A 43977-nucleotide genomic window follows, 5' to 3' on the forward strand; every position below is an offset into this window, starting at 1 on the left:
TCGCGACATCGTGCTGCTCAAGTTGCAGGCAGTGGGACTGCGCGGAGCCATCAATCTGATGCCGGATGAGCTGTCCGGCGGCATGAAACGTCGAGTTGCCCTGGCACGGGCCATTGCCCTTGACCCGCAAATCCTGATGTATGACGAGCCGTTTGTCGGGCAAGACCCTATCGCAATGGGTGTTCTGGTGCGTCTGATACGCTTGCTCAATGATGCGCTGGGTATCACCAGTATTGTTGTTTCGCACGATCTGGCTGAAACCGCGAGTATTGCTGACTATCTCTACGTGGTGGGTGATGGTCAGGTGCTGGGGCAGGGTACGCCAGAAGAACTGATGAATGCCGATAACCCGCGTATTCGTCAATTTATGAACGGCGACCCGGACGGTCCTGTTCCGTTTCACTTTCCGGCGTCGGACTACCGAACCGATTTACTGGGGAAGCGCTGATGCGCAAGCATTCAATAATGGACCGCATCGCGTTATTTGGCCGGGCCGGGATCGACATGGTTTCGGTCTTGGGGCGCTCGGTGATCTTCCTGTTTCACGCTTTGCTGGGGCGTGGTGGCATCGGCGGCATGTTTGGGCTATTGCTCAAGCAATTGCACTCTGTTGGCGTCATGTCGCTGGTCATCATCGTCGTGTCCGGGGTGTTTATCGGCATGGTGCTGGCCTTGCAAGGTTTCAGCATTTTGTCCAGTTATGGTTCCGAGCAGGCTGTCGGGCAGATGGTTGCTCTGACCCTGTTACGTGAACTGGGACCCGTGGTGACTGCGCTGTTGTTTGCCGGGCGGGCGGGCTCAGCCCTGACCGCCGAAATCGGCAACATGAAATCCAGCGAGCAATTGTCCAGCCTTGAAATGATCGGTGTGGACCCGCTCAAGTACATCATTGCGCCTCGCTTGTGGGCCGGTTTTATTTCCCTGCCGCTGCTGGCGATGATTTTCAGCGTGGTCGGGATCTGGGGCGGTTCGTGGGTGGCGGTCGACTGGTTGGGCGTTTATGACGGCTCGTACTGGGCAAACATGCAAAACAGCGTGACCTTCAGTGGTGATGTGCTCAACGGGATCATCAAAAGCATCGTGTTTGCCTTTGTGGTGACCTGGATTGCTGTGTTTCAAGGTTATGACTGTGAGCCCACTTCAGAGGGGATCAGCCGTGCCACTACCAAGACCGTGGTGTATGCCTCGCTGGCAGTCCTCGGGCTGGACTTTATTTTGACTGCCTTGATGTTTGGAGATTTCTGATGCAAAACCGCACCATGGAAATCGGTGTCGGCCTGTTTTTGCTGGCTGGCATCCTGGCTTTATTGTTGCTTGCCCTGCGAGTCAGTGGACTGTCTCCGACGGCCAGCACCGACACTTATAAGCTCTACGCTTACTTTGACAACATCGCCGGTCTGACCGTGCGCGCCAAGGTCACTATGGCGGGCGTGACTATCGGCAAGGTCACGGCGATCGACCTGGACCGTGACAACTTCACGGCCCGCGTCACCTTACAAGTCGACAAGAGCGTCGATAACCTGCCGACCGACTCGACAGCGTCTATTCTCACGGCGGGTCTGCTGGGCGAGAAATACATCGGTATCAGCGTCGGTGGCGATGACACCCTGCTGAAAGATGGCGGCACCATTCACGACACCCAGTCGTCCCTGGTGCTTGAAGATCTGATCGGAAAATTTCTGATGAATACCGTTAGCAAAGAAGCCAAATAAGGAGCTTTTAGATGATTTCTCTCTTGCGCCGTGGCCTGCTGGTTATTCTGGCAGCCGCACTGCCGATGATGGCTAACGCCGCACCGGGCCAGTCTGCCCATGACATCGTTTCTGATACGACCACACGGCTGCTGGCCGATCTGGCTGCTAATAAAGAGCAGTACAAGCAAAATCCAGCCAAGTTTTACGATGCTCTGAACAACATCGTTGGCCCTGTTGTGGATGTTGATGGTATTTCGCGAAGCATCATGACCGTGAAATATTCGCGTAACGCCACCCCTGCGCAAATGCAGCGCTTTCAAGAAAACTTCAAGCGCAGCCTGATGCAGTTCTATGGCAACGCCTTGCTTGAATTCAAGAACGAAGGCATCACTGTTTCTCCTGCCAAGGATGAAAGCGGCGATCGCACCAGCGTTGATATGACCGTGAAGGGTGAGAAGGGCGCTATCTATCCGTTGTCCTATACCCTTAATAAGGTGAATGGCGAGTGGAAGGTGCGTAACGTCATCATCAATGGCATCAACATCGGCAAGTTGTTCCGCGATCAGTTCGCTGATGCCATGAGCCGTAACGGCAACAATCTGGACAAGACCATCGATAACTGGGCTGGCGAAGTCGCCAAAGCCAAGGAAAAAACCGATGAGAAGCTGAGCCAATGAGTGAAGCCGCCATCACCCTGGCCGGCGAAAGCGAATTGCGCCTCAGTGGCGTACTCGATTATCAGACCGGTCCTCGTTTACGCAAGGAAGGTCAGGCGCTGATCAAAAAAGCCTTGGCCAAAGCCCTGGTGGTGGATTGCTCTGCGGTCATTAAATCCAGCAGCGTGGGTTTGTCGCTGCTGTTGTGCTTTATCCGGGACGCAGACGCCCAGAACAAGTCATTAAGCATTCGTGGATTACCCGAAGACATGCGCGAAATCGCCCAAGTGTCGGGTTTGACCGAGTTGTTGGCACACCATTAATCGCCACATACAGCAAAGCCCCCCGTCAGAGTCCTGTTAAGTGGGGTTCGCAGGCGCGGGGCTTTTTTGTATGATGGCCGACCCGCGCGCGTTAGGCGCCGATTGAGGTTGAGCATGCAGGCCGTAGAAGTGAAGAGCTTTCTTGAGGGAAAGCTGCCTGGAATCCAGGTAGAAGTTGAGGGCGAAGGCTGCAACTTTCAGCTGAACGTGATTAGTGACGAACTGGCGGCCTTGAGCCCGGTTAAACGTCAACAAAGCATCTATGCCCATTTGAACCCGTGGATTGCTGATGGCAGCATCCATGCGGTCACTATGAAATTCTTCAGCAGCGCGGCCTGGGCCGAGCGCACCTGAGCCCCCTGAGCCCATTGGCGTCGAGATTGTTATGGATAAATTGATTATTACCGGCGGTGCCCGTCTTGATGGCGAAATCCGTATTTCCGGTGCGAAGAACTCTGCTCTGCCGATTCTGGCAGCGACCTTGCTGTGCAATGGCCCGGTAACGGTTGCCAACCTGCCACATTTGCATGACATCACCACCATGATCGAGCTGTTCGGTCGCATGGGCATTGAGCCGGTGATTGATGAAAAGCTCAGCGTAGAAATCAACCCGAATACCATCAAAACCCTGGTGGCGCCGTACGAACTGGTTAAAACCATGCGTGCGTCGATTCTGGTTCTGGGGCCGATGGTGGCTCGCTTCGGTTACGCTGAAGTTGCATTGCCGGGCGGTTGCGCCATTGGTTCGCGTCCGGTCGACCTGCACATCCGTGGCCTTGAAGCCATGGGCGCGGTGATTGATGTTGAAGGCGGTTACATCAAAGCCAAGGCACCTGAAGGTGGCTTGAAGGGTGCTAACTTCTTCTTCGATACCGTGAGTGTGACCGGTACTGAAAACATCATGATGGCCGCAGCACTGGCCAATGGCCGCAGTGTATTGCAGAACTCTGCTCGCGAGCCTGAAGTCGTTGACCTGGCCAACTTCCTGAACGCCATGGGCGCCAAGGTAAGCGGTGCTGGCACTGACACCATCATCATTGATGGCGTCAAAGAGCTGCACCCTGCCACTTATCGCGTGATGCCAGACCGTATCGAAACGGGTACTTATCTGGTTGCTGCTGCCGTGACCGGTGGCCGCGTCAAGGTCAAGGACACCGATCCGACCATCCTTGAAGCCGTGCTTGAAAAGCTCAAGGAAGCCGGCGCTGAAGTGACCACCGGTGAAGACTGGATCGAACTGAACATGCACGGCAAACGCCCTAAAGCGGTGAATGTGCGTACAGCTCCGTACCCTGCATTCCCGACCGACATGCAGGCGCAGTTCATCTCGCTCAACGCCATTGCCGAAGGCACGGGTGCAGTGATCGAGACCATCTTTGAAAACCGTTTCATGCACGTGTATGAACTTCACCGCATGGGCGCCAAAATTCAGGTCGAAGGCAACACCGCCATCGTAACCGGCACTGAAACGCTAAAAGGCGCGCCAGTGATGGCTACGGATCTGCGTGCTTCCGCAAGCCTGGTGATTTCGGCACTGGTTGCTGAAGGTGACACCCTGATCGACCGCATCTACCACATCGACCGTGGTTACGAGTGCATCGAAGAAAAACTGCAAATGCTGGGTGCCAAAATTCGCCGCGTTCCGGGCTAGTTTGTTGGCGTTTGGCCTCATGGGCACATGGATCGTGTCCAGCTGTCAGGTGACGTAACGGCGTTCACGCGTTATCTTACCTGGCCTTGAATCGTTCAAGTCGAGCCTGATTATCAGGCTCGATGCTTGTCCGGCGCCGATTGCGTACGGGCAAAAGTACCCTGATAAGGACTTACGTTTCCCATGTTGACCATTGCACTGTCCAAGGGCCGTATCCTTGACGACACCCTGCCGCTTCTGGCTGAAGCAGGCATTGTGCCGACCGAGAATCCGGACAAAAGCCGCAAGCTGATCATCCCGACCTCACAGCCAGACGTCCGCCTGCTGATTGTACGTGCGACCGATGTGCCGACTTACGTTGAACATGGTGCCGCCGACCTCGGTGTTGCCGGTAAAGACGTGCTGATGGAATACGGTGGCCAGGGTCTTTACGAGCCACTCGACCTCCAGATTGCCCAGTGCAAGCTGATGACCGCTGGAGCCATCGGTGTGCCTGAACCTAAAGGCCGCCTGCGCATTGCCACCAAGTTCGTCAACGTTGCCAAGCGCTACTATGCCGAACAAGGCCGTCAGGTCGACATCATCAAGCTGTATGGCTCGATGGAGCTGGCGCCATTGATTGGCCTGGCCGACAAAATCATCGACGTGGTCGATACCGGTAACACCTTGCGTGCCAATGGCTTGGAACCTCAGGAATTCATTGCCGCCATCAGCTCCCGTCTGGTGGTTAACAAGGCCTCGATGAAAATGCAGCACGCCCGAATTCAAGCCCTGATCGACACCCTGCGCAAAGCAGTGGAGTCGCGACACCGCGGCTGACTCACCTGCGCGACCTGGGTCTAATCCCTGATGTCGCGCCCATCCATCCGCGTAATAGCCAGAAATTTCAGGTACCCACGCGGATGGCTTGGTAGTCTTGCCGTGCCTGATCCTTGCAAAAAACCATTCCAAGCTAACGCCCATTACCGAGGCCCTCGCTATGACCGCTCCCACTGCAATTCGCCGACTCAACGCTGCTGACCCGGATTTCGCGCAGCATCTGGATCATCTGCTGAGCTGGGAAAGTGTGTCAGACGACTCGGTCAATCAGCGCGTACTCGACATTATCAAAGCGGTGCGCGAACGCGGAGACGCGGCGCTGGTTGAATTTACTCAGCGCTTTGACGGGTTGACCGTGAATTCAATGGCCGACTTGATTCTGCCGCGCGAGCGTCTGGAATTGGCCTTGACCCGCATCACCGTGCCTCAGCGTGAGGCACTGGAAAAAGCCGCTCAACGCGTGCGCAGCTACCACGAAAAACAGAAGCAGGATTCCTGGAGCTACACCGAAGCCGATGGCACGGTGCTGGGCCAGAAAGTTACGCCGCTGGATCGTGCAGGCCTGTACGTGCCGGGTGGTAAAGCTTCATACCCGTCGTCGGTATTGATGAATGCAATCCCGGCCAAAGTGGCCGGCGTGACTGAAGTGGTCATGGTTGTTCCGACCCCGCGCGGTGAAATCAACGAACTGGTATTGGCGGCGGCCTGCATCGCCGGCGTTGATCGGGTGTTCACCATCGGTGGTGCTCAAGCGGTTGCTGCGCTGGCGTACGGCACCGAAAGCGTACCCAAAGTCGACAAAGTGGTAGGCCCCGGCAATATCTATGTGGCCACGGCCAAGCGTCACGTGTTCGGTCAAGTGGGCATCGACATGATCGCCGGGCCATCGGAGATTCTGGTGGTGTGTGATGGTCAGACTGATCCGGACTGGATCGCCATGGACCTGTTCTCCCAAGCTGAGCATGACGAAGATGCGCAAGCTATTTTGGTCAGCCCGGATGCAGAGTTCCTCGACAAAGTCGCAGCCAGTATTGCCAAGCTGCTGCCGACCATGGAACGTGCCGAGATAATCGAAACTTCGATCAAAGGCCGTGGCGCCTTGATTCTGGTCAAGGACATGCAGCAGGCGATTGACGTGTCCAACCGCATTGCTCCGGAGCACCTGGAGCTCTCAGTGGCTGACCCTCAAGCCTGGTTGCCGCAAATCCGTCATGCGGGTGCCATCTTCATGGGCCGTCACACCTCTGAAGCTCTGGGTGATTATTGCGCCGGGCCTAACCACGTGCTGCCGACTTCCGGCACCGCGCGTTTCTCCTCGCCGCTGGGCGTGTACGACTTCCAGAAACGCTCCTCGATCATCTTCTGCTCCGAGCAAGGCGCATCGGAGTTAGGTAAAACCGCCTCAATTCTGGCGCGTGGCGAATCGCTGACCGGGCACGCTCGCAGCGCTGAATACCGAATCATCGCTGACACCGAGCAGGGGCAATAAGCATGAGCAAATTCTGGAGTCCGTTCGTTAAAGAACTGGTGCCTTATGTGCCGGGTGAACAACCGAAGTTGACCAAACTGGTCAAACTCAACACTAACGAAAACCCTTACGGGCCTTCGCCTAAAGCGCTGGCAGCGATGCAGGCCGAGATTAACGACGACCTGCGTTTATATCCGGATCCCAACAGTGACCTGCTCAAGCAGGCTGTGGCTGAGTATTACGGCGTACAGACCGATCAGGTATTTCTGGGGAATGGGTCTGACGAAGTGCTGGCCCATGTGTTTAACGGTTTGTTCCAGCACGACAAGCCGCTGTTGTTTCCGGACATCAGCTACAGCTTCTATCCGGTTTACTGCGGTTTGTATGGCATTGAGTTTGATGCGGTGCCTCTGGATGAGCAGTTCCAGATTCAGCCTGCGGACTATGCCAAGGCCAATGGCGGGATTATTTTTCCGAACCCCAACGCGCCGACGGGTTGCTTGTTGGCACTGCAAGCCATTGAGCAGATTCTGTTGGCCAACCCGGATTCTGTGGTCGTGGTGGACGAAGCCTACATCGACTTTGGGGGTGAGACGGCCATCAGCTTGGTCGGTCGCTATCCGAACCTGTTGGTGACGCAAACCTTGTCCAAGTCGCGCTCTCTGGCCGGTCTGCGAGTTGGATTGGCTGTGGGCCATCCAGACCTGATTGAAGCGCTGGAGCGGATCAAGAACAGCTTCAACTCCTATCCTCTGGATCGCATCGCGATTGCCGGAGCAGCGGCAGCGTTTGCTGACCGTGAGTATTTTGACCACACCTGCCAGCTGGTGATGGATAGCCGTGAGCACGTCGTGGGTCAGTTGCAGGCGCTGGGGTTTGAGGTGCTGCCATCGGCGGCCAACTTCATCTTTGCTCGTCACCCGGAGCATGATGCCGGTGCGCTGGCTGCGAAGTTGCGGGGGCAGGGGGTGATCGTGCGTCACTTCAAGCAACTGCGTATCGCACAGTTCTTGCGTATCAGCATTGGGACGCCGGAGCAGAATGCGGCGTTGATTGAAGGGTTGTCAGCGCTGTAACCGCGCCCTCTCCCAGATGGAGAGGGGATTCAATCCAAAAGCAGATCTACGTAACTTCACCCATTAAGCTCCCTCTCCCTTTGGGAGAGGGCTGGGGTGAGGGTTAGGCCTGCTTATTCCTCTTTCTGCGGCGGCTGCTCTTGCGGCGGACGCAAGCCCACTTCAGCGGTGAGCTTCAGTTCCTTGCCATTGCGCATGACCTGAATCGAGATTTTGTCCGACGGCTTGATACGAGCGACCTGATTCATTGAGCGACGTCCGTCGCTTGCCGGTGCGCCATCAATACTCAAGATCACATCACCCAATTGCAGTCCGGCTTTCTGCGCCGGGCCATCGCGGAAAATACCCGCCACTACAATCCCCGGGCGACCGCTCAAACCAAATGACTCGGCCAGATCCGCGGTCAGCGGCTGCACCTCAATCCCCAACCATCCGCGAATCACCTGGCCGTGCTCAATGATGGCCTTCATCACTTCCATGGCCAGGTTGATCGGGATCGCAAAACCAATGCCCTGTGATCCCCCTGACTTGGAGAAAATAGCCGTGTTGATCCCGGTCAGATTGCCATTGGCATCCACGAGCGCACCGCCCGAGTTACCGGGGTTAATGGCGGCGTCGGTCTGGATAAAATCTTCGTAGTTGTTCAAGCCCAACTGATTGCGGCCCGTGGCACTGATGATGCCCATGGTAGTGGTCTGGCCGACCCCGAACGGGTTGCCGATTGCCAGGGCAATATCGCCGATACGCAGGGTGTCCGATCGACCGATGGTGATCGATGGCAGGTCCTTCAAGTCAATCTTGAGCACCGCAAGGTCAGTTTCCGGATCACTACCGATCACCCGGGCCAGTGTTTCCCGACCATCTTTCAGGGCTACTACAATTTGATCTGCGCCGGTAACCACGTGGTTATTGGTGAGCAGATACCCTTCGGGGCTCATCAGCACTGCTGAGCCGAGGCTCGATTCCATACGCTTTTGCTTGGGTGCGTTGTCGCCGAAGAAGTGCCGGAACTGCGGGTCTTCAAACAAGGGCCGGGCATTTTTGTTAACCACCTTGGTGGTGTACAGGTTAGCCACGGCTGGGGCTGCACGGGTCACGGCGTCGGCATAGGTGACGGGACCCTGTTGCACATAATTGGTTTGTGGCGCTTGTTGCAGGTTGACGTCAAGGCTCGGCAGCCCGACCCACTGCGGGTAACGCTGAATAATCAGCATCGCGATAAGCACGCCAGCCAATAGTGGCCAGCCAAAAAAACGCAAAGCCTTAAACATTGAACTCAGTCCTGAAGGTTGCAGAGCCATCTCGACAGCTCATAATGACGGCCATTATACGAGGGCCGAACGGCTCTGAACGCTATATTTAGGAGTCTTTTATGGCAGTAGCCCTGAGCACGCTGGTAGAAGAAGCAAATCGTTACCTGAATTGCGCCGCAATCAGCGATTATTGCCCCAACGGTCTGCAAGTCGAAGGGCGCCCGCAGGTGATGCGAATCGTCAGCGGCGTAACGGCCAGTCAGGCGCTGCTCGATGCAGCCGTTGAAGCCCAGGCGGATCTGGTGTTGGTGCACCACGGTTATTTCTGGAAGGGTGAAGACCCCTGCGTCACCGGCATGAAGCAACGCCGGTTGAAAACCTTGCTCAAACACGACATCAGTCTGCTGGCGTATCACCTGCCCCTCGACGTGCACCCTGAAGTGGGCAACAACGTGCAGTTGGCGCGTCAGTTGGACATCACTGTCGAAGGCCCGTTGGACCCGACAAATGCCAAAGTAGTGGGCCTCGTAGGCTCACTGGCAGAACCTATGACCGCTCGCGATTTTGCCCGCAAGGTGCAAGAAGTACTGGGGCGTGAGCCGCTGGTGATTGAAGGCAGCGAGATGATCCGCCGGGTTGGCTGGTGCACCGGAGGCGGGCAGGGGTACATCGATCAAGCCGTCCTGGCAGGGGTTGATTTGTACTTGAGTGGCGAAGCCTCTGAGCAAACCTTCCACAGCGCGCGTGAAAACGACATCAGCTTTATAGCCGCCGGGCACCACGCCACCGAGCGTTATGGTGTGCAGGCTCTAGGCGACTATCTGGCTCGCCGTTTTGCCCTTGAGCATCTCTTTATAGACTGTCCGAATCCTATTTGAGCGATATGCTGCGCAGCACTAAGGCCAAACCCGGCGATCTATTCTTAGACCGTTTCGATCTAGTAAGCGCCCTCAATATAAGAAGGCGCTGTGCTAGGATTCGCCCTCGAACACGGCCCGCAGGCCGTTCATAAGATAGCTTTCGTGAGTAGCCATGGTCGACAAACTGACGCACCTGAAACAGCTGGAGGCGGAAAGCATCCACATCATTCGCGAGGTGGCCGCCGAGTTCGATAACCCGGTGATGCTGTACTCGATCGGTAAAGATTCCGCCGTGATGCTGCACCTTGCCCGCAAGGCATTTTTCCCTGGCAAGCTGCCGTTTCCGGTGATGCATGTCGACACTCGCTGGAAATTCCAGGAGATGTACAGCTTTCGCGACAAGATGGTTGCGGAGCTGGGACTTGATCTGATCACTCACGTCAACCCTGATGGGGTGGCGCAGAACATCAACCCGTTCACCCACGGCAGTGCCAAGCACACCGACATCATGAAAACCGAGGGCCTGAAGCAGGCTCTGGACAAATATGGTTTTGATGCCGCCTTCGGGGGCGCTCGCCGTGACGAAGAGAAGTCGCGCGCCAAAGAGCGTGTGTACTCGTTCCGTGACAGCAAGCACCGCTGGGATCCGAAAAACCAGCGCCCCGAGTTGTGGAATGTCTACAACGGTAAGGTCAACAAGGGCGAATCGATCCGCGTATTCCCGTTGTCCAACTGGACCGAACTCGACATCTGGCAGTACATCTACCTCGAAGGCATCCCGATTGTGCCGTTGTATTTCGCGGCTGAGCGTGAAGTCATCGAGAAGAACGGCACGCTGATCATGATCGACGACGAGCGTATTCTTGAGCACCTGTCTGATGAAGACAAAGCGCGCATCGTCAAGAAAAAGGTCCGTTTCCGCACTCTTGGCTGCTACCCGCTGACCGGTGCGGTGGAGTCAGAGGCTGAAACCCTGACTGACATCATTCAGGAAATGCTCCTGACGCGAACTTCCGAGCGCCAGGGCCGAGTCATCGATCACGATGGCGCCGGCTCAATGGAAGATAAAAAACGTCAGGGTTATTTCTAAGGGGTTGTCATGTCGCACGTATCTGATTTGATCAGCGAGGACATCCTCGCCTACCTGGGCCAGCACGAACGCAAAGAGATGTTGCGCTTTCTGACCTGCGGCAACGTCGATGATGGCAAGAGCACCCTGATCGGGCGCCTGCTGCACGACTCCAAGATGATCTATGAAGACCATCTGGAAGCCATTACCCGTGACTCGAAAAAAAGCGGCACCACGGGCGATGATATCGACCTGGCGCTGTTGGTAGACGGTCTGCAAGCAGAGCGCGAGCAGGGCATCACCATCGACGTGGCGTATCGTTACTTCTCAACCGCCAAGCGCAAATTCATCATTGCCGACACACCCGGCCATGAGCAATACACCCGCAACATGGCCACCGGTGCGTCGACCTGTGATCTGGCGATCATCTTGGTGGATGCCCGTTACGGCGTGCAGACCCAAACCCGTCGCCACAGCTTTATTGCGTCTTTGTTGGGCATCAAGCACATCGTTGTGGCCATCAACAAAATGGACCTCAAGGGTTTCGACGAAGCCGTATTCGAGTCGATCAAGGCCGATTACCTGAAGTTCGCCGAAGGCTTGAAACTCAAGCCGACCAGCCTGCACTTTGTTCCGATGTCTGCCCTTAAAGGCGACAACGTGGTGAACAAGAGCGAGCGTTCGCCTTGGTACACCGGCCAGTCATTGATGGAAATTCTTGAAACCGTGGAAGTGGCGGCTGACCGCAACCTCACCGACCTGCGCTTCCCGGTGCAATACGTAAACCGCCCGAACCTGAATTTCCGTGGGTTTGCCGGTACGCTGGCCAGCGGTATCGTGCGCAAGGGCGACGAAATCGTGGTGCTGCCTTCGGGCAAAAGCAGCCGGGTTAAATCCATTGTCACCTTTGAAGGTGAGTTGGAGCACGCCGGCCCAGGTCAGGCCATTACCCTGACCATGGAAGACGAGATCGACATCTCCCGCGGCGACCTGTTGGTGCATGCTGACAATGTGCCTGTGGTGACCGACAGCTTCGAAGCCATGCTGGTATGGATGGCTGAAGAGCCGATGTTGCCGGGCAAGAAGTACGACATCAAGCGTGCGACCAGCTACGTACCGGGTTCGATTGCCAGCATCGTCAACAAAGTTGATGTGAACACGCTGGAAGAAGGGCCGGCCAGCGCCTTGCAGTTGAACGAAATCGGCAAGGTCAAGATCAGTCTGGACGCTCCGATTGCGCTGGATGGTTATGAAAGCAACCGCACCACGGGTTCGTTCATCATCATCGACCGCCTGACCAATGGCACGGTCGGGGCTGGCATGATCATCGCTCAGCCACTGGGCCATGGCAGCGCCAGCCATCACGGCGACCTTGCCCACGTGACCACAGAAGAGCGCGCCCAGCGTTTTGGTCAGCAGCCGGCGACCGTCTTGTTCAGCGGCTTGTCGGGTGCGGGTAAAAGCACGCTGGCGTATGCGGTAGAGCGCAAGTTGTTCGACATGGGCCGCGCGGTGTTTGTGCTGGATGGCCAGAACTTGCGCCATGACCTGAATAAAGGTCTGCCTCAGGACCGTGCCGGGCGGACTGAAAACTGGCGTCGTGCTGCACATGTAGCGCGTCAGTTCAACGAAGCTGGTTTGCTGACACTGGCTGCGTTTGTGGCGCCGGATGCCGAAGGTCGCGAACAGGCTAAAGCGCTGATTGGTGATGACCGACTGTTGACGGTGTATGTCCAGGCATCGCCAGCCGTGTGTGCCGAACGCGATCCGCAAGGCCTGTACGCGGCGGGTGGTGACAACATTCCGGGCGAATCCTTCCCGTATGACGTGCCGTTGAACGCCGATCTGGTGGTTAACACGCAATCGTTGTCGCTGGATGAAAGCGTGAAGTTGGTGTTGGACCTGTTGCGTCAACGCGGCGCGATTTAAGCCGTAAACAAAAAGCCCGCCACCGAGAGATCGGTGGCGGGCTTTTTAGTGGGTGAAGGCTTTACCCTCACCCCCAGCCCTCTCCCAGAGGGAGAGGGGGCCGATTTGCGCTATCGAGAATGTTGTAACAGTTACATTCTTGGCTCGTGCGGTCTGACCCTATAAACATCCTTGTACGCGGGCTCAGTAGCTCTTTATAAAAACAGGGTGCAGCAATGAACAGTATTCACTTCAACCACGTCATCAATCTCAGCCATTCCATCACGACATCGATTCCTCTTTGGCCCAATGATCCTGAGGTGCACTTTGAGTTGTTAGCCTCCCATGAGCAGGACGCTTATTACCTTCGCCGTTTCAGCATGGGCGAGCACAGCGCAACTCACATGAATGCGCCGAATACGTTTTATCCGGATGGCATTGCTATAGATGGCTATTCCCCCGAGTCACTGGTGCGGCCTGCGGTTGTGATTGATGTGCAAGACAAGGCGCTGGAAAACGCTGATTATGTGATCACTGTTGAAGATGTTATGAACTGGGAGCACGTACATGGCCCTATTGAGGCGGGATCAATTGTCGTCTTCTATACCGGCTGGCAAGGCCTCTGGCACGACCCCGAACAGTTCATGAATGAGGACGAGCAGGGTCTGCATTTCCCCGGTGTAGGGGCCGGGGCTGCACAGTTTTTGTTGGATGAGCGTCGTATAGCAGGTATTGGAATTGATACGCATGGCGTTGATCCGGGTCAGGACACCACCTTTGCCAGTAACCACTTGGTGTTGGCCAAGGCGGGTATCATTCTTGAGTGCCTTACCCGGTTAGACCAACTGCCTCCTAAAGGGAGCACGCTAGTTATCGGCCTCTTGAGTCTGGAGGCTGGTTCCGGTTCACCTGTCAGTGTGCTGGCGTTCGTGCCCTGATAGGTGACGACCGCGTCCTCGCCTGTTTTCGCCTTGCCTAACCTTCACTCGAAAACAATTCGTGCAGAACCTGGGTTTTAGCAGCGCCCCAATCAGTCCCCTCTCCCTCTGGGAGAGGGCTAGGGTGAGGGTGCTTCTAGTATTCGCGATGCAGCTGGTCCAACAAACGATCTTTGTCTTCCCACAGCCGATTGATCCAGCTTTGGAACGCCAATCGGTATTCGGCATCCTGATCGTAGTTTTTACCCAAAAACTCATTCGGGATTTGTAGCTCTTCAAACACCACAACCACGTCCTTCACATTGCCACACAGCAAGTCCCAATACCCCGGACGCCCGCCCGGGTAGTGAATCGTCACGTTGACGATGGACTTCAACTGTTCACCCATCGCATCCAGCACAAAAGCGATACCTCCGGCCTTTGGCTTGAGCAGGTAGCGAAACGGTGACTGCTGTTGCGCGTGTTTGCCCTCGGTAAATCGCGTGCCTTCGACGAAGTTGAAAATGGCGACGGACTGATTTTTAAACTTGGCACAGGTTTTACGCGTGGTCGCCAGGTCGGCGCCTTTCTTCTCGGGGTGTTTGGCTAAATAGGCCTTGGAGTAGCGCTTCATAAACGGGAAGCCCAGTGCCCACCATGCCAGACCGATCACCGGCACCCAGATCAGCTCTTGTTTAAGGAAGAACTTGAGCGGGCGAATACGTTTGTTGAGCACGTATTGCAGCACCATGATGTCGACCCAGCTCTGGTGGTTGCTGGTCACGAGGTAGGAGTGCTCATAGTCCAGGCCTTCGAGGCCTTTGATGTGCCAACGGGTTTTACGGATCAAGTCCATCCAGCGCGAGTTATTGCTGACCCATGCTTCGTGAATACGCCGCATCAACTCGTCTGTCACCCGCTGCGCGGCCGGGAAGGGCAGGCACAGCTTGAAAATGGCAACGATGAACAGCGGCGTGCAGCACACGATGGTGTTGATCGCCAGCAACAGCGATGCAATAACGCCACGAACTGGCGCAGGCAGAGAATCCAGCATTTACACATCCATTGGTCGGTTGGCGGCTTGAATTGCCGTAAGGGCGATGGTGTAGACGATGTCGTCTACCTGGGCGCCGCGAGGCAGGTCGTTAACCGGTTTGCGCAGGCCTTGTAACATCGGCCCCAGGCTGACGCAATCAGCACTGCGTTGCACGGCCTTGAGCGTGGTATTGCCGGTGTTCAGGTCGGGAAACACGAACACTGTGGCCCGACCCGCCACTTGGCTGTTCGGGGCCAGTTGCCTGGCTATCTTGTCGTTGGCGGCGGCGTCGTATTGCAAGGGGCCGTCGATCAATAAGGCATGCTGGGCTTCGTGGGCCAGTAAGGTCGCTTCGCGCACTTTTTCGACCTCTTCGCCGCTGGCTGAGTCGCCGCTGGAGTAACTGATCATGGCCACGCGCGGAGTGATCCCGAACGCTGCGGCAGAGTCGGCGCTTTGCAGGGCAATTTCGGCCAGTTCCGTGGCCGACGGGTGCGGGTTCATGATGCAGTCGCCGTAAACCAGTACTTGCTCCGGGAACAGCATAAAGAACACCGACGACACCAGTGTGCAGCCGGGTGCGGTTTTAATCAGCTGCAGGGCCGGGCGAATGGTGTTGGCCGTTGAGTGCACGACACCCGATACCAGCCCGTCGACCTCGTCCAGCGCCAGCATCATGGTGCCAATCACTACCGGGTCTTCGAGTTGCTGCTCGGCCATTGGGGCGTTAATGCTTTTGCTCTTGCGCAGCGCCACCATCGGTTCTACGTAGCGTTCGCGAATCAGATCCGGGTCCAGAATTTCCAGGCCTTCAGGCAGCTCGAAGCCATGCGCCTTGGCCACCGCGTGAACGTCTTCAGGCTTTGCCAGCAAGACACAGCGAGCAATCCCGCGGGCATGACAAATAGCCGCCGCTTGCACGGTTAGCGGCTCATTGCCCTCGGGCAGCACGATCCGTTTATTGGCTTGCTGGGCGCGCTGTATCAGTTGGTAGCGGAACACCGCCGGGGTCAGGCGCATTTCTCGCGGCGTGCCACAGCGCTGATGCAGCCAGTTGGCGTCCAGATGACTGGCAACAAAGTCAGTGATGATCTGTGCCCGCTCGCGGTCATCAATGGGGATCTCCTTGTTTAACTGATTAAGCTGGTTGGCCGTGTCATAAGAACCGGTGCTCACCGACAGTACCGGCAGACCCGCTTGTAAGGCTCCGCGGCAGAGCTCCATCAAACGTGGGTCAGGAGTGGTGCCACTGGTCAGCAGCAAGCCGGCCAGCGGAACGCCGTTCATCGCCGCCAGGCTAACGGCGAGGATAATGTCGTCTCTATCACCGGGGGTCACCACCAGTACACCGGGTTTAAGCAGTTGCAGGGTGTTGAGCACGGTGCGCGCGCACAGGATGATTTTGGACATGCGCCGCGTTTCATAGTCCCCGGCGTTCAGCACCTGCGCGCCGAGCAATTCGGCCACGTCGCGGGTGCGTGGGGCATTGAGTTCAGGCTGGTAGGGAATACAGCCCAGCAGCTTGAAATCACCACTGCGCAGCAACGGAGAGTGCTCTTTGAGGCGCGCTGCAAACACGTCCATGCTTTCGTCGGTGCGCACTTTATTGAGGATGACACCCAGAACCTTCGGGTCTTTAGGGCCGCCAAACAACTGAGCCTGCAACTCAACGCGGCCCGAAAGCTCGGTCAGTACCTCGTTTTCAGGGGCCGAGACCAAAATCACTTCGGCATCCAGACTCTTGGCCAGGTGAAGGTTAACGCGTGCGGCATAACTGGCGGTGCGGGTGGGCACCATGCCTTCAACGATCAGCACATCTTTGCCGATGGCCGCCTCTTGATAAAGGCTGATAATTTCTTCGAGCAGTTCATCCAGCTGGCCATCCCCAAGCATGCGCTCCACGTGGGCCAAACCCAAAGGCGTAGGCGGTTTGAGGCCGTGGGTGCGAGCGATGAGTTCGGTCGAGCGCTCGGGGCCGACGTCGCCGGGATGAGGCTGGGCAATCGGTTTGAAAAAACCGACTTTCAAACCCGCGCGCTCCAGTGTGCGAACCAGACCAAGGCTGATAGAGGTCAAGCCAACACCAAAGTCAGTGGGGGCGATAAAGAAAGTTTGCATGCGAGCTTCCTGACGTGGCAGTACTCAGGCAACACCTTTGAATCGGGGGCGTGTGTCTGAGTCAATTGTGAAGATTAGCGCTATCTGCCGCTTGAGCACACCAGCCGCAGGCAAAGGGCTGACCTATTTTTTTACGTCGTAGTTCAGCGTCAAGTACCCAAGGGCGTGATTGCCACGGTGGTTGGTGTCGATGATGCTGAGTGTGGCCGCAAGAAAGGACGGCAACCCAATGTTGCTCCTCGTCCTGGTGCCAGCCAATGATCATTGATGTTTTCAAAATTATCCGTTGGTCTTGGTTGTGTTCGCTTTCGGGCGTTTGCTTGGTTAGACTTGCGCACTCTTTATTATTTTGCAAAAGGTCTCGCCCCATGACGATCGCCACCAACAAGGCAGTCTCCATCGAATATACCCTGACCAACGACGCTGGTGAGGTCATCGACAGCTCTGCTGGCGGTGCTCCACTGGTTTACCTGCAAGGCGCAGGTAACATCATTCCAGGTCTGGAAAAGGCACTGGAAGGCAAGGCTGTTGGCGATGAGCTGGACGTGACCGTTGAACCGGAAGACGCTTACGGCGAATACTCTGCCGAGCTGGTCAGCACCTTGAGCGCAAGCATGTTCGAAGGCGTTGATGTACTGGAAGTGGGCATGCAGTTCCACGCTTCTGGGCCGGACGGCCAAATGCAGATCGTGACCATCCGTGATCTGGATGGCGACGACGTGACTGTAGACGGCAACCACCCGTTGGCAGGCCAGCGTCTGAACTTCAAGGTCAAGGTTGTTGCAGTACGTGACGCCAGCGAAGAAGAACAGGCTCACGGCCACGTTCACGGTGAAGGCGGTCATCAGCACTGATAAGTGCTGCTACGCTCATTTGTGAGCTAGCCAGAAAAGGGCGCCTACGGGCGCCTTTTTTATTTTTGGTCATTACAGCAATCGGCAATCGTGCGATTGTTTGAATGTTGAGATGGGAATTGTGGAGTCGGTCATGAGTGCTTTTCACGAACTTACCTTAGAGGCGCTGGATGGCGAGCCTCTGCCTCTGAGTACCTTTAACGGCAAGGTGGTGCTGGTGGTGAATGTCGCCTCCAAGTGTGGTTTGACCCCGCAGTACGCCGCACTGGAAAACCTCTACCAGCAATACAAGGACAAGGGTTTCAGCGTTCTGGGCGTGCCTTGCAACCAGTTCGCAGGTCAGGAACCAGGAACCGAGCAGGAAATTCAGGAATTCTGCAGCCTCAATTACGGGGTGACGTTCCCCTTGAGCAGCAAACTGGAGGTCAACGGGCCTGATCGTCATCAGCTGTACCGTTTGCTGGCTGGCGAAGGCGCCGAGTTCCCGGGCGACATTACCTGGAATTTCGAGAAGTTTTTGATGGGCAAGGACGGTCGGGTGCTGGCGCGCTTTTCGCCTCGTACGGCGCCCGATGAACCGTCGGTCATTCAAGCCATTGAAAAAGCGCTGGCCTAAGGCGCTATGTGGGCCGGTACTTCCACTGCATCGGCCTCACGATGGCAGGCGCGCCGTAATTGAGTTTCAAATTGCTCAATACTCTGCGCCCAGCCCTGACGACTGGCGTGTTTACGGGCATTGAGGCGTATGGTGCGCAAGGTCTCCGGAGCTTCCAGCAACCAGCAGGCGGCTTCGATCCAGGCATCTTCATCACCCGGCATGGCCAATACACCGCTGTAGCCATGGCGGATGTGCTGCCCGGCTGCGGCTTCGTCATAGGCCACCACACCCAGCCCTGATGCTTGCGCTTCAAGCACCCCGTTGCCAAAGGTCTCGGACAAGCTGGGAAATAAAAACACATCAGCGCTGGCGTAATGATTGGCCAACGCTTCACCACTTTGTACCCCGCAAAACAGGGCTTCTGGCAGAGAGGCTTCCAGCGTGACGCGTTTCGATCCTTCGCCAACCACAATCAACTTGAATCGTCGTGAGGGGTAGCGAGTTTGAAGCGCATCAAGAGCAGGCCTGAGGGCGTGCAGATTTTTTTCCGGGGCCAAGCGGCCCACATAGAGCAAGGCTATGTCGTTTTCCCGCAGGCCCCAGCTTTGACGCAATGCTGTTTGCCGTCGGCAGGGATTGAACAACTGGCTGTCGACACCTCGAGAGAGCAGTTCCAGGCGATCAAATTGACGCCGTGCCAGCTCAACGCGCTGGCTGGCGCTGGGTACCAGGGTCAAGACCGAGCGGTTATGGAACCAGCGTAAATAATGCGTCAGCGAACGGGAAAACAGGCCGAGACCGTGTTGGTTCACGTACTGCTGAAAGTTGGTATGGAAACCGCTGACGACAGCGATACCCAAACGCCGGGCTACGCGCAGGGCACATAATCCCAGCGGCCCTTCGGTGGCAATGTACACAACGTCCGGGCGCTGTTGTTGCCAGCGCCTGCTCAGGCGTTGTGTTGAGGTCATGCCCCATTGCAGGCCCGGATAACCCGGTAGAGGCCAGCCTCTGCACAACATGAGTTCGGGAGTGCTGCGCTGGCGGCCATCGTCCGGTTGGCGTGGGCGTACCAGTTCTACGAAATGTTGGCGTGCGCGCAAACCTTCGAACAAATGGCCAAGGGTATTGGCCACGCCATTGATTTCGGGAGCGAAGGTGTCGCTGATCAGTGTTATATGCAGGGCTGTCGTCATGGTTCCAGTATCGGCTGGAGCCATGACGAAGCTGTTTCATCGACATGATGGATTGATGAAACTGTCAGCTGCGGCTTGAGGCAGCCAATGCGTCTTCACCGCGTTCTCTGACCCAGAACAACGTGGCACCTGCAACGGCAGCAGGCATCATCAGGATGTTGACCACTGGAATGAGCAGCACCAGATACACAACGCCGCCGAAGCTCATGCTCTGCCAGCGTTTTTCGCGCAACCAGGCGAGCATTTCGTTCCAGCCCAACTTGTGGTTGTCCGCCGGGTAGTCAATGTACTGAATGGCCATCATCCAGATCCCGAAAATCAGCCACAGAGGGGCTGCAATCAGGTTGAGTACCGGGATAAATGACAGGATCAGCAAGGCAATGGCCCGGGGCAGAAAGTAGCCCAGTTTGCGCATTTCACGTGCCAGCGTCCGCGGCACCATCGCCACCAGTTCGCCCCAGCTGAAGGGGGGAGCAGTGTCGGCACCGCGCACGACCGCTTCGACTTTTTCCGAGAGAAAGCCGTTGAAAGGGGCCGCAATGATATTGGCCAGCATGGTGAAGGTAAAAAACACCATCAAGGCGACCAGTACTACAAACAAAGGCCACAGCACGTAATTGAGAAAGCTCAGCCAGCTGGGCAGCGTGGGCATCAGGGTATCGACCCACAGGCTGAACTGATGGCCAGCGAAGTAGATCAGTCCGACGAACAGCACCAGGTTAATCAGCAATGGCAGGAGTACAAACAGGCGAAGTCCGGGGCTGAGGACTAACGTCAACCCTTCACGCAGGTACTGCGGGCCAGAAAGAACGGGGGCGGGCATAGTGTGCTCCGAGCAGTGATAAACGGGGCGACCTTAGCGGCTTTATCTGTAGGACGAAAGCCTTGAGTCAGGATCGACAATTACTGTAACAAAGACGTTGAAACGTCACGTTGACTGCATAGAGACCTGCTATGAGCTGGATTGTTATTGCGTATTTCCTTACTCTCTGCGGCCTCTATACGCTGCACCTACTTTTCCAGGATCTGCGGATTTCAGGCACAGCCTGAGCAGATATGCGGTTTTTTTTTATTCCCGCCGCCAAAGCGGCGTTCCGACCCGGTGTTGATACGGGCGGTCATAGGAGTGAGTCATGTCTGAAGTACGTCATTCGCGAGTGATTATTCTGGGTTCCGGCCCTGCCGGCTACAGCGCCGCTGTCTACGCGGCCCGTGCCAACCTCAAGCCACTGTTGATTACAGGCATGCAGGCGGGCGGTCAATTGACCACGACCACTGAAGTCGACAACTGGCCGGGTGATGTTCACGGCCTGACCGGCCCTGTTTTGATGGAGCGTATGCGTGAGCACGCCGAGCGTTTCGAAACGGAAATCGTGTTTGATCACATCAACGCTGTTGATCTGAAAAATAAACCGTTCAGCCTGACCGGCGACAGCGGCACCTACACCTGTGACGCGCTGATCATTGCCACGGGCGCCAGCGCTCGTTACTTGGGCCTGCCATCTGAAGAAGCGTTCATGGGCAAAGGCGTTTCAGCCTGTGCGACCTGTGACGGTTTCTTCTACCGCAACAAGCCGGTAGCCGTGGTCGGTGGTGGTAACACCGCTGTTGAAGAGGCTTTGTACCTGGCCAATATCGCCAGCAAAGTGACGTTGGTTCACCGTCGCGAAACTTTCCGCGCCGAGAAAATCCTGATCGACAAGCTCAACGCCCGCGTGGCCGAAGGCAAGATCGAGCTTAAGCTGAACGCGACACTGGATGAAGTGTTGGGCGACAACATGGGTGTTACCGGCGCTCGTCTGAAAAACAACGACGGCAGCTTCGATGAACTGAAAGTCGATGGTGTGTTCATTGCCATCGGTCACACCCCGAACACCTCGTTGTTCGAAGGCCAGTTGGAGCTTAAAGACGGCTATCTGGTTGTGCAGGGCGGTCGTGAAGGCAACGCTACGGCCACCAGCATCGAAGGTGTGTTTGCAGCGGGTGACGTGGCGGACCACGTTTACCGTCAAGCCATCACCTCGGCAGGTGCCGGTTGCATGGCAGCGTTGGACACCGAGCGCTACCTGGACGGTTTGCAGAACGCCGAATTCAAGTAAGCGTCAGTCAAAAAAAACCGGCTTCGGCCGGTTTTTTTATGTTTGGAAGAAAAGTGGCCTTGGCTAATGACGTGTAGCCGCTGCCGAAGGCTGCGATCGAGTGCGAAGCGGTCGCAAAAGGGGCCACCGTGTTGTTCTGGTTTTGCGACGGCTGCGCCGCCGATCGCAGCCTCGCAGAGCTCGACAGCTGCTACGAGGGCATAGATTCAGGCTTTACGCGTCAACGGCTGAGCGTCAAATTTAACCCCAGCCAAGCCGTGGGCAATCAAAGCACGAATATTGCTGTGATCAGTGCCTTCAGGGGTCGCCAGCACTGAGCGGTAGTGCTCGCCAAAAGCCAGCAAGGCCTCTTGATCACTCAAGCCTTCCAGCAATGCCATGCCTAATGTTTTGCACGAACCTTCATTTTGCCCGGCTGCGTTTTCAACGCCGCCGTTGCTGAACGCTTGCGGCTGGTACTCATAGTTCGCGGCAATAAAGGCCAGCGTGTCCGCGAACAGGTGTTCGCCGCTGATGAGGCTGGCGCGCAGGGTATTCAAATCAGTCATGCTTTTTTCCTTGGGCAAACGCTTGGGTTTGTTCGGCGCTTGCTTCTTTCTGGTAGAGGGATTTCCACTCGGCGTACGGCATGCCGTACACCGCTTCACGGGCGTCATCGAGGCTCAACTCAATGTGACGCTCGTCTGCTTCGGCCTTATACCACTTGGACAGGCAATTGCGGCAAAACCCGGCGAGGTTCATCAGATCGATATTTTGCACATCCTTGCGGCTGTCCAAGTGCGCGACGAGGCGACGGAAGGCGGCGGCTTCGAGTTCCAGTTGTTCTTGGGGCGTCATGTTGATTCTCGCTGGATAGTGAATAGGGGGTGACGCAGCAGCACGCTGCACGTTTCAAGCTGCAAGCCAAAGCCGGTTCTGTCGGTCTCTTGCCGCTTAGCGGCTAGCTGCTAGCGTAATCGACACCGATTCGGCAAAGCGCAAGGCATGCGGTTTGTCGACCTCGACTTCGGCATACAGCACGGCCGTGTTGGTCATCACCAGGTCCAGTAACTCTTGGGTCAGGCGCTCCAGCAGGGCGAAGCGGTTTTCTTCGACGTGTTGAATCACCGCTTTGGTGATGGTGCGGTAGTTCAATGCGTGATCGATATCGTTATCGCGCACTGCTTCTTGAGCGGCGTAAAGGATGGTGAGGTTGATCAGCACATCCTGCTTGTTGAGGATTTCGTCTTCGTTGATCCCGATATAAGTGCGCAGGCACAGGTCCTTGACGCGGATGCGGGCCATTCCTGGCTGAAGTTGAGGCATTACGACTTGCTCCGTCCAATCAATTGCAGGAACTCCATGCGGGTGCTCGGCTCGCGGAAGGCGCCAAGCATCACCGAAGTGTTCATGGTCGAATTCTGTTTCTCTACGCCGCGCATCATCATGCACATGTGCTTGGCCTCAATCACTACGGCGACGCCGGCTGCCTGAGTGATGCCCTGAATGGCGTCGGCTATTTCCCGGGTGAGGTTTTCCTGGATTTGCAATCGGCGGGCAAACATGTCGACGATGCGAGCAACTTTCGACAGGCCCAGCACCTTCCCGGTGGGGATATAGGCCACATGGGCCTTGCCAATAAACGGCAGCAAATGGTGCTCGCATAGCGAGTACAGCTCGATATTGGCGACGATCACCATTTCATCGCTGTCTGAGGCGAAGAGGGCGCCATTGACGATGTCGTCGACGCTCTGTGTATAGCCGTGACACAGGTATTGCATGGCTTTGGCGGCGCGTTTTGGGGTGTCGAGCAGGCCTTCGCGGTCGGGGTCTTCGCCAAGACCCACTAGAATCTCGCGGTATTGCTCAGGCAGGGTGGTGCTCATGGAAAGGCTTCCTCGCGGACGACTTACTTAAGGTGTCGTCCGCCGTTGACAGTCAAAGTGGTGCCGGTCACATACAGGTTATCCAGCAGGTAGCGCAGGCTTTGGTAAATCACCTTGGCGCCGGGTTCGATACCCAGTGCAGACTTGGCCAAGGCGTTGACGCGGTATGCCGCGTCATCGTCGGGGTTAAACATCAGCAAGGCGGGAGCAATGCCGTTGACTTTAATGTGTGGCGCCAGTTTGGCGGCGAACGACAGGGTCAGGCTGTCGAGCCCGGCCTTGGTGGCGCAATAGGCAATGTGCTTACTGCTGCCCTTGCGCGTGACATCGTCGCTGATATGGACGATGTCAGCCGGGGTGGAGCGCATCAGCAATTCGCTGCAGTGCAAGTTGATCAAATAGGGCGCGAGCATATGCACGCTGAACATCTGGGTGAACGCGCTGAGTTCTGTGCCCGGTGTTTCAGCCAGCCAGGCTGAAGCGTTATGCACAATTGCACGCAGGCAATCGGTGTGGTTTTTGAGTCGTTGAATGAAGTCGAGAATGCCGGCTTGGCTTGAAAAGTCGCCAAACAGGGCAATAGCACCGAGTTCGCGCAGCCTCTGTACACCGGGTTTTTCACTGCGATAGCTGAAAATAACAGGATGGCCGTCAGCCAGCAGTTGCTGGGCGCAATGCAGGCCAACGCGTTGGCCTGCGCCAGTTATCAAAATGGGTGCAGATGAGGGTGTCATCTAGAACTCTGTGTAGGTAAGACGCAAGCGGTTCCGGCGTAATGGCAAAACTATAGCAGCCTGTACGCCGTTACAGCCAAGCCCGCGTTTATAAACGATGGCTTGCGATTGAATGTCGCGAGGCTTTATTGGGCGTACTCAGCAGCCAACTGGCCAGCAGATGCGTTGAAAGTGGAATAAACAGATATACCATCAAAGGGGTCAGGGCCAGTGTGCTCACAAAGACCCGAGGCAATAAGCTCAACTCGCTCAGTAATGGGCCCAAAACGAAGTTGAAAATCAATGACACGGGGAAAAAGGCCAGCCAGATCGCAACGGCTTGCTTCCAGCGTGGCGGCCGTTGCCCGGCAGCGCCGAACCACCCGTCAATACCGCTGACTCGCTGTTCAGAAGGGTGGGCAAACAGGTCGCTGCCGCGCAGTAACCATGACTTGCGCGAGACGGAGTGCTCCCATGCCTGCAAAGTGGTTTCATCGGCAAAGCGAAAAATAATTTGAAATTCGTCATCGCCAGGAGGCGGAGCCAATACACCGGAACCCAGGTAACCGGGGAAGTCCGTGGCCAATTGTTCGCCCTCGTGTAGCCAGGCGATCAGTTCCTGATAGCGGCCTTTGGTGACACGGCGCGCAACGAGCAAGGTGACAGGGGAGGTAGACATTGTGTATCTCCATGAGGCTGATGCTGTCCGGGTAGGTCAGGCATAAAACACAGCGCCGGGGTGATGGGCTGTGTCCTTAAAAACAAGCAAGGTTTGTTCCTTAATAGCCCTAAGGCTTGGGGAGCGATAAAACCCCACAACGCGTAGAATGCCTCATCCCCTTAATATACGTGCCTGCCCAATGCCCGTAATGACTGATGTCGAGCCCCTTTCAGTGACTGAATCCGGCGCTGAATCGAACGGTTTATTCCCGATTAGAGAAGTGTCTCGTCTCACCGGCATCAACCCGGTGACGTTGCGTGCCTGGGAGCGGCGTTATGGCTTTATCGAGCCAAAACGCACCAATAGTGGGCACAGGCTGTATTCCGTGACCGATATTGAAACAGTACGCCGCGTACAAGGCTGGATTGAACGGGGTGTGTCGGTCAGCAAGGTGGGTGAGTTGCTCGCTCGCGGCACGCCTGCCATTTCGCGGCATGAGGGGGTTCAGTCAACTGAATACCGCGAATGGCAGCTACAGATCAGCGCAGCGCTCAGCGCATTCAATGAGGCGCAACTGGAGCGTCTGTACGGGCAGATTTTTTCCAGCTACCCACCTGAAGTCGCGTTTCAAGACATTCTGATGCCGCTATGGCATCAGCTTTTCAAAACGCGGGATGAGTTTGGCCGCACAAGTGAGTGGCTGCTGCTGGATGGATTTTTGCGGGGGAGGGTGCAGCATCGTCTGCAATTTCAGTTACAGGTGGCTCCCGCATCCACGTGTGTCGTGGTGGTTGCGCTTGCCGACTTGTGTCGCGAGCTGGAGTTGTTGGTCGCAGGTCTACTGCTCAGCCGCGCAGACCGTGTCATCCGCGTGTTACCGATGGGGCAGCCGTTGGATGAGCTGGCTCTGGTCTGTGAAAAAATCCAGCCCGCTGCCGTGGTTGTGTTTGCCCAGCGTGCGTTAACCACCGCTCACCATCGACGTCTGCTGAAGCTGGCGCAAACCCTGGACTGTTCAACCTTGTTGGCGGGCGAGGCTGCGAATGTCGCCCAGCCTGCGCTGAACGACTCCTCTATTGGCTGCCTGGGTCATGACGCCCGCTTGATGAATCAAAGGCTGGATGCCGAACTCAAAGGGCACGTGGCTTTTTAGGCCCGATCAGGCGTGCAGGGCGGGGTGTGCGAGGCGATGCTGTTGCAGGATGAACTGGCGCAAGCGCTCGGTTTCGTCCACATCGCGCTGACTGAGACGGTAGGCATAGAAGCCTTCTTCGGTTTTGCGTTCTAACGTGGCGCGAACGGCGATGCGCTCATAGCCGGTGGGGCTGAACCACTGGGAAAATTGGCGAGGCGGGCGCCTGTTGTTGCGTACATCAACCAGCAGCCCCTTGAATGAAACCTCTGTAATCCACAAATACCCGGGCCTTGCCCGAACGTCCTCCAGCGCCACCGGCTCAGCCAGTGTCAGGCGCCAGGGGCGAATCACCGGTCCTTCTTCGAAAATACTCGGTGCGCCCAACTGCAAGTGTTGAGCATGAAATTCATCCTCCACCAGGCGCAGGGGAAAACTCATTTTCTGATCGGCAACCTGAGCCTGAATGGTGACGTGTTCATGGGCGGCCAGACGGGTCAGAAGGTCGCGCACTTGCGTGCCCCCCTTAACCGTGAGGCTCGACAACACGTCCCGCGGATTAAGCAGCGGGTTTTGATGCACCGATTGAATAAAGTCCAACTCATCCTGAGTCAGAAGGGTCTCGTAAGACATGTCTGGCTCTAATTTTCACTGAGGCAACAGGGATCGTAGTCGTAAGACCGCTAAATCGGCGATTGGTTTAAACCATTTGTCATTTTTAATGCTTCAAGTTCGGCTTTGACCTCTGCCAGTTCCAGTTCGAGTTGCTGAACCTTGTTCTGGGCTTTTACCTGTTGGGTGACATCTTTTTGCACCCCAATGAAGTAGGTGAGTTGATCGGCCTCGTTAAACACCGGGGTGATCGACAGCTCATTCCAGAAATGTGAACCATCCTTGCGGTAATTGCGCAGGATCTGGCGCGTCGGCAAGCCGCTTTCAATTGCTTCGCGAATCAGTTGCAGGCCAATTTGATCGCGGTCCCCGGCCTGCAAAAACCGGCAGTCCTGATACAGAATGTCATCACGGCTGTACCCGGTCAGGGCTTCAAATGACTTGTTCACATAAATAAGGATGTTGTCTTCGCCCTCTTGCTCGGCGACTACAATGCCGTCTTGAGAGGCGTCGACCATGCGTTGTAACAAGCGAGCGTTGATCATCGTGCGGGTCTCCGAAGGTGTACGCGAATAGTAAGGCATGACCGAAAGCGCCGTCTCACCTGTTAAGATTGCGGCCTTTAAGTCTGTTACAGGATCAGTTAGATGAAAGTAGCCATCCTTTGTGGTTCGGTGTACGGCACCGCTGAAGAAGTTGCGCGCAACGCCAAACAACTGCTGACCGCTGCCAAATGCGAGGTATTGCTCAACACGCGTGCCACGCTGGCGGATGTACAGGCATTTGCCCCTGATGCTTTTTTAGCCGTGACGTCGACCACTGGTATGGGTGAGCTGCCGGACAACCTGATGCCGTTGTACTGTGCCATTCGTGACGTGCTGCCCGCCGCTTGGCGCGGCCTGCCCGGCGCCGTGATTGCACTGGGAGACGAGAGCTACGGCGACACGTTCTGCGGCGGTGGCGAGCAAATGCTTGAGCTGTTCGCCGAGCTGGGTCTGCGCGAAGTGCAGCCCATGCTGCAACTGGACTCCAGCGTCACGGTCACCCCGGAAAGCGATTCTGAACCTTGGGTTGAAGAATTCATCCGGGCACTGACGCAGTAACGGGTCGTTCACGCAGCAGTTCAAGCCAGGCTTGGGCTGCACGTGACAAATAGGCGCCATCGCGCCAGATAAAAGCAATATCCCAGCGCAAATAGTCGGGTGCTACCAGCTTCAGACGCACGACGCCCGGTCGCACCAATGCGCGAGCGACCACACTGGGTAGCAGCACCACGCCCTGACCTGCGGCTACCAAGGCAACCAAAAAATCCGATTGCCCGCTGCGGCCGCCTTCTTTGGGCGTGAACCCCAGTTGTTGGCAGGCGAGCAAAAGACGGTCGTTCAGTACAAAGCTGCGCTGATAAAGCAAAAAGGGCGTTTCAGCCAGTTGCTCAAGACGTACGCTGCCTCCCTGCGCCAGCGGATGATCAGCCGGTAGCAACGCGTCCAGCGGCTCATCACAAAAAGGCTGAGAGGCAAACAACGGATTCTTCGGTGTCAGACTGCCGCCCAGCTCCAGCTCACCACTTAAAACCGACTTCTCAATGTTCAGACTGCCTCCTTCAAGCAGACTCAACTGGATATTCGGATAACGTCGGCGGTACTCGGCTATCAGGCTGGCAAACAAGGTGCTGCTGCCCAGCAATGGCAAGCCAAGGCGCAACTCGCCCCGGGTCAAATGGGTTAAATCATCGAGCTCGCTAAGCAGTTCGTTGTGCAGGCGCAGCATGGTGTTGGCGCGTTCTAGCACCACGCTGCCCGCCGCGGTCAGACGTACATGCGAACCCAGTCGGTCGAACAGCGGCGTCCCCAGGCTATGTTCCAGTTGCGCGACCTGTTTGCTGACGGCGGACTGGCTGATATGCAGTGAATGGGCCGCTTGAGTGAAGCCACCCATCAGGGCGACTTCAACAAATGTACGCAGGTGTTTGAATTCCATGTGTGTGATTCCGTTTTGGAATGGCTTGCAGTCTAACAATTCGTTTTCGGGATGGAAGGGCTGTCTTTAAACTGCAGTCCAGTCTGCGATGGAAACAACATGAAACGCTTCGATGTGAAACATGTGGCAAGGGTTGTCAGTGAAATGGCCGTGTTGCTGGCCATTTACTTTATCGGCTGTCAAATAGTGGCAGCACTGCACATGCCGATACCGGGTGGCGTAATTGGCATGGCCTTATTGCTCCTGGCCTTCGCCACAGGCTGGGTCAACCCGGCAACCCTGCAATTGGGTGCAGGTGTGTTAATGACCGAAATGCTCCTGTTTTTTATTCCTGCACTCATGAGCCTGCTCGATTACGGCACGCTGGTGCGCACAGAAGGCTGGCGCATCTTGCTGGTTATCGGGGTGAGCACGTTGTTGGTTATGGTGGTGACTGCCTTTACGGTGGAAGCGGTGTGCCGCTGGAGGTTGCGTCATGACGCTTGAATGGATGCCCGTGTTCTGGTTGTTGCTCACGCTGGCTGCGTATGGCTTCAGCCGCTGGATATACCGCCGTACCGGGCGCTACCTGCTGTCGCCGCTGATTCTGGTGCCGGCACTATTGCTGGCGGTGGCTGTGCCGATGCACACCGCGTATGCCGAGTACTCCGCCGATACTCATTGGCTGATGCTGGTATTGGGGCCGGTCACCGTCGCGTTCGCCGTGCCCATCTGGCAACAACGTCAGTTGTTGGCGCGCCACTGGATGGCCTTGTTGCTGGGAATGCTGGCAGGCAGCGCGGCGTCCATCGGCAGTTCATTCTGGCTAGCCAAGGCGCTGGCGCTGGACACCTCGCTGGCGATGTCACTGGTGCCGCGTTCCATCACCACACCCTTTGCCATGCCGATGGCGCAAAACCTGGGCGGTGTGCCGGAGCTCACGGCCGTATTTGTGATGTTTACCGGCGTGTTCGGTGCCTTGCTCGGCGGTATCTTGCTCAAGTGGCTGCCGCTGCGCAGTAGCTTGGCGCGTGGTGCCCTGTTTGGTATCGGCGCTCACGGGGCGGGTGTCAGTCGTGCCCGTGAAGTGGGCAGCGAAGAAGGCTCAGTGGCGGGCTTGGTCATGGTACTGACCGGCATTCTCAACCTCTTCGCAGCACCGCTATTGATGAAGCTTTTGTAAGGCACGAGGCGCTCGCCCAACGTCACCTTCGGCACCTGCCAAGGGTGTTGCATGCCCGGTATTTATTTCAGGCATAAAAAAGGCCGCTGCAAGGCAGCGGCCAAAGAAGACGTTCATCAAGGAGCTACAAATCAACGTCAGGGTAAAAATGTCTCGCAGAGTCACTGCGACTCGATGCGTGTACCAGCATAGCTGCTGGAAAGTTCGACAAGCATAAAACCTCAACTCATGCAGAGTAAGCCTGCTTTGCGACAATCACTTTTACAGCTTCGGCAATAGTTTTTTCATGCTTCGAAGGCTCTGGAACAAGGCTTTTGCAACTCACAGAGCGCCCAATAACTATGTACTGCATAGCGCAGGGGCAGTGCAGGTTGAATGCGTGGCTACAGGGTTTCTTTCGGCAGACTTCATCGCAGCAAGACGCTGGATGGGCCGGGAGCAATGACAGGAGCTACAGCATGAAAAAACTGGATAATTCTATATTCGACTCGCACGACTTCACCCTTAAACCCAGCCCGAAAGTCGTAGAGCGGGCGCGTGACTTTCTCAATCAGCAACTGCAGACCTATGCAATCGACTGTGAAAGCCTTCATATCAATACCGTGAAAGACATCGTCGAACTTCGTGTAGTCTTCAGCCAGACCTTGCTGGATCTTGGCATGGATACCTTGGAGTGGGGCATGGTGCAATCATTCGATGATTGGCTGACCGGGGTGTTCTCGGAAGACTGGACATTCGAAGACCGCTATCGGATAAAAAAACCGTCGCTGGAGCATATCGAAATAATCATGAACGACCTGCTCGATGCCGCCAAGTACGAGTGGATGGTGTGATGCCATCAACCCCTAACCAGGCTCATAACCCATCCGCCAACTGACGGCCTGGCTCGCAGCCAACAGCTGTTTGGCTGCGGGTCCATGTTCATCGGCGTGAAACAGCGAGGCCGGGCCAACAACGGTCAATACGCCCGCGACTTGGCCGGTGGCATCAAAGACAGGAGCCGAGAGCGCATCAACGCCGGGCATCAGCAAACCGTTAACAAAGTGCAGCCCGCGCTGGCGAATCTGCTCACTCAGCGCCGCATAGGCAGCGGGTGTTTGCAGAGGGTGAACCTGCTCACTTCTTAGTTCCTGCTCGCGCAACCCGGCGGTTTCGCGGTCGGGTAAAAACGCATTGAACACAAGGCCTGTGGATGAACTCAGCAAGGGCAAAACCGACCCCGGCTTGGTCACCACTGTGACAGCGCGAACGGCAGCCTCAATGTGTACCACGGTCGCACCTTGATTACCCCACACCGCCAAAAAGCAGGTTTCGTTCAAGTGGTCGCGTAATTGGGCCAGGGGCAGGGCCGCTGCTTTCAGTACATCCATGCTGTTCAGTGCAGCCAACCCTACGCGCAAGGCCTCTCGACCCAGGCCGTAATGATTGGTGGCCACATTCTGCTCGGCAAAGCCACTGGCAATCAGCGCCTGTAAATAGCGATGCACTTTGCTTGCGGGCATTTGCACGTGTTCGGCCAAGCGCGACAGCGAGGTCGACGGTGACAGCTGTGCCAAGGCCTTGAGGATGTCGGTACCCACCTCGGCGGAGCGCACTTTTTGCTTGCCTGTGCTGTCGTTGCTGTTGCGGGGCTTTTCCATGGGGGCGCTGTTACCTCGGGACGGGAGGGCGTCTTTATAGCTTGACGCTTAAAAGCAATCAAATTACGTTATGCGTAATTTGATTACGATAAAAATAACCCAGTGACGCTCTGGCAGTTGCATTGCCGGCTGCAGTCTCTGCTTTCTCCATTTTGGAGGCTCCATGAATCTCGACCCGCCTGCGTCAGCTTTGGCCTATCAGTCCGGTTTTGGCAACGAATTCAGCAGTGAAGCACTGCCCGGCGCCCTGCCGATTGGTCAGAACTCCCCGCAAAAAGTCCCCTACGGTCTGTACGCCGAGTTGCTGTCGGGTACTGCGTTTACCATGGCGCGCAGCGAGTCGCGGCGAACATGGATGTATCGCATCAAGCCGTCCGCCAATCACCCTGCATTTATCAAGTTGGAGCGGCAATTAGCGGGCGGAGTATTGGGGGCTGCCACACCCAACCGTTTGCGCTGGAATCCACTCCCTGTTCCAGAAGAACCTACAGATTTCATCGATGGTCTGGTGGCGATGGTTGCCAACAGCAGCCCGGAAAAGCCCGCCGGCATCAGCATCTATAACTACCGTGCCAACACATCGATGCAGCGCGTGTTCTTCGACGCCGATGGTGAACTGCTGCTGGTGCCCGAGCACGGCCGTTTGCGGATTGCAACCGAGTTGGGCTGTCTGGACCTTGAACCGCTGGAAATTGCCGTGATCCCGCGCGGTATGAAATTTCGGGTTGAACTGCTCGACCCGAGCGCCCGTGGCTACGTGGCCGAGAATCATGGCGCACCGCTGCGCCTGCCCGACCTGGGGCCGATCGGCAGCAACGGTCTGGCTAACCCTCGGGACTTTCTGGCGCCGGTTGCCTGTTACGAAGACGGCCAGCAAAGCACCCGGCTGGTACAGAAATTTCTGGGTGAGCTGTGGGGCTGTGAGCTGGACCACTCGCCTCTGAACGTGGTCGCGTGGCATGGCAACAACGTGCCCTACAAATATGACCTGCGTCGCTTCAACACCTTGGGCACGGTCAGCTTCGACCACCCCGACCCGTCGATCTTCACCGTCTTGACCTCGCCCACCAGCGTGCCGGGCCTGGCCAATCTCGACTTCGTGATCTTCCCGCCGCGCTGGATGGTGGCTGAAAATACATTCAGGCCCCCGTGGTTCCATCGCAACCTGATGAACGAATACATGGGCCTGATTCAGGGCAGCTACGACGCCAAAGCAGAAGGCTTTCTGCCCGGTGGCGCCTCGCTGCACAGTTGTATGAGCGCCCACGGTCCGGACGCCGAAACCTGTACCAAAGCCATTGCAGCCGACCTGCAACCGAGCAAGATCGACAACACCATGGCCTTTATGTTCGAGACCAGCCAAGTGTTGCGCCCCAGCCGGTTCGCCCTTGAGTGCCCGCAATTGCAAACCAGTTATGACGCGTGCTGGGCCTCGTTGCCTGCAACCTTCAACCCGAATCGGAGATAACCCATGACCCAGTCCTCACTTGCCCGCAGTTGGGTGACGTCTGCCAACGGACACAGTGATTTCACACTGCAAAATTTGCCGCTGGGCGTGTTCAGTCACAAGGGCTCTGCACCCCGTAGCGGTGTCGCCATTGGCGAGCATATCTTTGATCTGGAAGCTGCACTGGCTGCGGGTTTGTTTGAAGGTGAGGCCAAAGCAGCTGTTGAAGCTTCGCTGGGCGGCACGCTGAATGCTTTCTTTGCATTGGGCCGCAGCGCCCGAGTCGCATTGCGCCAGCGATTGCAGGAACTGCTCAGCGAAGGCAGCACCCTGCGCGGCAAGATTGAAGCACAAGGTGCGCGCTTGCTGCCTCTAGCCTGCGAGTGTGAAATGCACCTGCCGGCCAAAATTGGCGATTACACCGATTTTTATGTCGGTATCGAGCACGCCAAAAATGTCGGTAAATTGTTCCGTCCCGATAATCCGCTGCTGCCTAACTACAAGTACGTACCGATTGGCTACCACGGCCGTGCTTCGACCATTCGCCCGTCCGGTGTCGAGGTGCGGCGTCCAAAAGGTCAAACCTTGCCTGCCGGGCAGACAGAGCCGAGCTTTGGCCCGTGCGCCCGGCTGGATTACGAGCTGGAACTGGGCATCTGGGTGGGCCAGGGCAATGACATGGGCAGCGCGATCCCTGTGAGTGAGGCGGGCGAGCACATTGCCGGTTTCTGCCTGCTCAATGACTGGTCGGCGCGTGATATTCAAGCGTGGGAATACCAGCCGTTGGGGCCGTTCCTGTCCAAGAGTTTTATCACCAGCATTTCGCCGTGGGTGGTCACAGCCGAAGCGCTGGAGCCGTTCCGCCGTGCACAACCGGCTCGTCCTGAAGGCGACCCGCAACCGCTTGCCTACTTGCTGGATGCTCATGATCAGGCCAGTGGCGCGCTGGACATCGAACTGGAGGTGCTGTTGCTGACCGAGTCGATGCGTGAACGTAACCTGCCTGCCCATCGTCTGGGGTTGAGCAACAGCCTGAACATGTACTGGACCGCTGCGCAGTTGGTGGCGCATCACAGTGTCAACGGTTGCCAGTTGCAGGCGGGTGATCTGTTTGGCTCAGGCACATTGTCGGGGCCCCAGCGTTCGCAACTGGGCAGCCTGCTGGAAATCACCGAGGGTGGTAAGCACCCGATCGAGCTGCCCGGTGGCGAGATTCGCCGGTTTCTGGAAGATGGCGACGAAATCATCCTGCGCGCACGTTGCACCCGTGAAGGTTTCGCCTCCATCGGGTTTGGCGAGTGCCGTGGCAAGGTCGTGGCCGCGCGCTAAGGGAGAGAGTCATGCAGCTCTTTACTTACTACCGCTCCACGTCGTCTTACCGGGTACGCATCGCGCTGGCGCTTAAAGGTCTGGATTATCAATCGATACCGGTCAATCTGATTGCTTCGGGAGGGGGCGAGCATCACCAGCCTGAGTACCTGGCAATCAACCCACAAGGCCGCGTACCGACATTGCGCACCGATGAAGGCAGCCTTTTGAGCCAGTCGCCGGCGATCATTGAATACCTTGAAGAGCGTTACCCTCAGGTACCGTTGCTGTCCGCAGACTTGATCACCCGCGCTCATGAGCGGGCGGTGGCGGCATTGGTGGCGTGCGACATTCATCCGCTGCACAACGTCAGTGTGCTTAATCAACTGCGTCAGTCGGGGCAGGATGAAGAGCAGGTGATGCAGTGGATCAGCCTCTGGATCAGCCAAGGGCTGGCGGCCATTGAACACATGATTGGCGACAGCGGTTACTGTTTTGGTCCTGAGCCCGGATTGGCCGATGTGTACTTGATTCCACAGGTATACGCCGCGCAACGGTTCAAGGTTTCGTTGCACGCCTGCCCGCGCATTGCGCGGGTGGCGGCTCTGGCGCAGCACCATCCGGCCTTTTTCAAGGCCCATCCCTCGCAACAGCCCGATACACCGGTTTAAAACTGCGTAGCAGCTGCCGAAGGCTGCGTTCGGCTGCACAGCAGTCGTAACACCGGAGGGTGCGGTGCTTCAGTTAAACCCTAAGCTTGGCATTTATGGCCGCTTCGCGCCCAGACGCAGCCTTCGGCAGCTGCTACGGGGTTATGTCCGAAAATAGGAAAAGGGTGCGCAGATATTCCTGCGTACTTCGGCGAAGTTTTACCTGCCGCCTATACTGCCGATTACCTGAAATCGTTCGAGGGCTTGTGAATGTTTGCTCTCATGCAAAGCGCTCATGTTGAGTCGCTGCACCTTAGTGTTGATCCCGTGACGGGGCTCAAAGCCGTGATCGCTATTCATAGCACCCGCTTGGGGCCAGCGTTGGGAGGGTGCCGGTATTTGGCGTATCCCAATGATGAAAGCGCGGTCAGCGATGCCATTCGCCTGGCTCAGGACATGAGCTATAAAGCGGCGCTCGCCGGTCTGGCGGTGGGAGGAGCCAAGGCCGTGATCATGCGTGCGCCTCATGTCGAAAGCCGTGCCGCATTGTTTGAAGCGTTTGGGCGTTGCGTTGAGCAGCTTGATGGCCGCTACATCACAGCCATCGACAGCGGCACGTCCACCGTGGACATGGACTGCATCGCCCAGCATACCCGGCATGTTGCCAGCACCACGGCGGCGGGTGATCCCTCTACGCATACGGCCATGGGCGTATTTGCCGGTATTCGAAGCACAGCCTCTTCGCGCTTGGGCAGCGACAACCTTGAAGGTTTGCGTGTGGCCATTCAGGGGTTGGGCAAAGTTGGTTTTGCCCTTGCTGAGCAACTGCACATGGCAGGGGCGGAGCTGCTGGTGTGTGACATCGATCCCGCAAAAGTGCGTATGGCCATGGAGCAGTTTGGGGCACACCCCATCGCGTGCGAAGCCTTGCTCAGTACACCCTGCGATATTTTGGCACCCTGTGGTTTGGGTGGGGTGCTCAACTGGCACAGCGTTGCTCAATTGCGGTGTTCGGCAGTGGCCGGTTGTGCCAATAACCAGCTGACCAATTTGCAAGTAGCCGATCAACTGGAGCGGCGGGGAATTTTGTATGCCCCCGACTATGTGATTAATTCAGGCGGGTTGATTTATATGGCTCTGACCTATCAGGGCGCTGCCCCTGAGGCAATCAATCAACAGTTGCTGCGCATCAGCGAACGGCTGACGGGTATATACGCCCACGCTCAAGCTGAAAAACGTTCGCCGGCCAGGGTGTCAGACGAACTGGCGCAACGCCTGCTTTACGGCAAAGATATTCACTAGCGGCTCAGGAAAAGCTAAAGGATGTGCCCAACCTGAAAGAGCGTCTTTCAGGGTAGGGGCAGCGAGCGAATCCGTGGTGCGGTTATTCGCTATCGACCAGCAACTCGGACAGGGCGTCCGGCTGGCTTTTAAAGGCCTTGGCAAAAACATCGCGATTCTTCGCCATGTAAATACCGGCTTCTTCTACTTGCTGTTCGCTCAACGACGGCACAGCTTTTTGCAACACTTCGGCCAGCAGTTCGGCCAACTCCAGCATTTTGTCATGACGGTCAGCTTCGGCTTTATCCATGAACAAGCGCTCCAGATCTCGGCTGCTGCGGTATACCACTTCGACGGCCATTTACCACCTCGTATGCCTTCACGATAATTTATCCAGGATCTGTACGGAATGTATCTGCGCTCGGTTATGCGGCGTTGAAAACAGGCTCGTGCGCGAGTCCGATCGGAATGCTCATTTACACCCCGTAGACGCAGCTTCCTCGCCTGTTTTCGCCTGCCTAACCTTCGCTCGAAAACATTTCGTACAGACCCTAATGATTACTGTATTTATATACAGCTAAAAGGATAAGCCAATCCTTTGATTTTGAATAGTGCCTTTTTAATCTAGCTGCAATTGATGCGTGCAATGGCGACTGACGTGCCGAATCACCGCCGTCCATCATCTCATTGGCGATGGCTGGCCTTTTTTCTGCATGCAGAAAGTGTCATGTGCATCGCGGATGATCCGTTTGAGTCGATTCAAGGAGCTGCATCGTGAGAATAAACAAAGCTGAAAAGCTACGTCGCCAGGTACATGAGCTGGCGGAATCGATGGGCAATTTGTTCGTTGAAACCTTCCACTATATGGCGTTGTTCGCCATTGGTGCGGTGACCGCCTGGGCCGCGGTGATGGAATTTTTGCAGATGGTCGAGAAGGGCAATATTTCGATCGACGATATTTTGCTGCTCTTTATCTACCTTGAGCTGGGCGCCATGGTAGGGATTTATTTCAAGACCAATCACATGCCTGTGCGCTTCCTTATTTATGTGGCAATCACGGCCTTGACCCGCTTGTTGATTTCCAACGTGTCTCACCACAACCCGCCGGACATGGGCGTGGTGTATTTGACCGGGGCAATCCTGTTGCTGGCGATCGCCATTCTGGTGGTGCGCTATGCGTCTTCGCAATTCCCGTCGGTCAAGATCGAAAACCCGCGGCGTAAAACCGGTGCAGGTTCCAGTGAGCATCCGGAAGTGGAGAAGGGCGAGCTGTAGGGGCTCGCTTCTGGCAAGTAAAAAGGGCGGGCCTACCGAAGTAGGCCCGCCCTTTTTTGTGCGTCCTGAGCGATGAATCAACTGATTTTATCGAGTTCTTTTTCTTTCTCTAAAAACTCTTCTTCGAGCAAGTCATCAGCGGATTGTTTGGGTTCTTTCTCTTCGAACCCTTCAGCGTGAAGTTTTGGCGTGTGTTTGCCGCGCAGTTTGCCGAACAGGTGTTCCAGCTTGTGCTCCAGTTTAGTCGCGGCACCGTGCACCGCCTCGGTCAGCGTGTCAGCATCGTGGGAGACCAGTACAGGCTGATGCCCTTTAGGCCGGGCCTCCATTTTGCAGCGTTTGTCCTTAGGACCAGACTTGCCACCATTTTCATCGCTGAGATGAACTTCGACCCGAGTCAAAAATTCCAAATGGCGTTCGAGCGTTACTTCAACAGTCGCGGTGACCCAGTCTTGGGTGCGTTTGTCACTGTCGATGTGTTTATCGGAAAAGACGTGAGTAAGCATAGTTCTTCCCTTATATAAGCGTGCTCGTGTGAGGTCTGACGGCCTCGAGTAGTCAAAGGTTCATCGTCATCGCTCAATTACAGTGTTTGGGCCGATGGGCAAATATTTCAAGCACTATTTTCAGGAAGTCATGCGGGTTGTGACCCGCGTCAGTCTTTGATGCAGGCCAAGACCCGCGTGGCCGGGCCTTTGCCGATTCATATCAAAATGCAACAGAGGTCTGGACGTATAAGGTTCGTGGCTCACCCACGTATTTGCCTTTGTTGTTGTCGTCAAACGAGCGGGTGTAGTACTCGTGGTTGAGGATGTTTTTAACCCCGAAGGCCACATTCAGGTCAGCCAGTTTTGGGCCGAAATCGTAGGCGACGCGACTGTTGAAAATCATGTAGCCAGGGATCAGACCAGTGCTGCCGTCAGCACTTTCTGCGCGGGTGTTAGCATTATCGGCGAACTGATTGCTCTGGAAGTTGCTGTCCAGGTTGGCCTTCCATGGGCCCTGGGTGTAACCAACGCCCAAGGTGCCCTTGTTTTTCGAGGAGAACGGCACACGATTGCCCTTGTTGGGGCCATCTTCGCGGATAGTTGCGTCAACGTAGGCGTAGCTGGCGTACACATCAAAACCGGACAGTATCGGGCTGACGTCGTCGAGCGCGTAGTTGACGCTGGCCTCGATGCCTTGATGGCGGGTTTTGCCTCGCGCGATCACCGTGTCGGTGGTCTGGTTGCTGTCATATTGATTATTGAAGTTGATCAGAAATGCGCCGATTTCCGCTCTCAGGTTGCCATTGTCGTAGCGTGTGCCGATTTCCCAAGTGCGTGCTTTTTCCGGTTTTACTTCACCGCCGGTGACACGGTTGGGCATCTGGCTGTACTGCACGCTGCCGAATGAGCCTTCAGTGTTGGCGTAAATATTCCAGGAGTCCGTGACGTGGTACATCACGTTCAGGGCTGGCAGCGGGGTGTTGTAATCGCCCTTGTACTTCACGTTGGTCAGCAGGTTGGTTTGCTGTTGCTGGATCATTTCATAGCGAATGCCGGGCGTGAACGTCCATTTTCCAATGTCGATTTTGTCGTCGATAAAGAACGCGTGGGCTTCAGTGGCGCCACGGGTGTCACGGTCATTGCGGCTGTTGGTGGTTGGCAGTTCGTTGGCGGCTATCGGTGTGCGGTAGCGCAACTCGTGACCGGCTTCGTTGATGTAGCGATAGCCCATACCCACTTCATGTTGGCTATTGCCCAGGTCAAAGCCTTGGGCCAAGCGTGTTTCAATGCCGCGTACCCAGTACTCGCGCGGTGACAGCGACAGGAAGGTGCCCTGATCCAGATAACCGCTGCGCAGGGTCTTGGTGAAGAAACTGTTGACCGTGAATTCGCGGCGGTCCTGCTGGTAGCGATAGCCGAAGTTAACCAGTGTGCGACGGCCCCAGAATTTGTCGTTCGGGCGTGTGGACTGATACGGGTCTGCCTTGAAGGCCGCAGTGCTCAGACCGCCGGGCATGTCAGCTTCGCCATCGTAATACTGGGCCATCGCATTAAAGCTATTGGCTTCGTCGAGCTGGTAGTTGCCTTTGAGAATCAGGTCATCAATGCGCGTGTCGCTGTGTTCACGCCAGTCGCCGCCGCGCACGCCGGAATACAGCAACGCACCCCCGAGCCCATTGTCGGCCGTTCCCCCCGCCAGCAGGTTGGCGGTTTTTTTGAAGCCGTCTTGGGTCGACGAAGGACTGGTCTCCGTTTGGAAGCCGGCTTTGACAGTCGGTTCGTCGGGAATCGCGCGGGTCACAAAGTTGACGATGCCGCCGACGTTTTGCGGCCCATAACGTACCGCGCCGCCGCCGCGTACGACGTCTACCGCGTCCATATTGCCCATGCTGATGGGGGCGAAGGACAGTTGCGGTTGGCCGTAAGGAGCGAAGGGTACGGGAATGCCGTCCATCAGCACTGTCGAACGGGTGGCAAGGCGCGGGTTCAGCCCGCGAATGCCGAAGTTCATCGCCATGTCATGGCTGCCGGTGCCGTTGTTTTCCGGCGCGTTGACACCTGGGATACGGTTGAGCACTTCACGGGCGGATGTCGCGCCCTGACGCTCAAACTCCTCGCGGCGGATCACGTCACGCGCGCCGGCGTGCTCGAAAACATTGATTTGCTCGGCATCGCCCAACCAGTCGCCGACAACGGTCGAGGCGCCCAATTCAACGCTTTGCGGGGCGCTCTGCTCAGGCACGGGTTGCAGGCTGAATGCGCCTTGCCCTTCGGCGCGAGCTTGCAGGCCGGTGCCTTCAAGCAGCGTCTGCAAACCCAACTCAGGGCTGTAGTCGCCATTGAGGCCCTTGCTCTGAATACCGCTGGCAACTTCGGAGCTGAATGAGATCATCACGCCCGCTTCACGACCGAACTGGTTCAACGCGTTTTCCAGGGTAGACGGGGCAATGTGATAGTTCTTTGCGGATTCGGCAAATGCCATCGGCAGGGCGCTGAAGCTCAAGCTGGCGCCTAACAACAAGCGGGCCAAAGACGTGAGACGAAAAGGCTGGGCGGGCATGAAAACATCCTGAGAAGGTCAAAATTGAAGGGGCTTACCTTCTCTGTCACGCCAGATTTGAAAACAGCTCATGTTTTTTAAACAATAAGTTCCGTAACCCGTAGCAGCTGCCGAAGGCTGCGTCCGGTTGCGAAGCCGTCGTAAAACCAGAAGACCGCACGCTCAGGTTTACGATTGCTGCGCAACCGAACGCAGCCTACGGCAGCTGCTACGGGGATGTGCAGCGCATTCACTCAGGCTTTTGCTTCAACTGTTACCCAATACCGTGTGAAGCGTTTGACCCGCACGGGCAAGCTGACCGTTAGCAAGTCGAGTACCCGCTCGCTGTCATCTACCGGGTAGGTGCCGGAAATGAGCAGGTCAGCCACCTTGGGGTCGCAGTTCAACTGGCCACGGCGATAGCGTCCCAGCTCAGTCAGAAAATCCCCCAGACGCATGTGCGCGGCCACCAGCATGCCGTCAGCCCAGGCCCCACTGCCGGCGTCCAGCGGGCGCGGGGTACTCCATGCCTGACGGTTAAAACTGACTTGCTGATGGGCTGACACGAGCAGCGGGCTGCCCGAGTGGGCCGTTGGCGCAAGGGCAACCTGGCCCTCAAAGATCGACAGCTCTGTGCGCTCTGCAAACTGACGCACGTTGAGGCGTGCCACCTGTGGCTGCACGCTGCCGTGGGCGGTCAACACGTGGAAAGGGCGTACATCTTGGGCTGCGGTGAGTTGCATCTCGCCTTCGAGCAAGCGAATCACGCGTTGTTGCCCATCAAAACGCACATCCACGGAACTGGCAGTGTTGAGCTGAATCTGGCTGCCGTCGTGCAGGTGCAGCGTGCGACGCTGGCCGACCGGGCTGCTGTAGTCCGCCAGCAGGGGCGTGATGGGCAATTGATCGCGCAAGCTGTAGGTCAAAGCTGAACCAGCCCCCAACAACAGCAATAATTTCAGCGCCTGACGTCGGTTGCGGCTTTGCGGTGCATTCAGGGCCGCGTGGGCGAGGGGAGAGGATAAGCCGCGCAAGCGCTGGTTGATCCGCTGAATATGCTCCCACGCACGCTGGTGCTCACTGTGGGCCTGCAACCAGTGTTCCCAAGCGTGCTGGCGGTGTGGGTCAAGCGGACCCTCTTGCATTTCCACCAGCCAACTCACGGCCTGTTCGGCGACGCCCGAAGAAATATCGCCCGGGCTATTGAACGCGCCGTTCACAGGGCGAAGTAGCAGCGCAGGGCGGCTTTATTCAAATGGCGCTTTACAGTGGCAATCGAAATACCGAGTTGGGCGCCGATGGCGGCGTAACTCAAACCATCGACCTGAGCCAGTAAGAAAGCGCGCTTAACAGGGGTGGGCAGGCCGTCGAGCAATTGGTCCAGCTCCATCAGGGTTTGCACAATGATGGCCCGTTCTTCTTCAGAGGGCGCGAGCTGTTCGGGCATGTCGGCCAGTGCTTGCAGATAAGCGCGCTCCAGGTCCTGACGACGGTAATGGTTGGACAGTACGCGCTTGGCAACCACGGTCAAAAATGCCCTGGGCTCGGCAATGCTGGGTGTTTCGCGAGCGCTCAGCAGTCGCATGAAGGTGTCCTGAGCCAGATCGGCAGCACTGTGCGGGCAGCCGAGCTTGCGCCGTAGCCAACCGGTGAGCCAGTTGTGGTGGTCCATATACAGGACTTCGACGGTATTTGACGGCGACAACGACCACTCCATGGAGCGCGGATAACGCTTTAGAGAACAAGAATTGTTCGCATTGTAGGGTCGGGGGATTGTATTGGGCAATCACCGCTGATCAAACACGGGCACGCAGGCCGTCATCTGCTTTTGCATATGAGAATATTTATCATTAGTATCGCTTTCCCTTTCGACCTGTACTGCGACGTTCATGAATCCTCCCGAACTCAAGGATGGCCCCGACCGCGAAGCGCGCCACGGGCGAGCGTATTTTTTGCAGGTGTTTTTGTCTCAACGTTTGCAGATGGAAGCGCTGGTCAGTCGCCGTGTCGGCTGCCGGGCCACGGCGGCTGATCTGGTGCAGGATTTGTTTCTGCGTTTTTGGCGCAGGCCGCTGGTACAGGTTGAAGAACTCAGCACCTATTTACTGCGCAGTGCTGGCAACATCGCGATTGATCACCTGCGCAACGAAGGTGTGCGCGGGCGGCTGGATCAGCACTGGCAATGTGAACCGGATGCCCACGGCAGCGAACCTCAAGCCGCCCTGGAGGCGGGCAATGATTTGCGCCAGGTCGAGGCCGCCTTGCGCGGTTTGCCTGAGCGCACGCGACATATTTTTTTGCTTAACCGCATTCACGGTCGCACCTATGCCGACATCGCCAACGTCATGGGCGTGTCCCAAAGCGCCGTCGAAAAACATATGATGCGCGCCCTGGAGGCCTGCAAGGCCAGTTTGCGTGAGCCCAGTGCAGGGAAAGTGTTGTGACCAATCGTTCGAGTATCCCTGTCACACCGGAGCAGGAGCGCACGGCGCTGGCCTGGCTCAGTGTGCTGCATGATCAGCCCGGCAGCGGTGATCAAGCCACCTTCAGTCGCTGGCTTCAAGCCGACCCGGCCCATGCCCAAGCGTACGCGCAGGCGCAGGTGGTGTGGGAGTTGAGCGAAGTGGCAGGCACGACGCTGGCGGATGAAGAGGCATGGGTGTTGCAGCGTTACCTGTCTGCAATGGACGTGCCCCGGCGCAACAGGCGCAGGTCTTGGTCGGGTGGGTTGGCGATCGCGGCCAGCGTGTTGCTGATGGTGGGCGTGCTGGCGGGCTGGCAGCCCGGGCGTTGGGTCGATGATCTGGGCGCGGATTACGTCAGTGCGCCGGGGCACGTGCAAACTGTGCAACTGGCCGATCAATCGCAGGTCACGCTGGATGCCGACAGCGCCATTGCCGTTAACTTTAGCGGCGGTGAACGCCATGTAGAGCTGCGCCGCGGTGCGGCGTATTTTCATGTCACCCACACCGGTGCACCTTTTGTCGTAGAGGCTCACGGCGGTGAAGCGCGAGTGTTGGGCACCGAGTTTGAAGTGCGTTTGCAGCCTGAGGGCGCGCAAGTGACGGTGCTGTCCGGGCGGGTGGGGGTAAAGGCCGATAAAACCGCGACACAGCAGATAGTCACCGCCGATCAACAAGTTGCTTATGACGCGGGTGTTGTAAGCGATGCGGTGCACCGAGTCGACAGCCAGAGCCGTCTGGCCTGGCGCACGGGCTGGTTGACCTATGCCAATACGCCGCTGGCGGAGGTTGTGGCGGATCTCAAGCGCCATTACTCAGGGAATATCGTGCTGCTGAACAGTCAGTTAGGTACGCGGCGAATCAGCGGCAGTTTCCCCAGCCATGACCCTCAAGCGGTGCTCAATTCGTTGCAAGGCGTGCTCGGGTTTGAGCAGCATCGAGTGTTCGGGCTGATAGTGTTGCGTTGATGTGAACCCTCACCCCCTCCCAGAGGGAGAGGGGGCAGGTGTGCGATGTATTTGAATCTGCATGCGGTCAGCTCCCTCTCCCTCCGGGAGTGTATGGACCGGGGACATCGCGAACACTTTGTTCGGAGACATAGCGAACAGTTAGCGAAGCGATTTCCCTGATATTACAACCTTGGTCACTCTGTCAATTTGAGCAATA

The 43977-nt window shown here is 56.7% G+C and carries 50 protein-coding genes (1 of these 50 running past the window's edge); 29 read left to right on the plus strand and 21 right to left on the minus strand.

Going from position 1 to position 43977, the window contains the following annotated elements:
• From EQV93_RS18690 to hisC, 10 genes are all read left to right on the plus strand, one after another.
• Nucleotides 1-448, plus strand: the 3' portion of a protein-coding gene (locus tag EQV93_RS18690) for an ATP-binding cassette domain-containing protein (protein ID WP_146385426.1). The gene continues 362 nt to the left of window position 1, outside the view; only the last 448 of its 810 coding nucleotides appear in the window; its start codon lies off the left edge, out of view; its stop codon occupies nt 446-448.
• Nucleotides 448-1245, plus strand: a complete 798-nt coding sequence (gene mlaE / locus EQV93_RS18695) for a lipid asymmetry maintenance ABC transporter permease subunit MlaE (RefSeq protein WP_122786404.1) — start codon at nt 448-450, stop codon at nt 1243-1245. Before EQV93_RS18690 ends, mlaE begins: the two co-directional genes overlap by 1 nt.
• Entirely contained in the window at nt 1245-1712 is a 468-nt protein-coding gene (gene mlaD / locus EQV93_RS18700) for an outer membrane lipid asymmetry maintenance protein MlaD (RefSeq protein ID WP_122786405.1), read from the plus strand. Before mlaE ends, mlaD begins: the two co-directional genes overlap by 1 nt.
• A gap of 11 nt (nt 1713-1723) precedes the next feature.
• On the plus strand, nt 1724-2371 hold the full coding sequence (locus EQV93_RS18705; protein WP_122786406.1) for an MlaC/ttg2D family ABC transporter substrate-binding protein: 648 nt from the start codon (nt 1724-1726) through the stop codon (nt 2369-2371).
• The gene (locus EQV93_RS18710; protein WP_122786407.1) at nt 2368-2673 is read left to right on the plus strand and encodes an STAS domain-containing protein; all 306 of its coding nucleotides are present in this window, start codon (nt 2368-2370) and stop codon (nt 2671-2673) included. Before EQV93_RS18705 ends, EQV93_RS18710 begins: the two co-directional genes overlap by 4 nt.
• A gap of 114 nt (nt 2674-2787) precedes the next feature.
• Nucleotides 2788-3027 carry a BolA family protein gene (locus tag EQV93_RS18715; protein ID WP_008070578.1) on the plus strand — a complete coding sequence of 80 codons (240 nt, stop codon included), beginning with the start codon at nt 2788-2790 and terminating at the stop codon, nt 3025-3027.
• Nucleotides 3028-3058: 31 nt separating this feature from the next.
• The gene (gene murA, locus EQV93_RS18720) at nt 3059-4324 is read left to right on the plus strand and encodes a UDP-N-acetylglucosamine 1-carboxyvinyltransferase (protein WP_122786408.1); all 1266 of its coding nucleotides are present in this window, start codon (nt 3059-3061) and stop codon (nt 4322-4324) included.
• 183 nt (nt 4325-4507) lie between these two features.
• On the plus strand, nt 4508-5143 hold the full coding sequence (hisG, locus tag EQV93_RS18725) for an ATP phosphoribosyltransferase (protein ID WP_122786409.1): 636 nt from the start codon (nt 4508-4510) through the stop codon (nt 5141-5143).
• Between the two features lie 160 nt (nt 5144-5303).
• The gene (hisD, locus tag EQV93_RS18730; protein WP_146426625.1) at nt 5304-6632 is read left to right on the plus strand and encodes a histidinol dehydrogenase; all 1329 of its coding nucleotides are present in this window, start codon (nt 5304-5306) and stop codon (nt 6630-6632) included.
• Nucleotides 6633-6634: 2 nt separating this feature from the next.
• Nucleotides 6635-7687 (plus strand): histidinol-phosphate transaminase, encoded by a 1053-nt coding sequence (hisC, locus tag EQV93_RS18735; RefSeq protein ID WP_240892153.1) that lies wholly within the window; start codon nt 6635-6637, stop codon nt 7685-7687.
• Nucleotides 7688-7800: 113 nt separating this feature from the next.
• On the opposite strand, the gene algW is transcribed toward hisC, so the two are convergent.
• Entirely contained in the window at nt 7801-8958 is a 1158-nt protein-coding gene (gene algW / locus EQV93_RS18740; protein ID WP_122786412.1) for a Do family serine endopeptidase AlgW, read from the minus strand.
• Nucleotides 8959-9059: 101 nt separating this feature from the next.
• Between algW and EQV93_RS18745 the strand changes: the two genes are divergently transcribed.
• From EQV93_RS18745 to EQV93_RS18760, 4 genes are all read left to right on the plus strand, one after another.
• Nucleotides 9060-9818, plus strand: coding sequence for a Nif3-like dinuclear metal center hexameric protein (locus EQV93_RS18745; protein ID WP_240892154.1), 759 nt, complete (start codon nt 9060-9062; stop codon nt 9816-9818).
• Between the two features lie 154 nt (nt 9819-9972).
• Nucleotides 9973-10890 (plus strand): sulfate adenylyltransferase subunit CysD, encoded by a 918-nt coding sequence (cysD, locus tag EQV93_RS18750; protein ID WP_122786414.1) that lies wholly within the window; start codon nt 9973-9975, stop codon nt 10888-10890.
• A 9-nt stretch (nt 10891-10899) separates the two neighbouring features.
• Nucleotides 10900-12798, plus strand: a complete 1899-nt coding sequence (gene cysN / locus EQV93_RS18755; RefSeq protein WP_240892155.1) for a sulfate adenylyltransferase subunit CysN — start codon at nt 10900-10902, stop codon at nt 12796-12798.
• Nucleotides 12799-13013: 215 nt separating this feature from the next.
• On the plus strand, nt 13014-13715 hold the full coding sequence (locus EQV93_RS18760) for a cyclase family protein (RefSeq protein ID WP_240892156.1): 702 nt from the start codon (nt 13014-13016) through the stop codon (nt 13713-13715).
• A 136-nt stretch (nt 13716-13851) separates the two neighbouring features.
• Here the strand turns inward: EQV93_RS18760 and EQV93_RS18765 are convergent, their stop codons facing one another.
• The 3 genes from EQV93_RS18765 to EQV93_RS18775 all read right to left on the minus strand — a co-directional run bounded on the left by EQV93_RS18765 (nt 13852) and on the right by EQV93_RS18775 (nt 17248).
• Nucleotides 13852-14748, minus strand: a complete 897-nt coding sequence (locus EQV93_RS18765; RefSeq protein WP_146385416.1) for an acyltransferase — start codon at nt 14746-14748, stop codon at nt 13852-13854.
• Entirely contained in the window at nt 14749-16848 is a 2100-nt protein-coding gene (pta, locus tag EQV93_RS18770) for a phosphate acetyltransferase (protein WP_240892157.1), read from the minus strand. It abuts the gene before it with no gap.
• A 61-nt stretch (nt 16849-16909) separates the two neighbouring features.
• Nucleotides 16910-17248 carry a DUF3565 domain-containing protein gene (locus EQV93_RS18775; RefSeq protein ID WP_122786491.1) on the minus strand — a complete coding sequence of 113 codons (339 nt, stop codon included), beginning with the start codon at nt 17246-17248 and terminating at the stop codon, nt 16910-16912.
• Here EQV93_RS18775 and EQV93_RS18780 point away from each other — a divergent pair.
• Nucleotides 17217-17702: an FKBP-type peptidyl-prolyl cis-trans isomerase gene (locus tag EQV93_RS18780; RefSeq protein ID WP_240892158.1), complete on the plus strand. Its 486-nt coding sequence runs from the start codon at nt 17217-17219 to the stop codon at nt 17700-17702. The two genes, EQV93_RS18775 and EQV93_RS18780, sit on opposite strands and share 32 nt — an antisense overlap.
• Before the next feature lie 133 nt (nt 17703-17835).
• Entirely contained in the window at nt 17836-18318 is a 483-nt protein-coding gene (locus tag EQV93_RS18785; RefSeq protein ID WP_122786420.1) for a glutathione peroxidase, read from the plus strand.
• On the opposite strand, the gene EQV93_RS18790 is transcribed toward EQV93_RS18785, so the two are convergent.
• Nucleotides 18315-19520 carry a glycosyltransferase family 4 protein gene (locus EQV93_RS18790; protein WP_146385410.1) on the minus strand — a complete coding sequence of 402 codons (1206 nt, stop codon included), beginning with the start codon at nt 19518-19520 and terminating at the stop codon, nt 18315-18317. The two genes, EQV93_RS18785 and EQV93_RS18790, sit on opposite strands and share 4 nt — an antisense overlap.
• 40 nt (nt 19521-19560) lie before the next feature.
• Nucleotides 19561-20319, minus strand: coding sequence for a sulfate transporter CysZ (cysZ, locus tag EQV93_RS18795; protein ID WP_240892159.1), 759 nt, complete (start codon nt 20317-20319; stop codon nt 19561-19563).
• A 310-nt stretch (nt 20320-20629) separates the two neighbouring features.
• Here cysZ and trxB point away from each other — a divergent pair, with 310 nt between their 5' ends.
• Entirely contained in the window at nt 20630-21595 is a 966-nt protein-coding gene (gene trxB, locus EQV93_RS18800; RefSeq protein WP_122786423.1) for a thioredoxin-disulfide reductase, read from the plus strand.
• A 206-nt stretch (nt 21596-21801) separates the two neighbouring features.
• On the opposite strand, the gene EQV93_RS18805 is transcribed toward trxB, so the two are convergent.
• From EQV93_RS18805 to EQV93_RS18830, 6 genes are all read right to left on the minus strand, one after another.
• Complete coding sequence (locus tag EQV93_RS18805; RefSeq protein WP_122786424.1) at nt 21802-22143, minus strand: HopJ type III effector protein; 342 nt, start codon at nt 22141-22143, stop codon at nt 21802-21804.
• Complete coding sequence (locus EQV93_RS18810) at nt 22136-22432, minus strand: DUF1244 domain-containing protein (protein WP_146426632.1); 297 nt, start codon at nt 22430-22432, stop codon at nt 22136-22138. The genes EQV93_RS18805 and EQV93_RS18810 overlap by 8 nt, the downstream gene beginning before the upstream one ends.
• Before the next feature lie 96 nt (nt 22433-22528).
• Complete coding sequence (gene folX, locus EQV93_RS18815; protein ID WP_122786426.1) at nt 22529-22900, minus strand: dihydroneopterin triphosphate 2'-epimerase; 372 nt, start codon at nt 22898-22900, stop codon at nt 22529-22531.
• Nucleotides 22900-23460 (minus strand): GTP cyclohydrolase I FolE, encoded by a 561-nt coding sequence (folE, locus tag EQV93_RS18820; protein ID WP_122786427.1) that lies wholly within the window; start codon nt 23458-23460, stop codon nt 22900-22902. Before folE ends, folX begins: the two co-directional genes overlap by 1 nt.
• A 23-nt stretch (nt 23461-23483) precedes the next feature.
• Nucleotides 23484-24194, minus strand: a complete 711-nt coding sequence (gene folM, locus EQV93_RS18825; protein WP_146385408.1) for a dihydromonapterin reductase — start codon at nt 24192-24194, stop codon at nt 23484-23486.
• Between the two features lie 88 nt (nt 24195-24282).
• The gene (locus EQV93_RS18830; protein WP_146385406.1) at nt 24283-24852 is read right to left on the minus strand and encodes an antibiotic biosynthesis monooxygenase; all 570 of its coding nucleotides are present in this window, start codon (nt 24850-24852) and stop codon (nt 24283-24285) included.
• 181 nt (nt 24853-25033) lie between these two features.
• Between EQV93_RS18830 and EQV93_RS18835 the strand changes: the two genes are divergently transcribed.
• A complete protein-coding gene (locus tag EQV93_RS18835; protein WP_122786430.1) occupies nt 25034-25987 on the plus strand; it encodes a MerR family transcriptional regulator in 954 nt (317 codons plus the stop codon).
• A gap of 6 nt (nt 25988-25993) precedes the next feature.
• Here EQV93_RS18835 and EQV93_RS18840 read toward each other — a convergent pair whose 3' ends face one another.
• Nucleotides 25994-26599 carry a hypothetical protein gene (locus EQV93_RS18840; RefSeq protein WP_122786431.1) on the minus strand — a complete coding sequence of 202 codons (606 nt, stop codon included), beginning with the start codon at nt 26597-26599 and terminating at the stop codon, nt 25994-25996.
• Nucleotides 26600-26649: 50 nt separating this feature from the next.
• Complete coding sequence (locus tag EQV93_RS18845) at nt 26650-27123, minus strand: PAS domain-containing protein (RefSeq protein ID WP_122786432.1); 474 nt, start codon at nt 27121-27123, stop codon at nt 26650-26652.
• A gap of 102 nt (nt 27124-27225) precedes the next feature.
• On the opposite strand from EQV93_RS18845, the gene EQV93_RS18850 reads away from it, so the two are divergent.
• Nucleotides 27226-27681, plus strand: a complete 456-nt coding sequence (locus EQV93_RS18850) for a flavodoxin (protein WP_240892160.1) — start codon at nt 27226-27228, stop codon at nt 27679-27681.
• Here EQV93_RS18850 and EQV93_RS18855 read toward each other — a convergent pair.
• Nucleotides 27659-28558: a LysR family transcriptional regulator gene (locus EQV93_RS18855; RefSeq protein ID WP_146426635.1), complete on the minus strand. Its 900-nt coding sequence runs from the start codon at nt 28556-28558 to the stop codon at nt 27659-27661. The genes EQV93_RS18850 and EQV93_RS18855 overlap by 23 nt on opposite strands.
• 99 nt (nt 28559-28657) lie before the next feature.
• On the opposite strand from EQV93_RS18855, the gene EQV93_RS18860 reads away from it, so the two are divergent.
• The 3 genes from EQV93_RS18860 (at nt 28658) to EQV93_RS18870 (ending at nt 30553) form a co-directional block, all read left to right on the plus strand.
• On the plus strand, nt 28658-29044 hold the full coding sequence (locus EQV93_RS18860) for a CidA/LrgA family protein (protein WP_122786435.1): 387 nt from the start codon (nt 28658-28660) through the stop codon (nt 29042-29044).
• On the plus strand, nt 29034-29720 hold the full coding sequence (locus tag EQV93_RS18865) for an LrgB family protein (RefSeq protein WP_240892161.1): 687 nt from the start codon (nt 29034-29036) through the stop codon (nt 29718-29720). Before EQV93_RS18860 ends, EQV93_RS18865 begins: the two co-directional genes overlap by 11 nt.
• Nucleotides 29721-30178: 458 nt before the next feature.
• Complete coding sequence (locus EQV93_RS18870) at nt 30179-30553, plus strand: hypothetical protein (protein ID WP_122786437.1); 375 nt, start codon at nt 30179-30181, stop codon at nt 30551-30553.
• 12 nt (nt 30554-30565) lie between these two features.
• Here EQV93_RS18870 and EQV93_RS18875 read toward each other — a convergent pair whose 3' ends face one another.
• Entirely contained in the window at nt 30566-31360 is a 795-nt protein-coding gene (locus EQV93_RS18875) for an IclR family transcriptional regulator (RefSeq protein ID WP_146385402.1), read from the minus strand.
• Nucleotides 31361-31523: 163 nt separating this feature from the next.
• On the opposite strand from EQV93_RS18875, the gene hmgA reads away from it, so the two are divergent.
• From hmgA to EQV93_RS18895, 4 genes are all read left to right on the plus strand, one after another.
• Nucleotides 31524-32828, plus strand: a complete 1305-nt coding sequence (gene hmgA / locus EQV93_RS18880) for a homogentisate 1,2-dioxygenase (protein WP_240892162.1) — start codon at nt 31524-31526, stop codon at nt 32826-32828.
• 3 nt (nt 32829-32831) lie between these two features.
• Complete coding sequence (fahA, locus tag EQV93_RS18885; RefSeq protein ID WP_240892163.1) at nt 32832-34136, plus strand: fumarylacetoacetase; 1305 nt, start codon at nt 32832-32834, stop codon at nt 34134-34136.
• 11 nt (nt 34137-34147) lie between these two features.
• Complete coding sequence (gene maiA / locus EQV93_RS18890) at nt 34148-34786, plus strand: maleylacetoacetate isomerase (protein ID WP_240892164.1); 639 nt, start codon at nt 34148-34150, stop codon at nt 34784-34786.
• A gap of 249 nt (nt 34787-35035) precedes the next feature.
• Nucleotides 35036-36067, plus strand: a complete 1032-nt coding sequence (locus tag EQV93_RS18895) for a Leu/Phe/Val dehydrogenase (RefSeq protein ID WP_122786442.1) — start codon at nt 35036-35038, stop codon at nt 36065-36067.
• Between the two features lie 82 nt (nt 36068-36149).
• Here EQV93_RS18895 and EQV93_RS18900 read toward each other — a convergent pair whose 3' ends face one another.
• On the minus strand, nt 36150-36407 hold the full coding sequence (locus EQV93_RS18900; protein ID WP_019410845.1) for a YebG family protein: 258 nt from the start codon (nt 36405-36407) through the stop codon (nt 36150-36152).
• A 413-nt stretch (nt 36408-36820) separates the two neighbouring features.
• On the opposite strand from EQV93_RS18900, the gene EQV93_RS18905 reads away from it, so the two are divergent.
• On the plus strand, nt 36821-37321 hold the full coding sequence (locus EQV93_RS18905; protein WP_122786443.1) for a phosphate-starvation-inducible PsiE family protein: 501 nt from the start codon (nt 36821-36823) through the stop codon (nt 37319-37321).
• A gap of 77 nt (nt 37322-37398) precedes the next feature.
• Here the strand turns inward: EQV93_RS18905 and EQV93_RS18910 are convergent, their stop codons facing one another.
• The 4 genes from EQV93_RS18910 to EQV93_RS18925 all read right to left on the minus strand — a co-directional run bounded on the left by EQV93_RS18910 (nt 37399) and on the right by EQV93_RS18925 (nt 42053).
• Nucleotides 37399-37827: an HPF/RaiA family ribosome-associated protein gene (locus EQV93_RS18910; protein WP_122786444.1), complete on the minus strand. Its 429-nt coding sequence runs from the start codon at nt 37825-37827 to the stop codon at nt 37399-37401.
• Nucleotides 37828-38029: 202 nt separating this feature from the next.
• The gene (fecA, locus tag EQV93_RS18915) at nt 38030-40369 is read right to left on the minus strand and encodes a TonB-dependent Fe(3+) dicitrate receptor FecA (protein WP_240892165.1); all 2340 of its coding nucleotides are present in this window, start codon (nt 40367-40369) and stop codon (nt 38030-38032) included.
• Between the two features lie 233 nt (nt 40370-40602).
• Complete coding sequence (locus EQV93_RS18920) at nt 40603-41568, minus strand: FecR domain-containing protein (protein WP_240892166.1); 966 nt, start codon at nt 41566-41568, stop codon at nt 40603-40605.
• Nucleotides 41565-42053, minus strand: coding sequence for a sigma-70 family RNA polymerase sigma factor (locus EQV93_RS18925; RefSeq protein ID WP_240892167.1), 489 nt, complete (start codon nt 42051-42053; stop codon nt 41565-41567). Before EQV93_RS18925 ends, EQV93_RS18920 begins: the two co-directional genes overlap by 4 nt.
• 184 nt (nt 42054-42237) lie before the next feature.
• Here EQV93_RS18925 and EQV93_RS18930 point away from each other — a divergent pair, with 184 nt between their 5' ends.
• Nucleotides 42238-42792, plus strand: coding sequence for an RNA polymerase sigma factor (locus EQV93_RS18930; RefSeq protein ID WP_122786448.1), 555 nt, complete (start codon nt 42238-42240; stop codon nt 42790-42792).
• Entirely contained in the window at nt 42789-43778 is a 990-nt protein-coding gene (locus tag EQV93_RS18935) for a FecR family protein (RefSeq protein ID WP_240892168.1), read from the plus strand. Before EQV93_RS18930 ends, EQV93_RS18935 begins: the two co-directional genes overlap by 4 nt.
• Nucleotides 43779-43977: the final 199 nt, after the last annotated feature.

It is taken from the genome of Pseudomonas sp. TMW22091 (assembly GCF_022496705.1).
Classification (GTDB): domain Bacteria; phylum Pseudomonadota; class Gammaproteobacteria; order Pseudomonadales; family Pseudomonadaceae; genus Aquipseudomonas; species Aquipseudomonas saxonica.

What these genes read in the sequence shown, in the direction of transcription:
- mlaE (WP_122786404.1), top strand. Translation starts at nt 448, where the DNA reads ATGCGCAAGCATTCAATAATGGACCGCATCGCGTTATTTGGCCGGGCC.
- mlaD (WP_122786405.1), top strand. Translation starts at nt 1,245, where the DNA reads ATGCAAAACCGCACCATGGAAATCGGTGTCGGCCTGTTTTTGCTGGCT.
- EQV93_RS18705 (WP_122786406.1), top strand. Translation starts at nt 1,724, where the DNA reads ATGATTTCTCTCTTGCGCCGTGGCCTGCTGGTTATTCTGGCAGCCGCA.
- EQV93_RS18710 (WP_122786407.1), top strand. Translation starts at nt 2,368, where the DNA reads ATGAGTGAAGCCGCCATCACCCTGGCCGGCGAAAGCGAATTGCGCCTC.
- EQV93_RS18715 (WP_008070578.1), top strand. Translation starts at nt 2,788, where the DNA reads ATGCAGGCCGTAGAAGTGAAGAGCTTTCTTGAGGGAAAGCTGCCTGGA.
- murA (WP_122786408.1), top strand. Translation starts at nt 3,059, where the DNA reads ATGGATAAATTGATTATTACCGGCGGTGCCCGTCTTGATGGCGAAATC.
- hisG (WP_122786409.1), top strand. Translation starts at nt 4,508, where the DNA reads ATGTTGACCATTGCACTGTCCAAGGGCCGTATCCTTGACGACACCCTG.
- hisD (WP_146426625.1), top strand. Translation starts at nt 5,304, where the DNA reads ATGACCGCTCCCACTGCAATTCGCCGACTCAACGCTGCTGACCCGGAT.
- hisC (WP_240892153.1), top strand. Translation starts at nt 6,635, where the DNA reads ATGAGCAAATTCTGGAGTCCGTTCGTTAAAGAACTGGTGCCTTATGTG.
- algW (WP_122786412.1), bottom strand. Translation starts at nt 8,958, where the DNA reads ATGTTTAAGGCTTTGCGTTTTTTTGGCTGGCCACTATTGGCTGGCGTG.
- EQV93_RS18745 (WP_240892154.1), top strand. Translation starts at nt 9,060, where the DNA reads ATGGCAGTAGCCCTGAGCACGCTGGTAGAAGAAGCAAATCGTTACCTG.
- cysD (WP_122786414.1), top strand. Translation starts at nt 9,973, where the DNA reads ATGGTCGACAAACTGACGCACCTGAAACAGCTGGAGGCGGAAAGCATC.
- cysN (WP_240892155.1), top strand. Translation starts at nt 10,900, where the DNA reads ATGTCGCACGTATCTGATTTGATCAGCGAGGACATCCTCGCCTACCTG.
- EQV93_RS18760 (WP_240892156.1), top strand. Translation starts at nt 13,014, where the DNA reads ATGAACAGTATTCACTTCAACCACGTCATCAATCTCAGCCATTCCATC.
- EQV93_RS18765 (WP_146385416.1), bottom strand. Translation starts at nt 14,748, where the DNA reads ATGCTGGATTCTCTGCCTGCGCCAGTTCGTGGCGTTATTGCATCGCTG.
- pta (WP_240892157.1), bottom strand. Translation starts at nt 16,848, where the DNA reads ATGCAAACTTTCTTTATCGCCCCCACTGACTTTGGTGTTGGCTTGACC.
- EQV93_RS18780 (WP_240892158.1), top strand. Translation starts at nt 17,217, where the DNA reads ATGACGATCGCCACCAACAAGGCAGTCTCCATCGAATATACCCTGACC.
- EQV93_RS18775 (WP_122786491.1), bottom strand. Translation starts at nt 17,248, where the DNA reads ATGGAGACTGCCTTGTTGGTGGCGATCGTCATGGGGCGAGACCTTTTG.
- EQV93_RS18785 (WP_122786420.1), top strand. Translation starts at nt 17,836, where the DNA reads ATGAGTGCTTTTCACGAACTTACCTTAGAGGCGCTGGATGGCGAGCCT.
- EQV93_RS18790 (WP_146385410.1), bottom strand. Translation starts at nt 19,520, where the DNA reads ATGGCTCCAGCCGATACTGGAACCATGACGACAGCCCTGCATATAACA.
- cysZ (WP_240892159.1), bottom strand. Translation starts at nt 20,319, where the DNA reads ATGCCCGCCCCCGTTCTTTCTGGCCCGCAGTACCTGCGTGAAGGGTTG.
- trxB (WP_122786423.1), top strand. Translation starts at nt 20,630, where the DNA reads ATGTCTGAAGTACGTCATTCGCGAGTGATTATTCTGGGTTCCGGCCCT.
- EQV93_RS18805 (WP_122786424.1), bottom strand. Translation starts at nt 22,143, where the DNA reads ATGACTGATTTGAATACCCTGCGCGCCAGCCTCATCAGCGGCGAACAC.
- EQV93_RS18810 (WP_146426632.1), bottom strand. Translation starts at nt 22,432, where the DNA reads ATGACGCCCCAAGAACAACTGGAACTCGAAGCCGCCGCCTTCCGTCGC.
- folX (WP_122786426.1), bottom strand. Translation starts at nt 22,900, where the DNA reads ATGCCTCAACTTCAGCCAGGAATGGCCCGCATCCGCGTCAAGGACCTG.
- folE (WP_122786427.1), bottom strand. Translation starts at nt 23,460, where the DNA reads ATGAGCACCACCCTGCCTGAGCAATACCGCGAGATTCTAGTGGGTCTT.
- folM (WP_146385408.1), bottom strand. Translation starts at nt 24,194, where the DNA reads ATGACACCCTCATCTGCACCCATTTTGATAACTGGCGCAGGCCAACGC.
- EQV93_RS18830 (WP_146385406.1), bottom strand. Translation starts at nt 24,852, where the DNA reads ATGTCTACCTCCCCTGTCACCTTGCTCGTTGCGCGCCGTGTCACCAAA.
- EQV93_RS18835 (WP_122786430.1), top strand. Translation starts at nt 25,034, where the DNA reads ATGCCCGTAATGACTGATGTCGAGCCCCTTTCAGTGACTGAATCCGGC.
- EQV93_RS18840 (WP_122786431.1), bottom strand. Translation starts at nt 26,599, where the DNA reads ATGTCTTACGAGACCCTTCTGACTCAGGATGAGTTGGACTTTATTCAA.
- EQV93_RS18845 (WP_122786432.1), bottom strand. Translation starts at nt 27,123, where the DNA reads ATGATCAACGCTCGCTTGTTACAACGCATGGTCGACGCCTCTCAAGAC.
- EQV93_RS18850 (WP_240892160.1), top strand. Translation starts at nt 27,226, where the DNA reads ATGAAAGTAGCCATCCTTTGTGGTTCGGTGTACGGCACCGCTGAAGAA.
- EQV93_RS18855 (WP_146426635.1), bottom strand. Translation starts at nt 28,558, where the DNA reads ATGGAATTCAAACACCTGCGTACATTTGTTGAAGTCGCCCTGATGGGT.
- EQV93_RS18860 (WP_122786435.1), top strand. Translation starts at nt 28,658, where the DNA reads ATGAAACGCTTCGATGTGAAACATGTGGCAAGGGTTGTCAGTGAAATG.
- EQV93_RS18865 (WP_240892161.1), top strand. Translation starts at nt 29,034, where the DNA reads ATGACGCTTGAATGGATGCCCGTGTTCTGGTTGTTGCTCACGCTGGCT.
- EQV93_RS18870 (WP_122786437.1), top strand. Translation starts at nt 30,179, where the DNA reads ATGAAAAAACTGGATAATTCTATATTCGACTCGCACGACTTCACCCTT.
- EQV93_RS18875 (WP_146385402.1), bottom strand. Translation starts at nt 31,360, where the DNA reads ATGGAAAAGCCCCGCAACAGCAACGACAGCACAGGCAAGCAAAAAGTG.
- hmgA (WP_240892162.1), top strand. Translation starts at nt 31,524, where the DNA reads ATGAATCTCGACCCGCCTGCGTCAGCTTTGGCCTATCAGTCCGGTTTT.
- fahA (WP_240892163.1), top strand. Translation starts at nt 32,832, where the DNA reads ATGACCCAGTCCTCACTTGCCCGCAGTTGGGTGACGTCTGCCAACGGA.
- maiA (WP_240892164.1), top strand. Translation starts at nt 34,148, where the DNA reads ATGCAGCTCTTTACTTACTACCGCTCCACGTCGTCTTACCGGGTACGC.
- EQV93_RS18895 (WP_122786442.1), top strand. Translation starts at nt 35,036, where the DNA reads ATGTTTGCTCTCATGCAAAGCGCTCATGTTGAGTCGCTGCACCTTAGT.
- EQV93_RS18900 (WP_019410845.1), bottom strand. Translation starts at nt 36,407, where the DNA reads ATGGCCGTCGAAGTGGTATACCGCAGCAGCCGAGATCTGGAGCGCTTG.
- EQV93_RS18910 (WP_122786444.1), bottom strand. Translation starts at nt 37,827, where the DNA reads ATGCTTACTCACGTCTTTTCCGATAAACACATCGACAGTGACAAACGC.
- fecA (WP_240892165.1), bottom strand. Translation starts at nt 40,369, where the DNA reads ATGCCCGCCCAGCCTTTTCGTCTCACGTCTTTGGCCCGCTTGTTGTTA.
- EQV93_RS18930 (WP_122786448.1), top strand. Translation starts at nt 42,238, where the DNA reads ATGAATCCTCCCGAACTCAAGGATGGCCCCGACCGCGAAGCGCGCCAC.